General features: G+C 63.3%; 49 protein-coding genes (1 of these 49 running past the window's edge). 26 read left to right on the plus strand and 23 right to left on the minus strand.

The window, feature by feature from the left end:
• Positions 1 to 1,388, minus strand: the 5' portion of a protein-coding gene (gene quiC / locus B4L76_RS13475) for a 3-dehydroshikimate dehydratase QuiC (protein WP_296233207.1). The gene continues 520 nt to the left of window position 1, outside the view; 1,388 of the gene's 1,908 nt are visible here — the first part of the coding sequence; it begins with the start codon at positions 1,386 to 1,388; its stop codon lies off the left edge, out of view.
• 288 nt (positions 1,389 to 1,676) lie between these two features.
• Between quiC and B4L76_RS13480 the strand changes: the two genes are divergently transcribed.
• Positions 1,677 to 3,050, plus strand: a complete 1,374-nt coding sequence (locus tag B4L76_RS13480) for an MFS transporter (RefSeq protein WP_296233128.1) — start codon at positions 1,677 to 1,679, stop codon at positions 3,048 to 3,050.
• Positions 3,051 to 3,087: 37 nt separating this feature from the next.
• Here B4L76_RS13480 and B4L76_RS13485 read toward each other — a convergent pair whose 3' ends face one another.
• The 5 genes from B4L76_RS13485 to B4L76_RS13505 all read right to left on the minus strand — a co-directional run bounded on the left by B4L76_RS13485 (position 3,088) and on the right by B4L76_RS13505 (position 9,311).
• Positions 3,088 to 4,500 carry a DOPA decarboxylase gene (locus tag B4L76_RS13485; protein WP_296233129.1) on the minus strand — a complete coding sequence of 471 codons (1,413 nt, stop codon included), beginning with the start codon at positions 4,498 to 4,500 and terminating at the stop codon, positions 3,088 to 3,090.
• Positions 4,501 to 4,681: 181 nt separating this feature from the next.
• A complete protein-coding gene (locus B4L76_RS13490; RefSeq protein WP_296233208.1) occupies positions 4,682 to 5,626 on the minus strand; it encodes a LysR family transcriptional regulator in 945 nt (314 codons plus the stop codon).
• A 153-nt stretch (positions 5,627 to 5,779) separates the two neighbouring features.
• A complete protein-coding gene (locus tag B4L76_RS13495; RefSeq protein WP_170029433.1) occupies positions 5,780 to 6,490 on the minus strand; it encodes a YebC/PmpR family DNA-binding transcriptional regulator in 711 nt (236 codons plus the stop codon).
• A 97-nt stretch (positions 6,491 to 6,587) separates the two neighbouring features.
• Complete coding sequence (locus tag B4L76_RS13500) at positions 6,588 to 7,979, minus strand: FAD-dependent oxidoreductase (RefSeq protein WP_296233131.1); 1,392 nt, start codon at positions 7,977 to 7,979, stop codon at positions 6,588 to 6,590.
• 15 nt (positions 7,980 to 7,994) lie between these two features.
• Positions 7,995 to 9,311: an MFS transporter gene (locus B4L76_RS13505; protein WP_296233133.1), complete on the minus strand. Its 1,317-nt coding sequence runs from the start codon at positions 9,309 to 9,311 to the stop codon at positions 7,995 to 7,997.
• A gap of 243 nt (positions 9,312 to 9,554) precedes the next feature.
• Here B4L76_RS13505 and B4L76_RS13510 point away from each other — a divergent pair, with 243 nt between their 5' ends.
• Together B4L76_RS13510 and B4L76_RS13515 are read left to right on the plus strand one after the other, a co-directional pair.
• Complete coding sequence (locus B4L76_RS13510; protein ID WP_296233135.1) at positions 9,555 to 10,424, plus strand: LysR substrate-binding domain-containing protein; 870 nt, start codon at positions 9,555 to 9,557, stop codon at positions 10,422 to 10,424.
• Positions 10,425 to 10,481: 57 nt separating this feature from the next.
• Entirely contained in the window at positions 10,482 to 10,853 is a 372-nt protein-coding gene (locus B4L76_RS13515; RefSeq protein ID WP_296233137.1) for a DUF2784 domain-containing protein, read from the plus strand.
• Here the strand turns inward: B4L76_RS13515 and tam are convergent.
• Positions 10,843 to 11,619: a trans-aconitate 2-methyltransferase gene (gene tam, locus B4L76_RS13520; RefSeq protein ID WP_296233138.1), complete on the minus strand. Its 777-nt coding sequence runs from the start codon at positions 11,617 to 11,619 to the stop codon at positions 10,843 to 10,845. The genes B4L76_RS13515 and tam overlap by 11 nt on opposite strands.
• Positions 11,620 to 11,709: 90 nt before the next feature.
• Here tam and B4L76_RS13525 point away from each other — a divergent pair, with 90 nt between their 5' ends.
• Positions 11,710 to 11,883 carry a hypothetical protein gene (locus B4L76_RS13525; protein WP_296233140.1) on the plus strand — a complete coding sequence of 58 codons (174 nt, stop codon included), beginning with the start codon at positions 11,710 to 11,712 and terminating at the stop codon, positions 11,881 to 11,883.
• A 3-nt stretch (positions 11,884 to 11,886) separates the two neighbouring features.
• On the opposite strand, the gene B4L76_RS13530 is transcribed toward B4L76_RS13525, so the two are convergent.
• Complete coding sequence (locus B4L76_RS13530; protein WP_296233142.1) at positions 11,887 to 13,296, minus strand: amino acid permease; 1,410 nt, start codon at positions 13,294 to 13,296, stop codon at positions 11,887 to 11,889.
• 326 nt (positions 13,297 to 13,622) lie between these two features.
• Here B4L76_RS13530 and B4L76_RS13535 point away from each other — a divergent pair, with 326 nt between their 5' ends.
• Both B4L76_RS13535 and B4L76_RS13540 read left to right on the plus strand, forming a co-directional pair.
• On the plus strand, positions 13,623 to 15,047 hold the full coding sequence (locus tag B4L76_RS13535) for a PLP-dependent aminotransferase family protein (RefSeq protein ID WP_296233143.1): 1,425 nt from the start codon (positions 13,623 to 13,625) through the stop codon (positions 15,045 to 15,047).
• A 183-nt stretch (positions 15,048 to 15,230) separates the two neighbouring features.
• A complete protein-coding gene (locus B4L76_RS13540; protein WP_296233145.1) occupies positions 15,231 to 15,773 on the plus strand; it encodes a WYL domain-containing protein in 543 nt (180 codons plus the stop codon).
• Positions 15,774 to 15,806: 33 nt separating this feature from the next.
• Here the strand turns inward: B4L76_RS13540 and B4L76_RS13545 are convergent, their stop codons facing one another.
• Positions 15,807 to 16,544, minus strand: coding sequence for a hypothetical protein (locus tag B4L76_RS13545; RefSeq protein ID WP_296233147.1), 738 nt, complete (start codon positions 16,542 to 16,544; stop codon positions 15,807 to 15,809).
• Positions 16,545 to 16,702: 158 nt separating this feature from the next.
• Here B4L76_RS13545 and B4L76_RS13550 point away from each other — a divergent pair, with 158 nt between their 5' ends.
• A complete protein-coding gene (locus B4L76_RS13550) occupies positions 16,703 to 17,326 on the plus strand; it encodes a glutathione S-transferase family protein (protein ID WP_296233150.1) in 624 nt (207 codons plus the stop codon).
• 108 nt (positions 17,327 to 17,434) lie between these two features.
• Here B4L76_RS13550 and B4L76_RS13555 read toward each other — a convergent pair whose 3' ends face one another.
• A complete protein-coding gene (locus B4L76_RS13555) occupies positions 17,435 to 18,610 on the minus strand; it encodes an MFS transporter (protein WP_296233151.1) in 1,176 nt (391 codons plus the stop codon).
• A gap of 94 nt (positions 18,611 to 18,704) precedes the next feature.
• Between B4L76_RS13555 and B4L76_RS13560 the strand changes: the two genes are divergently transcribed.
• The 6 genes from B4L76_RS13560 to B4L76_RS13585 all read left to right on the plus strand — a co-directional run bounded on the left by B4L76_RS13560 (position 18,705) and on the right by B4L76_RS13585 (position 25,114).
• Positions 18,705 to 19,628 (plus strand): LysR family transcriptional regulator, encoded by a 924-nt coding sequence (locus B4L76_RS13560; RefSeq protein WP_296233152.1) that lies wholly within the window; start codon positions 18,705 to 18,707, stop codon positions 19,626 to 19,628.
• Positions 19,629 to 19,723: 95 nt separating this feature from the next.
• A complete protein-coding gene (locus B4L76_RS13565) occupies positions 19,724 to 20,686 on the plus strand; it encodes a 5'-nucleotidase (protein WP_296233153.1) in 963 nt (320 codons plus the stop codon).
• The gene (locus B4L76_RS13570; protein ID WP_296233154.1) at positions 20,683 to 21,453 is read left to right on the plus strand and encodes an SDR family NAD(P)-dependent oxidoreductase; all 771 of its coding nucleotides are present in this window, start codon (positions 20,683 to 20,685) and stop codon (positions 21,451 to 21,453) included. Before B4L76_RS13565 ends, B4L76_RS13570 begins: the two co-directional genes overlap by 4 nt.
• A gap of 102 nt (positions 21,454 to 21,555) precedes the next feature.
• The gene (locus tag B4L76_RS13575) at positions 21,556 to 23,313 is read left to right on the plus strand and encodes an OPT family oligopeptide transporter (RefSeq protein WP_296233155.1); all 1,758 of its coding nucleotides are present in this window, start codon (positions 21,556 to 21,558) and stop codon (positions 23,311 to 23,313) included.
• Positions 23,314 to 23,413: 100 nt separating this feature from the next.
• Positions 23,414 to 23,794, plus strand: coding sequence for an NUDIX domain-containing protein (locus tag B4L76_RS13580; protein ID WP_296233156.1), 381 nt, complete (start codon positions 23,414 to 23,416; stop codon positions 23,792 to 23,794).
• A gap of 105 nt (positions 23,795 to 23,899) precedes the next feature.
• Positions 23,900 to 25,114, plus strand: coding sequence for an aldose 1-epimerase family protein (locus B4L76_RS13585; RefSeq protein WP_296233157.1), 1,215 nt, complete (start codon positions 23,900 to 23,902; stop codon positions 25,112 to 25,114).
• Positions 25,115 to 25,160: 46 nt separating this feature from the next.
• On the opposite strand, the gene B4L76_RS13590 is transcribed toward B4L76_RS13585, so the two are convergent.
• On the minus strand, positions 25,161 to 25,565 hold the full coding sequence (locus tag B4L76_RS13590) for a helix-turn-helix domain-containing protein (protein WP_296233159.1): 405 nt from the start codon (positions 25,563 to 25,565) through the stop codon (positions 25,161 to 25,163).
• Positions 25,566 to 25,721: 156 nt separating this feature from the next.
• A complete protein-coding gene (locus B4L76_RS13595) occupies positions 25,722 to 26,408 on the minus strand; it encodes a hydrolase (protein ID WP_296233160.1) in 687 nt (228 codons plus the stop codon).
• A gap of 229 nt (positions 26,409 to 26,637) precedes the next feature.
• On the opposite strand from B4L76_RS13595, the gene B4L76_RS13600 reads away from it, so the two are divergent.
• Positions 26,638 to 27,105 carry a Rid family hydrolase gene (locus tag B4L76_RS13600; RefSeq protein WP_296233161.1) on the plus strand — a complete coding sequence of 156 codons (468 nt, stop codon included), beginning with the start codon at positions 26,638 to 26,640 and terminating at the stop codon, positions 27,103 to 27,105.
• Between the two features lie 16 nt (positions 27,106 to 27,121).
• On the opposite strand, the gene B4L76_RS13605 is transcribed toward B4L76_RS13600, so the two are convergent.
• Together B4L76_RS13605 and B4L76_RS13610 are read right to left on the minus strand one after the other, a co-directional pair.
• Positions 27,122 to 28,087, minus strand: a complete 966-nt coding sequence (locus tag B4L76_RS13605; RefSeq protein WP_296233162.1) for a LysR family transcriptional regulator — start codon at positions 28,085 to 28,087, stop codon at positions 27,122 to 27,124.
• 80 nt (positions 28,088 to 28,167) lie between these two features.
• Positions 28,168 to 29,169 (minus strand): zinc-dependent alcohol dehydrogenase family protein, encoded by a 1,002-nt coding sequence (locus B4L76_RS13610; protein WP_296233163.1) that lies wholly within the window; start codon positions 29,167 to 29,169, stop codon positions 28,168 to 28,170.
• A gap of 105 nt (positions 29,170 to 29,274) precedes the next feature.
• Here B4L76_RS13610 and B4L76_RS13615 point away from each other — a divergent pair, with 105 nt between their 5' ends.
• On the plus strand, positions 29,275 to 30,153 hold the full coding sequence (locus tag B4L76_RS13615; RefSeq protein WP_296233164.1) for a LysR family transcriptional regulator: 879 nt from the start codon (positions 29,275 to 29,277) through the stop codon (positions 30,151 to 30,153).
• 13 nt (positions 30,154 to 30,166) lie between these two features.
• Here B4L76_RS13615 and B4L76_RS13620 read toward each other — a convergent pair whose 3' ends face one another.
• Complete coding sequence (locus tag B4L76_RS13620) at positions 30,167 to 30,991, minus strand: AraC family transcriptional regulator (RefSeq protein WP_296233165.1); 825 nt, start codon at positions 30,989 to 30,991, stop codon at positions 30,167 to 30,169.
• 129 nt (positions 30,992 to 31,120) lie between these two features.
• Here B4L76_RS13620 and B4L76_RS13625 point away from each other — a divergent pair, with 129 nt between their 5' ends.
• The 3 genes from B4L76_RS13625 to B4L76_RS13635 all read left to right on the plus strand — a co-directional run bounded on the left by B4L76_RS13625 (position 31,121) and on the right by B4L76_RS13635 (position 33,102).
• Positions 31,121 to 31,639, plus strand: a complete 519-nt coding sequence (locus B4L76_RS13625; protein ID WP_296233166.1) for a carboxymuconolactone decarboxylase family protein — start codon at positions 31,121 to 31,123, stop codon at positions 31,637 to 31,639.
• 168 nt (positions 31,640 to 31,807) lie between these two features.
• Positions 31,808 to 32,053: a DUF2790 domain-containing protein gene (locus tag B4L76_RS13630; protein ID WP_296233167.1), complete on the plus strand. Its 246-nt coding sequence runs from the start codon at positions 31,808 to 31,810 to the stop codon at positions 32,051 to 32,053.
• A gap of 32 nt (positions 32,054 to 32,085) precedes the next feature.
• Positions 32,086 to 33,102: an alpha/beta hydrolase gene (locus tag B4L76_RS13635; RefSeq protein WP_296233168.1), complete on the plus strand. Its 1,017-nt coding sequence runs from the start codon at positions 32,086 to 32,088 to the stop codon at positions 33,100 to 33,102.
• Between the two features lie 250 nt (positions 33,103 to 33,352).
• Here B4L76_RS13635 and B4L76_RS13640 read toward each other — a convergent pair whose 3' ends face one another.
• Positions 33,353 to 34,075 (minus strand): SDR family oxidoreductase, encoded by a 723-nt coding sequence (locus B4L76_RS13640; protein ID WP_296233209.1) that lies wholly within the window; start codon positions 34,073 to 34,075, stop codon positions 33,353 to 33,355.
• Between the two features lie 139 nt (positions 34,076 to 34,214).
• Positions 34,215 to 35,003, minus strand: coding sequence for an SDR family NAD(P)-dependent oxidoreductase (locus tag B4L76_RS13645; RefSeq protein ID WP_296233169.1), 789 nt, complete (start codon positions 35,001 to 35,003; stop codon positions 34,215 to 34,217).
• A gap of 130 nt (positions 35,004 to 35,133) precedes the next feature.
• Between B4L76_RS13645 and B4L76_RS13650 the strand changes: the two genes are divergently transcribed.
• From B4L76_RS13650 to B4L76_RS13660, 3 genes are all read left to right on the plus strand, one after another.
• Entirely contained in the window at positions 35,134 to 36,042 is a 909-nt protein-coding gene (locus tag B4L76_RS13650; protein WP_296233170.1) for a LysR family transcriptional regulator, read from the plus strand.
• Between the two features lie 482 nt (positions 36,043 to 36,524).
• Positions 36,525 to 37,157 (plus strand): LysE family translocator, encoded by a 633-nt coding sequence (locus B4L76_RS13655; protein ID WP_296233171.1) that lies wholly within the window; start codon positions 36,525 to 36,527, stop codon positions 37,155 to 37,157.
• Positions 37,158 to 37,229: 72 nt separating this feature from the next.
• Positions 37,230 to 37,589: a hypothetical protein gene (locus B4L76_RS13660; RefSeq protein WP_296233172.1), complete on the plus strand. Its 360-nt coding sequence runs from the start codon at positions 37,230 to 37,232 to the stop codon at positions 37,587 to 37,589.
• A 134-nt stretch (positions 37,590 to 37,723) separates the two neighbouring features.
• Here B4L76_RS13660 and B4L76_RS13670 read toward each other — a convergent pair whose 3' ends face one another.
• Complete coding sequence (locus B4L76_RS13670) at positions 37,724 to 38,578, minus strand: LysR family transcriptional regulator (RefSeq protein WP_296233173.1); 855 nt, start codon at positions 38,576 to 38,578, stop codon at positions 37,724 to 37,726.
• Between the two features lie 74 nt (positions 38,579 to 38,652).
• Between B4L76_RS13670 and B4L76_RS13675 the strand changes: the two genes are divergently transcribed.
• Complete coding sequence (locus tag B4L76_RS13675) at positions 38,653 to 39,618, plus strand: DMT family transporter (protein WP_296233174.1); 966 nt, start codon at positions 38,653 to 38,655, stop codon at positions 39,616 to 39,618.
• Between the two features lie 22 nt (positions 39,619 to 39,640).
• Here B4L76_RS13675 and B4L76_RS13680 read toward each other — a convergent pair whose 3' ends face one another.
• From B4L76_RS13680 to B4L76_RS13690, 3 genes are all read right to left on the minus strand, one after another.
• Positions 39,641 to 40,555, minus strand: a complete 915-nt coding sequence (locus B4L76_RS13680) for an AraC family transcriptional regulator (RefSeq protein WP_296233175.1) — start codon at positions 40,553 to 40,555, stop codon at positions 39,641 to 39,643.
• A 128-nt stretch (positions 40,556 to 40,683) separates the two neighbouring features.
• On the minus strand, positions 40,684 to 41,043 hold the full coding sequence (locus B4L76_RS13685) for a hypothetical protein (protein ID WP_296233177.1): 360 nt from the start codon (positions 41,041 to 41,043) through the stop codon (positions 40,684 to 40,686).
• 245 nt (positions 41,044 to 41,288) lie between these two features.
• Positions 41,289 to 42,212 carry an NADP-dependent oxidoreductase gene (locus B4L76_RS13690; RefSeq protein ID WP_296233179.1) on the minus strand — a complete coding sequence of 308 codons (924 nt, stop codon included), beginning with the start codon at positions 42,210 to 42,212 and terminating at the stop codon, positions 41,289 to 41,291.
• Between the two features lie 310 nt (positions 42,213 to 42,522).
• On the opposite strand from B4L76_RS13690, the gene B4L76_RS13695 reads away from it, so the two are divergent.
• Together B4L76_RS13695 and B4L76_RS13700 are read left to right on the plus strand one after the other, a co-directional pair.
• A complete protein-coding gene (locus B4L76_RS13695; RefSeq protein WP_296233181.1) occupies positions 42,523 to 43,260 on the plus strand; it encodes an SDR family oxidoreductase in 738 nt (245 codons plus the stop codon).
• A gap of 124 nt (positions 43,261 to 43,384) precedes the next feature.
• Positions 43,385 to 44,284 carry a helix-turn-helix domain-containing protein gene (locus tag B4L76_RS13700; protein ID WP_296233182.1) on the plus strand — a complete coding sequence of 300 codons (900 nt, stop codon included), beginning with the start codon at positions 43,385 to 43,387 and terminating at the stop codon, positions 44,282 to 44,284.
• A 37-nt stretch (positions 44,285 to 44,321) separates the two neighbouring features.
• On the opposite strand, the gene B4L76_RS13705 is transcribed toward B4L76_RS13700, so the two are convergent.
• Entirely contained in the window at positions 44,322 to 45,083 is a 762-nt protein-coding gene (locus B4L76_RS13705; protein WP_296233183.1) for an SDR family NAD(P)-dependent oxidoreductase, read from the minus strand.
• 148 nt (positions 45,084 to 45,231) lie between these two features.
• Entirely contained in the window at positions 45,232 to 46,137 is a 906-nt protein-coding gene (locus B4L76_RS13710; RefSeq protein WP_296233211.1) for a LysR family transcriptional regulator, read from the minus strand.
• A 249-nt stretch (positions 46,138 to 46,386) separates the two neighbouring features.
• On the opposite strand from B4L76_RS13710, the gene B4L76_RS13715 reads away from it, so the two are divergent.
• Both B4L76_RS13715 and B4L76_RS13720 read left to right on the plus strand, forming a co-directional pair.
• The gene (locus B4L76_RS13715; protein ID WP_170030383.1) at positions 46,387 to 47,664 is read left to right on the plus strand and encodes a bifunctional O-acetylhomoserine aminocarboxypropyltransferase/cysteine synthase; all 1,278 of its coding nucleotides are present in this window, start codon (positions 46,387 to 46,389) and stop codon (positions 47,662 to 47,664) included.
• Positions 47,665 to 47,728: 64 nt separating this feature from the next.
• Positions 47,729 to 48,493, plus strand: coding sequence for a hypothetical protein (locus B4L76_RS13720; protein WP_296233184.1), 765 nt, complete (start codon positions 47,729 to 47,731; stop codon positions 48,491 to 48,493).
• The last annotated feature ends 210 nt before the right edge of the window (positions 48,494 to 48,703 follow it).

Below are 48,703 nucleotides of genomic sequence, written 5' to 3' on the forward strand. Positions count from 1 at the left end.
AGGGCCTTGTAGAACAGCACCCAGCTGTCCAGCGATTCAGCCGGCAGGGCCAGCGCCATGTGGTCGATGCGGCGCAGGCCACCGGTGGCGGTGGCGTTCTTGTCCAGGCTGAAGTCGGTGTCATACAGGGTCTGGCCGGCCGTACCCTGCTCCACCAGGTACAGCAGGCTGCCATCCGGCGCACGTACCGCCGGGACTTCGCATTCATTGGGGCCGACCAGGCCACGGAACGGCTGGCCACGCAAGGCAGTGGCCCGCTTCAGCGCCGCTTGCTGGTCCTTGACCCGCAGCGCAGTGGCGCACAGCGATGGGCCATGGGCCTCGAAGAAGTTGTGGCCGAAGGAATAGGGTTCGGCATTCAGGACGATATTGATATCGCCCTGGCGCAGCAGTTGCACCTCTTTGCTGCGGTGCTTGCCGGCTTCGGCAAAGCCCAGGCGCTTCAACCAGCTGCCCAGGCGCGCGCCAACGGCTTCGTCAACCGCGAATTCGAGAAACTCGACGCCGTCATAGCTGCTCGCCGCCGGTGGGGTGAACAGCACACCGGGTTCGATCGGCGTACCCTCCTGCTCCAGGTGCAGCCGGGTCTGTTCTTCAAGGTACAGCAGCGAGCGCAGGCCGTCGGCGGCATTCTGCCGCGGCGGTGCGGCGCGGAAACCGTCATTGAATATTTCCAGCGACAGCGGGCCACGGTAGCCGGTGGCAAGGATCGGTGCCAGGAAGCCGGCCATGTCCATCTCGCCCTGCCCCGGGAAACAGCGGAAGTGGCGGCTCCACTCCAGCACGTCCATGGCCAGGATCGGCGCATCGGCCATTTGCACGAAGAAGATCTTGTCGCCGGGAATGTCGCGGATCGCCTGCGGGTCGCCCTTCAGTGACAGCGTGTGGAAGCTGTCGAGGATCACCCCGAGCGATGGGTGGTCGGCCTGGCGCACCAGGTTCCAGACTTGCTGGTAGGTATTGACATGGCGGCCCCAGGCCAGGGCTTCGTAACCAATGCGCAGGCCGCGTTTGCCGGCGTGCTCGGCCAGCAGGCGCAGGTCATCGACCAGCAATTGTTCTTCACCCAGGGCATCGGCCTGGACGTTGCTGCACACCAGCACCAGGTCGGTGCCCAACTCCTGCATCAGATCGAACTTGCGCTCGGCACGGTCGAGGTTTTTCTGCAGGCGTTCGCGGCGGCAGCCTTCAAAGTCGCGGAATGGCTGGAACAGGGTGATGGCAAGACCCGCATCGGCACACATCTGCCGCACCTGGCGCGGGCTGCCGGCGTAATAGAGCAAGTCGTTCTCGAAGATCTCGACGCCGTCAAAACCGGCGGCGGCGATGGCTTCGAGCTTTTCCGGCAGGGTGCCGCTCAAGGACACGGTGGCGATCGAACGCTGCATGGCGGGAGTTCCTTGTTGTTGGAGGCTGACGGTGCCAGGCGGAGGAAAACCAGCGGTCACCGTTTCTGGCACGATCGATTATTCGCAGGTAGCGTCGGCGCTTCAATCTCTTTGTACGGAATGGTTAGTTTTGCGTTCGATTACCGCACAAAACCCGTTTTGACGAATTGCTACACCGCTGGCCCGTGGTCAACATGAACCACAACGCAGGCCCACCGACCGCTGCCCCCTGCCCTTGCGAAAGCGATGGCCGAACCTGCGCAAACAACAATAACAACGGAGACAACGATGGCTCACTCCAGCTCGCAAGCGAAAAAAGCGACCGCCAGTGGATGGATAGGCTCGGCACTCGAGTACTACGACTTTTTCATCTACGCCCAGGCCGCCGCGCTGATTTTCCCGCAGATATTCTTCCCCAACACTGACCCGAAAATGGCCATCATTGCCTCGCTGGCCACCTACGGTGTCGGCTACCTGGCGCGCCCGGTCGGTGCCTTCGTACTCGGCCACTGGGGTGACACACGCGGGCGCAAGAACGTACTGCTGCTGTGCATGTTCCTGATGGGCCTGTCGACCATGGCCGTGGGCCTGCTACCTACCTACCACGACATCGGTTACCTCGCCCCCGCCTTGCTGGTGGTATTGCGCCTGATCCAGGGCTTTGCCGTGGCCGGCGAAATCTCCGGCGCCAGTTCCATGATCATGGAGCATGCGCCGTTCGGGCGAAGAGGCTATTACGCCAGTTTCACCCTGCAGGGTGTCCAGGCCGGCCAGGTCCTGGCAGCAGCGGTGTTCCTGCCACTGGCCTACTTCATGCCGAGTGAAGCCTTCAGTGAATGGGGCTGGCGCATTCCGTTCCTGATGAGCGCCTTGGTGCTGGTGGCCGGCTTCATCATCCGCAAGGAAGTGCACGAGACCCCGGCGTTCGTGAAGGAAGAGAAACAGGACAAGGTCGCCAAGTCGCCAATCCGCGAAGCCTTCCGCCACAGCTGGAAACACATGGTGCTGGTGATGTTCATGGCCCTGATGAACGTCATCCCGGTGGTGGCCACCATCTTCGGTGCCGCCTACGCAGTGCAGCCGGCCTATGGCATCGGCTTCGACAAGAGCGTGTACCTGTGGATCCCGGTGGTCGGCAACATCGTCGCGGTGCTGGTGATTCCGTTCGTTGGCAACCTCTCCGACAAGATCGGCCGCCGCCCGACCATGATCGCAGGCTGCCTGGGCTCGGGCCTGCTGGCCTTCGTCTACCTGTATGCAATCAGCATCCACAACGTACCGCTGGCGTTCGCTACCTCGGTCGTCATGTGGGGCATGGTCTACCAGGGTTACAACGCGGTGTTCCCCAGCTTCTACCCGGAGCTGTTCCAGACCCGCTACCGCGTGTCGGCCATGGCCATCGCCCAGAATATCGGCACCATGCTGACCGCCATGCTGCCGGCGCTGTTCGCCCTGGTCGCCCCGCCCGGCTCGGACAACATCCCGCTGGTGATCGGTGGCCTGGCGTTCTTCATCACCTGCGTGTGCGCCCTGGCGGCCTACATTGCCCCGGAAACCCATCGCTTGGCGATGGAAGACCTGGGTAACCCGCAGGCCAAGCCGATGGAAAAAGAAGCGTATGAAGCCAGCCGCAAAGGCAGCCTGCAGGCAGTGAGCCACTGATGCATTGCCGGGGGGCGCTTTGCGCCCCCCGGCGATTTCAACCTTCGGCCACCGCCTGCAACCGCTGCCACAACCGCTCGACATCCGCCCGCTCGGTCGGCAGCGCCCCGATCGACACCCGCACCATCCAGCGCCCGTCCAGCGTCGCCGGCGTCACATAGGCATCCCCGGAAGCATTCAGCCGCTCGGCCCAACCCTTGGTATGCGCATCCAGCGCCTCGCCTTCCAGCCCCGCCGGCCGATGGCGAATGCACAAGGTCTGCAACGGCACGGGCGCCAGCACTTCCCAATTCGCCGCCGCATTGACCTGCGCAGCCAGCCACTGGGCATTGTCCAGGTCACGGCGCAACCGCGTCTGCAACGCTTCAACGCCCTCGCTACGCAACATGAACCACAGCTTAAGCGCGCGGAACCGCCGCCCCAGCGGGATGCCCCAGTCACGCAGGTTCTTCACCTCGCCATCCACCGCCGACTGCAGGTAGCTGGGGTTGGTGCTCATCACCCGTATCAGGTGCTGCGGGTCGCGCACGTAGTAGATCGAGCAATCGAAGGCGACGCCCAGCCACTTGTGCGCATTGACCACCACCGAGTCGGCCAGCTCGATGCCATCCCACATCCAGCGGCATTCCGGCAGGATCATCGCCGAGCCGGCCATTGCCGAATCCACATGCAGCCACAGGCCATGGGCCTGGGCGATTTCGCCGATCAGGCGCAGCGGGTCGAGGGCCGTGGTGGCGGTGGTGCCGGTAGTGGCTACCACGGCGCAGGGCTGGTTACCGGCGGCCAGGTCGTGTTCGATGGCCGCCTGCAGTGCTTGCGGGCGCAAGGCGTAGTGTTCGTCGGTCGGAATCAGGCGGATGTTGTCGCGGCCAAAACCGGCCAGCAGCGCCGCCTTGTCCACCGAGCTGTGGGCATGGGCACTGACGTAGACGACCAGCGGCCTGGTCTGGGCTTGCAGGCCACCACGCACCAGGGCGTAGTCGCTGGCGCGTTCACGGGCACAGATCAGCGCCACCAGGGTGCTGGTCGACGCGGTATCCTGAATTACCCCGCTCCACTGGTCGGACAGGCCGAGCAGCTGGCGCAGCCAGTCGAGGGTGGTTTCCTCCAGCTCGCTCAGGGCCGGGCTGGACTGCCAGGACAGGCCAAGCACGCCCAGGCCGGTGCTGAGAAAGTCGCCGAGCACCGATGACAGGGTACCGTTGGAAGGAAAGTAGCCGTAGAAATCCGGGTGCTGCCAGTGGGACAGGCCGGGCACCACCAACTGGTTGACGTCGTCGATGATCGCTTCGAAGGGTTCGCCTTGCTGCGGGGCGCTGCCGGGCAAGGCGGCCTTCAGGTAACCGGGCTCGACCTGGGCCATGACCGGGCGTTCGCCGACGGTCTGGCGGTAGTCGGCGATCAGGTCGATCAGTTGGTGGCCGTACTGGCGGAATTGTTCGGGGGTCACGTGGGGGCTCCTGTGGGTGGGTCGGTGCCTGTACTGGCCTCTTCGCGGGTAAACCCGCTCCTACAGGTACTGCATCGTTTGTAGGAGTGGGTCTACCCGCGAAGAGGCCGCTACAGGCAGCACAATGGCCCTAGTCTAGGCACCTGTCCCGAAGTGAATAACCCCGCCTTGCGCATACCTGCTATGGCAAACCCGCATGCCCGCCCTGCACACCGAACTGCGACTGGCGCCACAACTCGAACACCCGGTTGCGCAGCCAGCGATGCTCTGCCGAAGCCTGCAGGCGCTGGTGCCACACCACCCAGTAGCGCTGGCTGTGGTCGATGAAGCCCAGCGGCCGCCAGGCCAGCGGATGCAGGCGGCACAGCTGCCGGGCGATGTGTTCCGGCACGGTGGCCAGCGCCTGGCTGTTGGCGATCACCTGCACGGTGGCGGAAAAGAACGGCACTTCCAGGCTGACCCGCCGCTGCAGCCCTTGGGCGCGCAGGTGGCGGTCGATGAAACTGTCCTTGTCGCCACCGCCGGAAATTCGCACATGCTTGTGCGCCAGGTAGTCGGCCTGGCTGAGCGCGCCGCAGGCGGCCAGCGGGTGGTCGTGGCGCATCAGGCACACCGCGCGGTCCTCGCCAAGCAGGCGACCGTGCAGGTTGGGCGGCGACTCGTCGAACAAGGTGGTGGCCAGGTCGATCTCGCCACTGGCCAGCAAGGCGTACTGGCCGGCTTGCCATGTCCGGTATTCCAGCGATACGCCCGGGGCTTCGCGCTCCAGCGCCGCCACCAGCAGCGGCAGCATGTGATCGGCCACGTAGTCCGAAGCGGCCAGGCAGAAGCGCCGCTCGCAACGCGCCGGGTCGAACACTGCGGGCTGGCGCAGGGCGTGCAGCTCTTCGAGTATCTGGCGCAAAGGTTCGACCAGCGCTTCGGCGTGCTCGCTGAGCACGTAGCCACGGCCCTGGCGAACCAGCAAAGGGTCGTCGAAGGCTTCGCGCAGGTGGGCCAGCTGGCGGCTCAGGGCGGACTGGCTGACGCCCAGGCGCTTGGCGGCGTGGCTGAGGTTCTTCAGCTGCAACAGGTGGTCGAGGGTACGCAGGTGGGCGAGGCTGAGGGAGGCGAAGGTGGGGTTCATCGGGTTCGGCTCCAGACTGCGGGCAAGGGCCTTGCCCTCGTTTCGCGACACAAGGCCGCTCCTGCAGGGGCCAGCCGAGCCTATGTCGGAAACCGCCCCTGCAGGAGCGGCCTTGCGTCGCGATGGGCCGCGAAGCGGCCCCGATTACACGGATCAGTCAGTCAGGCCGACGTACACGTTCTGTACATCATCGTTCTCGTCGATGGCCTCGAGGAACGCTTCCACCTCGGCCAGCGCCTCGGCACTCAGGCTGGCTGCGCTGACCGGGTTCTTCGGGGTGTAGCCGATCTTCGCCGAGGTCACGGTGAAGCCATGTTCCGGCAGGGCCTTCTGCACCGCATCCAGGTCGGTGGTGTCGGTGATGAACAGGGTCGAACCTTCTTCGTCGCCTTCCTCGAAGTCCTGGGCACCGGCCTCGATGGCCGCCATTTCCGGGTCGGCGTCACCGTTGGCGGTGGCTTCGATCAGGCCGACGTGGTTGAAGTCCCAGGCCACCGAGCCGCTGGCACCCAGCTGGCCCTTGCGGAACAGCACGCGGATCTGTGCGACGGTGCGGTTGACGTTGTCGGTCAGGCACTCGACGATCAGCGGCACCTGGTGCGGGGCGAAGCCTTCGTAGCTGACCGCCGAGTACTGCACGGCATCGCCGTCCAGGCCCGCGCCCTTGCGGATGGCGCGTTCCAGGGTTTCGCGGGTCATCGAGGCCTTCTTGGCCTGCTCGATGGCCAGGCGCAGGCGCGGGTTCATGTCAGGGTCGGCGCCGGACTTGGCGGCGATCTGGATCTCTTTGGACAGCTTGCCCATGATCTTGCCTTTGGCGTTGGCCGCGGCTTCTTTATGTTTGGCTTTCCACTGTGCGCCCATGTCGATTCTCTTGTTTCAGCGGCCGGTTCAGGAAGCGACCGGCCAAAAGTGGGTGCAGTTTATACGCCCTCCGGCCTGTGTTCGACAAGAAATCTCATCAGCCTTTATCGGCTTTACCCGCCGCTGCCGCAAACCGCGCCAGCCGCACATCCAGCCTCCGCGGCCGCAGCCCACGGTCCTCGGCGCGTTCCTTGCGGCGGATGGCATTGCGCACCAGCAGCGAGCCGAGGTAGCGGATCGGCTCGGGCGGGAACCAGCCCAGCGGCCCGTTGACCAGCGGCGAGCGGGTCCATGGGTTGTCCAGCCCCAGTGCCAGCGAGGACAGGATCTGACCGCCCATGTGGCACGGGCCGACACCGCTGCCGGAGTAACCAAAGCCGTAGAACACGTTGCCCTGCCCGTCCAGCCGGCCAAAGAATGGCAAACCGGTTACCGAACGGTCCGATGGCCCGTTCCAGCTGGCCGCCAGCGGCACTTCGGCCAACGCCGGGAAAAACCCGCCCAGGCTTTCGCGCAACAGGGGCTGGTACGGCGAGGGCTGGTCGAATACCGGCAACATGCGCCCGCCATAGGCAAAGGTATTGCCGCCCTTGCCGAGCATCAGCCGCCCATCACAGGTGTTGTGGTAGTAATGCACGAAGATGCGCGAGTCGAGCACGCTGATACCGCTGTCCAGGCCGATCTGGCGCAGCAGGTCGGGGCACGGTTCGGTGATGACCATGTCGCTGGAAACGATCGCCACGCTGCGTTCGAACTGCGGGAAGGCCCGCGCCATCCAGGCATTCAGGCCGAGCACCACGCGCTCGGCGCGCAGCGTGCCATGGGTGGTGCGCACCTGCACCGGGGCACCATGCTCCAGGCCGGTCATGGCCGTGCCTTCATGAATGCGCACACCCCGCTGCAAGGCCACCCGGCGCAGGCCGCGCACCAGCTTGCCCGGCTGCACCGTGGCGGCGGCCGGCGAGAACCAGCCCTCCAGGTGCCGTGCCGAGCCCGCCAGGCGCTGCACCTGGTCGAGCGGCAGGCGGCGGAACGAATTGATACCCTGGCGCTGCAGCGCAGCGATCACCGCATCGGTGGCACCGACCTGGGCCGAATTGGTGGCAGTGTACAGCGTGCCATCCAGGCGGTAGTCGCAGTCGATGCCATTGGCTGCGCAGAATGCACCAATCTCGCCAATGCTGCGCTCCGACTCGCGCACCAGGCGCACCGCCTCGGCCACGCCGAACAGACGCTCGAGGGTGAAGTACTTGGCCGACCAGGACAACGCGCAACCACCGTTGCGCCCACTGGCACCGGCACCGCAGATATCGGCCTCGATCAGCACGATGTCCAGGGCCGGCTGCGCCTCCTTGAGCATCAGCGCCGTCCAAAGGCCGGTGTAGCCGCCACCGACGATGCACACATCGCAACGGGCATCGCCCGACAATGGCGGGCACACCGCTTCCTGTGCCGAATCCAGGGCCTGTTGCAGCCAGAAGGGTCTCATTCGCTCGCTTTCCTTTCAGGTACGCATTGGCTTGATTGCCAGGCTGGTGTTCGGTGCCAGCTCGGCGCTCTGCGCGGCGCTGGCCGGCCGGCTGTTCCAGTGCGGCAGCAGCACCAGGGCCGAGAACAGCGCACAGCCGGCGAACACGATGAACACCGTGACACCGTCGAAGTAGCCCGGTAGCAGCCCGCCCAGCACGGCCCCCACCGAACCGCAGCCGTTGACGAAGCCCGCCGCGGTGGCGCCGGCCTTGGCGGTGCCGAAGTCGATGGCTGCCGCGCCGCTGATCATCGAGTCCGGCCCGTACAGGGTCAGGCCCATGACGAACAGCAGGGCCACCACCAGCACCACGCTGCCGGTGTCCATGGCCGCCATGAACGCCGCCAGGGTCACGGTCAGCAGGACCAGGCTGATCACGCAGGCCGGCATGCGCCGGGCACTGAACAGTTTGTCCGATGCCAGGCCGATCAGGATCGGCCCAAGCAGCCCGGCCAGTTCGAACGCCGTTGGGATGATCGCTGCGCCTACCTTGCCGACCGACGGCATCTGCTCGAAGACGATCACCGGCCCCCACAGCAGGATGGCGTAGCGCGCCGGTTTCAACAGGAAGTAGGCGAGCCCCAGGGTCAGCACCGTGCGGTTGCGCAAGATTTCCTTCAATGGCGCCCACAGGCTGCACAGGTTGCCGCCCGGGGCCATGCTCTGTGGTTCGGGCTCGACCGCCGGCAGGCCGACGTCCTCAGGCTTGTTGCGCTGCAGGAAGAAGAACAGCACAGCCACCAGCGCCACCACGGCAGCGCTGGAGAAAAACGCCGCGTGCCAGGTGCCGACCAGGGTGTAGGCCCACCAACCGGCGAATGGCGAGGCCACCAGGCCGCCGAAGGCATAGCAGGAACTCCACAACCCGAGCACCCGGCCGCGCTGCACGGCGGGGAAGAAACTGCCGATGTTCTTGCACAACCCCGCCCACCCGGTGGATTGCGCCAGGCCCTGCACCAGCATGCAGGTGGCGAAGATCGGGAAGGTAGCGTAGCTGCCCATCACCACGGCGGCGCCGGCGGAAATCAGCAGGCCACCGAGCACCACCACGCGCGGGCCGAAGCGGTCGGCGAGCATGCCCCAGGTGAACTGGCCCACGGCATAGGCGGCCAGGTAAATCGCGTCGAGGTTGGCCATGGCGGCCTTGTCGAGCATGAAATCCGGGTCTTCGGCGATGCCCAGCTTGGCCACCGAGAAGGCCTTGCGGGTGAAGTAGAAGGCGGCGTAGGCCAGCCAGGTGATGGCGAAGATCTGAATGCGCCAGCGTTTCAACGTGGCTAGTGATTGGTTCATTTAAGTCTGACCTCTTGCTCAAGTGTGCCGGCAGAATGTGAAGAAACGCCTGTCTTGTTCTTGTGTTACGCACAGCGATGACGAGGCTGTCATCGGGTCAGATGGCGCCGTGTGGGCGTCATGGCCCTGGCGGCACTTGTGGTACCTGCGTCGGGCTGAAAGGTATGGAAACAGCTGCTGACTGATAAATAAAATCGATTTATCGTATTACACACATAAGCCTGGCTTGTTACTGAGGTGGTCATGTCGGTTTCCCACGCACAACTCAAGGCCTTTCACGCCGTAGCCGTGCACGGCAGCTTTACCCGCGCGGCCGAAAAGCTGTTTCTTACCCAGCCGGCAGTATCCGACCAGGTGCGCAAGCTGGAGGAGCGTTTTGGCGTATTGCTGTTTCACCGCAACAAACGTTCGGTACAGCTCACCGACCTGGGTGAGCGCCTGCTGGGCATCAGCCAGCGCCTGTTCGCCTGCGAGGCCGAGGCGCATGAACTGTTGCAGGACTCGCGCGCCCTGCACACCGGCAGCCTGGTGCTGGCAGTGGATGCGCCGGTGCACGTGCTGCCGCAGATCGCCCGCTTCTGCCAACGCTACCCCGGCATTCAGGTGAAGGTCGAAACCGGCAACACCGATGAATCGCTGGCCCGGCTGTTCAGTTACCAGGCCGACCTGGCCCTGCTGGGGCGGGATGTCGACGACGAACGCCTGCATTGCCTGCCGCTGCGCCGCGACCCGATGGTGGCGTTCGTCTCGCACCAGCACCCGTGGGCCAGCCGTGGCTCGATCAGCCTGGCGGACCTGGACGATATGCCGCTGGTGCTGCGCGAACCCGGCTCGGTGACGCGGCAGACGCTGGAGCAGGAAATGCAACGGGCCGGGTTGCGGATTCGCCCGGCGATCCAGGTTGAAGGCCGGGAAGCAGCACGCGAAGCCGTGGTGGTGGGGATTGGCGTGGGGGTGGTGTCGGCGGCGGAGTTTGGTGCCGATGCGCGCGTGTGTGCGTTGCCCATCGTCGATTGCCAGCGGTACCTGACCGAGACCTTGGTGTGCCTGAGCGAACAGCGCACGCGGCGGGTGGTGGCGACCTTCCTGCAGACGGTTGAGGAAGCGCTGTGAGGCCAGTACAGGCAACCCGGCTATGCTGGGATAACCACCGCCTCCGGCACTCACACCATGCACTTGCGCCTCGCCGCCGACACCTTGCTGCTGCTGCACCTGGCGTTCATCCTGCTGGTGCTGTTCGGCGGCCTGCTGGTGCTGCGCTGGCGCGCCGCCCTGCTGCTGCATCTGCCAGCCCTGGCCTGGGGCCTGGCGGTGGAATACCTGCACCTGGGTTGCCCGCTGACTGCCTGGGAAAACCACATGCGCAACGCGGCCGGTGACGCGGGCTACCAGGGCGGCTTCATCGACCATTACATCTGGCCGCTGATCTACCCCGCCGGGCTGACACCCTCTGTCCAGCTGGTGCTGGGCAGTGTCGTGCTGCTGCTCAACCTCGGCATCTACAGCTACGTGGCCTGGCGCTGGCGCCGCCCTAGCGGGTAGCAACCACGAACAAGCGCGGGAACGGCAACAGCACCTTGCCATCGGTGGCTGGCGGGTAGTCGCGCTGCATGGCCTGCAGGTACATCTGCAGGAAGTCAGCCTGCTCCTGCGCGTCGAGCCTGGCCAGATAAGGCCGCAGTGCCGAACCCTTGAACCATTCCACCACCGCTTCGGCGCCACCCAGCAACGGGTGGTGATAGGTGGTGCGCCACACATCCACCCGCGCGCACAAAGGGCTGAGCAGGTCGTAGTAGAACGCCGCGTTGTGCCGCGGCGGCAGCTGGAAATCGGCGAACTTGGCTGCCCAGGGGCCTTGGCTGGCAATCTCGCGCAATTGCCGGTGGGCCGGCTCGTCAAGGTTGTCCGGGGTCTGTACCGCCAGGCTGGCGCCTTCGCTCAATTGGCGCACCAGGTGCGGGTACAGTGATGCATGGTCCGGGAGCCATTGCAGCGAGGCATTGGCCAGGATCAGGTCCTGGGGCTCGGCGGCGGACCAGTCGGCGATGTCGGCAACCAGCGTGCGCACCCGGGGGATGCACAGCCGCTTGCGTTCGCGGGCCTTGTCGATCATGTCCGGGTCGCTGTCCAGTGCGCTGACCTGGGCGTCCGGGTAACGTTGCAACAGCACCTCGGTGGAGTTGCCGGGGCCGCACCCCAGGTCGGTGGCGTGGCGTACCGGGCGTGGCGGCACGGCGCCGAGCAGGTCGCGCACGGCGCGGGTGCGCTCGTCTTCGAACAGGGAATACTGGTTGGCAGACCAGGCCATGGGCAACTCCTTCAGGCGGGTAATGGGGGCAGCATATTGCGATCTGCGGGCGAGCGGAACTGGCTGACGCGCTTGCAGGTCATTCCTTGCATGCGCATGAAGACTTATCTGGCCCTTGCCATCCTCGCCCTGATCGCCACCGCCGCCCTGCTTGGCTCGCCGTGGATGAACCAGCGCTTTCACCTGCCAGCGGAAAAAAACCATGCCCAACAACGCGAAACGGCCGGGTCCCCGCGGGAGCCGGCCGTTTCGCGAAGCGAATGACGCTTAGTGCTGCTTGCCAGAACGAATCTGGTGCACCACACCCATCGCCACCACGATCGCCGCAGCGATACCGGTGGAGACGACCAGGATCTGGTAGTCAGGCATGAAGGCCATGGTCACCAGGGCGGCGACGATGAAAGCGATCACCAGGTAGGTCAGCCATGGGAACAGCCACATCTTCAGGCGTACTTCCTTGCCTTCGGCGATCAGCTTGCGGCGCATGCGCAGCTGCGAGAAGGCGATCACCAGGTACACCAGCAGGGCGATCATGCCGGTGGTGTTCATCAGGGTTTCGAGCACGTCCTTCGGGCGCAGGGTCTCGCTGAAGTTGATCAGGGCGCAGACGATGGCCACCGCGCACGACCCCATGATCGCGTACACGGGTACACCGGTACCCGCGCGGGTGATCTTGAAGAACGATGGCGCGTCGCCACGCTGGGCCAGGGAGAACAGCATGCGCGAAGCGGTATAGTGGCCGGAGATCAGGCAGCTGCTTACCGAGGTCAGCACGACGAAGTTCATCAGCAGCTCGGCGTACGGCACGCCCAGCAGTTCCAGGGTACGGCGATAGGCGCCATAACCGGAAACGCCCAGCTGCGGGTCGTTCCACGGTACCAGGCAGACGATCAGGAAGATCGAGCCGACATAGAACAGGCACACCCGCCAGACCACCGAGTTGGTCGCCTTGACGATCTGCGTGGCCGGGTCCTTGGCTTCGGCAGCGGCGATGGTAACGATTTCCGCGCCGAGGAAGGCGAACATCACCCCGAGCAAGGCACCAATCACGGTGGTGATGCCATTGGGCATGAAGCCTTCGGCCGTGAGGTGGCTGATGCCCCGCACTTCACCGAACTGCCAGATATTCAGCACTGCCGCGGTACACACGATCAGGAAGCAGACGATCGCGATCACCTTGATCAGGGCGAACCAGAACTCGAACTCACCGTAGTGCTTGACGTTGAAGAAGTTGACGGTGATCAGCAACAGGGTCGTGGCCAGCACGAACACGTTGACGCTGACATCGGGGAAGAACCCATGCAGGATCTTGCCTGCCACATAGGCTTCCCAGGCCATGAGGATGACCCAGTACCACCAGTACAGCCAGCCGATGGTGAAACCGGCCCAACGGCCGATGGCGCGGTCGGCGTAGGTGGAGAACGAACCGGTGTCCGGCGAGGACGTCGCCATTTCACCCAGCATGCGCATGATCAGTACCACCAGGATGCCACCTGCCAGGTAGGCCAGGACAGCGGCTGGGCCGGCGCTATGGATCACGCTGCCGGAACCGACGAACAAGGCGCCGCCGATAACCCCGGCGATCGACATCATCGTCAGGTGGCGCGACTTGAGCGAGGCACTGAGTTTGCTCTCGTGCCCGCTTTTCGCGGTGGTGGTTGTAGATGTTGCGTCCATCAGTTGTGTACCCCGTGCTTCTTTTTATCCAAGGAAAACTGTGAAACCCCGATGGCTGGCGGTTTCACCTGTACATCAGTGCTAATGCGGGCAGGATGGTGTGTGACGAACACACGCAGGCCTTCCATGGCGGCCTGCTGACGCGCCCCAGGACTGACGCCTGGGGCGAACTGAACATGCTTTAGGTGGCGATATCTGACACCTAATGTAAAAATGTCCGGCGCAGAGAACCATGCACAGTGGCATGAAACTCGCACTGCACTGTATAGGTCGCCGATGCAATACACCGCCTCAGCGCCTGGCGTTACACACCCTGAAGGCCCCGAATGCTGCAATTACATCCAGACTCCTCCACGCCGCTGGTCAACCAGATCATCGATGGCCTGCGCGAGTTGATCGATAACCAGACCCTCAAGCCAGGCGCCAAGGTCCCGTCCATTCGCGCCTTTGCCGCGACCTATTCGGTCAGCACCTTCACCGTGGTCGAGGCCTACGACCGCCTGGTCGCCCAAGGCCTGCTGGTGAGCCGTGGCAATGCCGGGTTTTTCGTCAACCGCGCAGCAGGCGAGCTGCTGGACGCGCACAATGCCGAGGTCGACACAAGTCGACCAACGTTCAACTCCGAGTGGTACCTGCAGCAGATCTTCGAAATCCGCCAGTTGCCGTTCAAGCCGGGGTGCGGCTGGCTGCCCAACGACTGGATGTACGAAGACGGCCTGCGCCGCGGCCTGCGCCAGGTGGCCGGGAGCCCGCTGGAGCTGTCGGGCTATGGCGACCCCATGGGCCTGCCGGAATTGCGTGCGCTGACGGCGCAGAACCTGCAGCAGGAACTGTCGATCGTCGCCAACCCGGCGCAACTGATGCTCACCCACGGCGCCAGCCAGGCCCTGGACCTGGCAGCGCGCACGCTGGTGCGCCCGGGCGATGTGGTGCTGGTGGACGACCCAGGCTACCCCAACCTGATGAGCATCCTGCGCACCCAGGGCGCGACCCTGGTCGGCGTGCCGCGCACGCCGGCAGGCTATGACCTGAACCAGCTGGAGCTGCTGCTCACCCACCACCGCCCGACGGCGTTCTTCACCCAGCCGCACCTGCACAGCCCGACCTGCTCACGCACCCCGCTGCCGCAACTGCACCGCCTGCTGCAACTGGCCAGCCAGCATGGCTTCCGCCTGGTGGAAAACAACCTGTACGCCGACATGGTCGCCGAACCGCAGCCTTGCCTGGCCAGCCTCGATCACCTGCAGCAGGTGGTGTACGTGGGCAGCTACTCGAAGAGCATTTCGCCGAATGTGCGGGTCGGCTACCTGCTGGCCAACCCCGAGCTGATGCAGAAACTGCTGCACCTGAAGATGCGCTCGGGCCTGACCACCTCGCAGGTGATGGAGCGCGTGGTGTATGCCGCGATCATCGACGGGCGCTGGCGCAAGCACCTCAAACGCCTGCGCCAGCGCCTGGCCGAGGCGCACCAGGAAGTAGGCCGGCACCTGCACCGGCTGGGCTTCGAGTTGTTCACCGAGTCGGACGAGGGCATGTACATCTGGACCCGCCACCCGGCGATTCCGGACAGTGCGGCGTTGCTGGATGACGCGTTGGAGAAAGGCATCATGCTCGGGCCCGGGCAGCTGTTCATGGTCGACGCCAAGGCGACCGGATGGATGCGCTTCAACGTGGCGTTCAGTACCGAGCCGGCGATGTGGGAGTTGCTGGAGAAGGTGTTGGTGAAGCATGTGCGGCGGGGTGGGATGTAGGGCGCGTTTTTCTGGCAGGCTATTGGCGGCGCATGTTCAGCGCTCGATTTCACTGTTTGCAACAGGGCTGGCCGGCACTGAGGCGCGCGAAAACTTGGATCCCATCCTGTGAAAAGGTATGCTGCGATAGCTAAACGCTACCACTCAGGCCAAGTTGCCAGCCTGCTTTCAAGGACGAACCTTTTGCCCAGCCACCCTACCCGCCACACCATTGCCCGCCAATGGCAACTGCTCAAGCTGCTACCCGGCCGTCACCCCGGGATGAGTTCTACCCAGTTGCAATCTGCCTTGAAAACCGTGGGCTACACCACCAGCAAACGTACCGTTGAACGCGACCTGGTCGAACTCGCGGCGCTGTTCCCGCTGCAGTGCAACAGCAAAGGCATGCCTTACGGCTGGTACTGGCAGCCCGGCCTGAGCCTGGCGGAAGCACAGCAACTGCAACCTGACGTGCTGACACCCCCGCAGCGGGTCGAACTGCATGCCTGGGTCGACGACGGGCTGGCCCGACGCCTGCAAGCGCAGCCACTGGCCGTGGACATGCAACTGACAGCGCACGCGGACGGCGGTGCCACGCTGGTGGCCACGGTCGACGACAACCGGGCGCTGATGGGCTGGCTGTTGTCTCAAGCTGGCTCGATCCGCGTGCGGGCACCGCAAGGCCTGCGCCTGGCCGTGATCGAGCAGTTGCGGCAAAGCCTGGCGCTGCACGCTGGCGACTATTGAGCGCCGGGCACACCTCGTCAGCACCGCCGCCGTCTACAGAGGCCGCACCTGGCGCGGGCTCCGGCGCGCCAGGCAGGCATACCCCAGGCCCAGCACAGTGAAAGCCATTACCCCCAGCAGCACCATCAACTCGCGGCTGTAGCGCGCTACCCAGGCCGGGAAACCGATGACTTCGCGGTAGACCTGCACGTCAGCCTCGCCGTCGGCGTGGCTGATGCTGATCCCGCCCTGGCGGATCTGGGTGTAGTCCGCATCGAAATACACCCATACCTTGCACGCGCCACCAGGCTCTATGGCCGGGATATCCACCTGGGCAGTCGCGGCCTCGACGATGGTGTCGTTGCCAGCCGCGTCGCGCACCTGCACCAGGCCCTTGGCTGGCAGGCGGATTTTCACCTGGCGCACCGGCGCGTCCCCGCGATTGCGCAGTTCGACGAGCAAGCCGGTACGGTGGTCGACCAACCCGGCCTCGAACGGTTTGGCGAACAACTGGGTATAGGGTGCCTGGGCCATCTCGACCAACCGCTCCACCTGGTCGGGGCTCAGCCCGCCTTGGCTGATGGCGTTGATACGCGCCTGCAACTGCTCGTACTTGAGCTGCTCGCTGGCCTTGCTGATACGTTCGCTGAACTGGCTGGGATAGGTGAGGTAGGCGTAGGTCAGCGCTGCCTCCAGGCGCGGGCTGCCTCTGAGCAGCCCGTAAGCGGCCAACAGGACCACCAGGCCGACCAGTACGGCTACGAGGAGTTTCCCCACCTTGTCCCAGCTCAATGCGTACTTCCTTCTGTGTGATAGCGACGCTGCAAACCGGCCAAGGGTGCCAAGTTCGCGCGCCCCAGGCAAGCCTGATCCGGTCGCTTGCGCCTGCCGCTTGACCAGGCCACGGCAGTGACGGACGATCAACCTCCCCCGACACAAGGACGAATAGCATGTTGCGGATACTGGGCAGAGCCTCTTCGATCAATGTACGAAAAGTGCTGTGGGCGTGCGCCGAGTTCGAGGTCGCCTACGAGCGCGAAGACTGGGGCGCCGGCTTCCAGCCCACGGACAGCGCCGAGTTCCTCGCGCTGAATCCCAACGCCATGGTCCCGGTGATCCAGGATGGCGACTTCACCCTATGGGAATCCAACAGCATCATCCGCTACCTGGCCGCACGCTACGGTGCGACTGCGTTCTACCCCAGCGAGGCGCAGGCCCGCGCCAGGATCGACCAGTGGATCGACTGGCAGGCTTCGGACCTCAACCGCGCCTGGAGCTACGCGTTCATGTCGCTGGTCAGGCACTCGCCGGCCCACCAGGACCCGCAGGCCCTCGCCGCCGGTTGCGCGGACTGGGCGCGCTACATGCGCATCCTCGACGGCCAACTGGCCACTACCGGCGCCTATGTGGCCGGCAGTCAGTTCACCCTGGCCGACATCCCCATCGGCCTGTCGGTGAACCGCTGGTTCGAAACGCCATTGGAGCACCCGCACTTGCCGGCCGTGCGCGATTACTACGAACGGCTGAGCGAGCGCCCGGCCTATCACCTGCATGGCCGCAACGGTACGCCGTGACAGCCAGCCGTTGACGCCCCTCCCGGCAGCCCTGCGCACCTGCTCACCCCCGCGCCATACCTGTGGGAGCGGGCGCGCCCACGCAGGGCCGCAAAGCAGCCCCACGTCCTACGCGGCTGCCCGCCCCGCCAGCGCCTGCCCCCGTCCACGCCAGGCAAACATCAGCACCATCAACAACCCAAGCGCTGCCGTCGCCGCCCCCGCCAGGGCAATCGCCGGATAGCCCAGCCCGGCATTGATGACCGCCCCGCCCAGCGCTGCGCCAATCGCATTGCCCAGGTTGAATGCCCCAATGTTCACCGCCGAGGCCAGGTTGGGCGCATCCTTGGCCGCTTCCATCACGCGCATCTGCAGCGGTGGCACCAGGGCGAAGCTGGCAGCCCCCCACACCAGGATCGCCAATGCCGTCGGCAGCGACCAGCCCAGCACCAGCGGAAACACCAGCAGTACGGCGATCAGGGTGGCCAGTGACACGATCAAGGTGCGATCGACCGAACGGTCCGCCGCCTTGCCGCCCCACACGTTGCCCAAGGTCAGGCCGACGCCGAACAGCACCAGCATGGCTGTCACGAACGTGGTGGACGCGGCCGCCTCGCGCTGCAGGATCGGCGCGATGTAGGTGAACACCGTGAACATCGCACTGGAACCCACCACGGTCAGCAGCAATGCCGCCAGCACCGGCCCGCGACCGAGCACACGAAGCTCGGCCATGGCCCCGTCACCCTTGGGCGACTGCACATTGGGCAGCGCGTACCAGAGGCAGGCCATGGCAACCAGGCCGAGCCCGGCCATGCCCCAGAATGCTGTACGCCAACCGAGCAGTTCACCGAACCAGGTCGCCAGCGGCACGCCGCCGATGGTGGCCAGGGTCAGGCCCATGAACATCGCTGCCACCGCCCCAGCGCGCTTGTCGGGCGGCACCACGCTGGCTGCGACGATCGAACCGATGCCAAAGAAGGCACCGTGGTTGAGCGAGGTAACCACGCGCGCAACCAGCAGGCTGGCGTAGTCGTCGGCCAGGGCTGACAGCAGGTTGCCGAGGGTGAAGATGGCCATCAGCCCGATCAGCAGGTAACGCCGCGGGACTTTCACCGTGGCCAGAGTCATCAGCGGGGCGCCGATCAGCACACCGATGGCATAGGCACTGACCAGCAACCCCGCGGCCGGGATCGAGACGCCAAGGTCGGTGGCGATACTGGGCAACATGCCCATGGGGGCGAACTCGGTGACGCCAATGCCGAAGGCACCGATGGCGAGTGCGACAAGTGGTGGATTGATACGCATGGCAAACTCCTTATCTGTGCTGCAAATGCTACGATCCACCGTCAGGCTGCACTAGACTGCATTTTTGCGAACCACCTTTGCTGATGAGGCACAAATGGATTTCAGCGGACGATCCGGAGAGATGGAAATATTCGCCAAGGTGGCGCAAGCGGGCAGCCTGTCCGCCGCAGCACGGTCGCTGGGCCTGACGCCTTCGGCGGTCAGCCGCATCCTGGCCCGTACCGAACAGCGCCTGGGCACTCGCCTGCTGCTGCGCACCACCCGGGCGCTCACCCTGACCCCTGAAGGCGAGGCGTACCTGCGCGGCGCACGGCGGGTGCTGGCCGACCTGGACGAAGTGGAACAAGCCATTACCGACCAGGGCGTGCCACGCGGGCGTTTGCGGGTCAGCGCTGCGCTAGGGCATGGCCGGCTGACCGTGGTCCCGCTGTTGGCAGCGTTCAGCGCACGCTACCCACAGGTGCTGGTCGACCTGACCCTCAGCGACGAGATAGCCGACATCCCCGGCGGTCAGGCCGACGTGGCGCTACGCTTCGGCCCGCTGCCGGACAGCTCGTTGAGCGCCCGCGCCATTGGCGAGACCGGCCAGGTCATCGTCGCCTCCCCCGACTACCTGCAGCGCTGTGGCACGCCCCGGGTGCCGGAAGACCTGGCCCGGCACAACTGCCTGCGCTTCAACTTCCGTCGCGCCGCGCCGGACTGGCCGTTCCAGCGCGACGGGCAGGTCTTTGCACTGAAAGTCAGCGGCAATATCGAATGCAGCAGTGGCGAAGCCCTGGCGCAACTGGCCACGCTCGGCGCCGGGGTTGCCCGCATCGGTACCTTCACCGTCGCCGATGACCTCGCCAGCGGGCGCCTGGTACCGTTGCTGGAAGCCTACAACCCGGGTGATCGCGAGCCGATCCATGCCGTGTTCGTCGGTGGCCCGGCGATGCCGGCGCGGGTGCGGGTGTTCGTCGACTTTCTGGTCCAGCAGCTTCACAACGCTGGGCCTGCCGACCTGGCCCGGCTTGGCTAGCACGGCCCCGCACGCACCCTGCAAAAGGATCCTTGGCGGGTGAACCCGCGCCCACAGGGTACACTTGCCTTCAGCACAGGCCCAGGAGTTGCTACATGCCCTACCCCATCGAACAGAAGCTGGTCATCGGCGTAGCTTCGAGTGCGCTGTTCGACCTCACCGTCTCGGACGCCATCTACCAGGCCGAGGGCGTCGAGGCCTACCGCCAGCACCAGCAGCAGAACCTGGACGAACCCTTCCCCAAGGGCGTGGCATTCCCGTTCATTCGTCGCTTCCTGAGCATCAACCAGGCGTTCCCCGAGCAATTGCCGGTGGAAGTGGTGCTACTGTCGCGCAACTCGCCGGAAACCGGCCTGCGGGTGTTTCGCTCGATCGACCATTACCAGCTGGACATCACCCGCGCGGCGTTCATGTCCGGTCGCTCGCCTTACGAGTACATCCCGGCGTTCAATGCCTCGCTGTTTCTCAGCGCCAACGAGGAAGACGTGCAGAAGGCCATCGACGCCAACTACCCGGCCGGGCGGGTGCTGCCGACGCGCATCTACGATGACGAGATCGACACCGAGTTACGGGTGGCTTTCGACTTCGATGGAGTGATCGCCGACGACGAAGCGGAGAGCGTGTACAAGCGCGACAACAGCCTGGACGAGTTCCAGAAGCATGAGCGCATGCACATGGCCACCCCGCACACGCCGGGGCCACTGGCAGACCTGTACCGCAAGCTGTCGCTGATCCGCATGCTGGAAGACCAGAAGCTTGTCGAAGACCCGACGTACAAACGGATCCTGCGGATCGCCATCGTCACTGCACGCAACGCACCTGCGCATGAGCGGGTAGTGACCACACTGAAGAACTGGGGCGTCTCGCCGGACGAATGCTTCTTCCTCGGCGGGATGGAAAAACCCAGGGTATTGTCGATTCTCAAGCCGCATGTGTTCTTCGATGACCAGCGTAGCCATCTGCAGTCGCCGGCAGGCAACCTGCCGATGGTGCACGTGCCGTTCGGTGTGGCGAACAAGGTACTGGCGCCGCTCTCACCGCTGGAAGGTGTGGCATGAACCTCATTCCCGGGCTGCCGGGCCAGGCCAATGTACTGGTTTGCGGTGCCAGCGAGGGCATTGGCCTGGCGTTGTGCACGACCTTGCTGGCGCGCGACGATGTGCGCCAGGTCTGGGCCGTGTCGCGCCAGGCCAGCAGCAATGCTGCGTTGCTGGCCCTGGCCAGGCAGCACGCTGGGCGCGTGTCGCTGGTGGATTGCGATGCCCGCGACGAGCAGGCGCTTGCGGCCCTGGCACAGCAGGTGGGCCACGGCTGCGAGCACCTGCACCTGGTGGTCAGTACGCTGGGCATTCTGCATCAGGAAGGCAGCAAGGCGGAAAAGTCACTGGCACAACTGGACCTGGCCGGCCTGCAGGCCAGCTTCGCCACCAATGCGTTCGCGCCGGTGCTGTTGCTCAAGCACCTGCTGCCGCTGCTGCGCCGGCAACCGGCCACCTTCGCGGCGCTTTCGGCCCGGGTCGGCTCGATCAGCGACAACCGCCTGGGCGGCTGGTACAGCTACCGTGCCAGCAAGGCGGCACTGAACCAGCTGCTGCATACGGCCAGCATCGAACTGAAACGGCTAAACCCCACCGCTACCGTACTGGCCGTGCACCCGGGCACCACCGATACCCGGCTGTCACGGCCGTTTCAAGGCAACGTGCCGGAGGGCAAACTGTTTGCCCCGGCGTTTGCCGCCCAGTGTGTGATCGAGCTGGTGGGGCAACTTGGGCCGACCGAGACTGGCAGTTTCTGGGGCTGGGATGGCCAGCGCATCGAGTGGTGAGCGAGGGGCAGCCGCTGGCGCAACCGCAAGCGCCAGTGAACCTTTGCGGCAAGCGGGGCTCAGTTGTGCAAAGCGCGCTCGCCGCACCGACAAAGGATTGCCATGGGACATGCCCCTTCCACCAACCTGCCGCGGGTTCGCGTCGAGCGTGAGCTGAGCCTGCGGGCGGTGCTCACCGGCATCGCGCTGGGCATCCTGCTCACGCCCTCGAACGTGTACGCGGGCCTCAGGATTGGCTGGTCGTTCAACATGTCGATCATCGCCTTGCTGGTCGGCTTCGCCGTGTGGCAGAGCCTGCCGGGGCGCAGCAGGGGCCGGCCGGCGTGGACGCTGCACGAAAGCAACATCAACCAGACCGTGGCCTCGGCCGCCGCGTCCATCGTTTCCGGCGGGCTGGTTGCGCCGATCCCCGCCTACACCCTGCTCACCGGTCACCAGCTGGCCCCCCTGGCGCTGATGGCCTGGGTGTTCGCCGTGAGTTTCCTGGGCATCTGGATCGCCTGGTACCTGCGCCCCGCCTTGCTCAATGACCATGGCCTGAAATTCCCCGAAGGCATGGCGACCCTGGAGACATTGCAACAGATCTACCAGCAAGGCCACGAAGCCATGACGCGCATCCAGGTGCTCTGCAGCGCCGCGTTGTTGTCGGGGCTGGTGAAGTGGATCGACGGCTTCGTCTGGAGCATTCCGCGCTGGGCCCCCACGCCCGTACTCGAGCGCCTGACCTTCACGCTTGACCCGTCGCTGATGCTGGTCGGTTTCGGCGGCATCATCGGCATTCGCGTGGGCCTGACGCTACTGCTCGGTGCCGCCCTGGCCTGGGGCGGGCTGGCGCCGTGGCTGATCGAACAGGCGCTGGTGGTGCTGGCGCCGGATGCCAGCGGGCCTCAGTTCGCAGCCCTGGTGGAATGGCTGCTGTGGCCGGGGGTCAGCCTGATGGTCTGTGCGACCCTGACTTCACTGTCGGTTCGCCTGTTGCAAATGCCTAGGCAAAGGCCCACCGAAGCGCTGCAAAACAATGGTTCGCAGGCGCGGACGGGGGTTTCCCCGAAGCCTGCTGCCGGGTTGCTGTTGTCCATTGTCCTGGTGGTAGCGCTACAGGTGTTGCTGTTCGGCATCGACTGGTGGATGGCGCTGTTGAGCATTCCCCTGGCGGTGTGCCTTGCCGTGGTCGCCGCGCGCGTGGTGGGGGCCACCGGCATTGCGCCGATCGGCGCCATCGGCAAGCTGTCGCAGCTCGGCTTCGGCCTGGTCGCCCCGGGCCAGGTGGCGATCAACCTGATGAGCGCCAACACGGCCGGCGGCGCGGCCGGGCAATCCACCGACCTGATGAACGACTTCAAGGTTGGCCAGGCGATTGGCGCAACACCGCATCGGCAACTCATTGCACAGTGCCTCGGCATCTTCATCGGCAGCGTGGTAGCGGTGCTGGTGTATCGAATGCTGATTCCCGATCCACAGGCACAACTGCTAACCGAGCAATGGCCGGCACCCGCCGTGGCGACCTGGAAGGCCGTGGCCCAGACATTGACGCAAGGGCTTGGGACGCTGTCGCCGACGCTGCGTTGGGCAATCGTGGCCGGTAGCGCGGCAGGCGTGCTGCTGGGCGCCCTCGACAGCCGGCTGCCGCAGCGGGTGGCGCGCTGGCTGCCGAGCACCGCCGCACTGGGGCTGGCGTTCATTCTGCCGGCGTCGATCAGCATGATGATGGGGCTTGGCGCGGTGCTGACGTGGCTGGTCAGTTGCCGTTGGCCGAGCGTGACAGAGCGGTTTGCGATCACCGCCGCAGCGGGGCTGATTGCCGGGGAAAGCATTACCGGGGTGGGCGCATCGTTCTGGGAGATGGTGCGCGCGCTGTAACGGATGACAGCTGCGGCCACCCCGCGTCCCTGTGCCCTCCTGGCGTTGCGTTTGAACTTTGCCCACCGGTTTGCGGCCTCCTCTGCAGGAGGTACTGAACATGACCAGCAAGGAACGACACTCGACCCTCATTTGCCTGCAAGCCGGCAAAGTCCTGCTGGTGCGCAAAGCGACCGGCGCATGGTCATTGCCCGGTGGCAAGATCGATCCCGGGGAAACCCAGCTCGATGCGGCCCGGCGGGAATTGCACGAGGAGACAAGCCTGGAAATGCGCGACGCCCAGTTCCTCGGCCACCATGTATTCGATGGCGAGGAACACTGGCTCTATCGCATGACCGTGCCCCCCGGGATGACGCCCGCTCCCGCACACGAGATCGTGGAATGCCGCTGGTTCAGCGGCGCTGAGCTCAACCAGGCGACAGTGCAGCCGAAGGACCTCGAATTACTCAGGCGCGAGGGCTGCATCGGCAGCAGAGCGTGAAGGCATCGAGGCCAGGGCTTCGCTGAAAATGCCGTTTAGTGCGCTTGCTGAAACGTTTCTGTCGGTCTATAAAATGGGCACAATTCCAAGAAAGGCATGCTGCCCATGTTTCTTCTCAAACGTTGCGTTGCGCTCAGCGCCCTGTGCGCGACCTCCCACGCCATGGCCTGGGATTACGTCCTGCTCGACACCGACAAGGCTGCCCAGAACTGGCAGATCACCAGCCAGCAACTGGGCGTGAAGGCCGACAAGCCCTTCAGCGTGACCGTGCGCACCTTGCACGGGGGGCGGCAGGAGGGTGTCAGCATCGTCGACATCGATAACGGCACGCTGAAACTGTCGGTCGTGCCGACGCGCGGCATGAACATCCTGCAGGCCTCGGTCGGTACGGTGCGCCTGGGCTGGGACTCGCCGGTCAAGGAAGTGGTCAACCCGTCCTTCATCGAACTCAACGGGCGCAATGGCCTGGGCTGGCTGGAAGGCTTCAACGAGCTGGTCACCCGCTGCGGTTACGAATGGGTCGGCCACCCCGGCATCGACAATGGCGAGCTGCTGACCCTGCACGGCCGCGCCGCCAACATTCCTGCGAGCAAAGTCACCCTGCACATCGATGAGAAACCACCGTACGCCATCAGCTTGCGTGGCGAACTGAAAGAACAGGCGTTCAAGAAGGTCGACTTCGCTGTCGCCACCGAAGTGGTTACCGAACCCGGTAGCGTGGCATTCACCGTCAACGACACGCTGACCAACAACGGCGACTATGCGAAGGAATACCAGGCGCTGTATCACAGCAATTTCAGCACGCCGTTCCTCGAGCAAGGTGCGCGTTTCGCCGCGCCGGTGAAACAGGTATCGCCGTTCAACGACAAGGCCAAGGGCGACCTGCCCGACTGGCAGACCTACCGCGCGCCGACCCGGGACTATGACGAAACGGTGTACAACGTGGTGCCGTATGCCGATGCCCAGGGCGATACCTTGACGGTGTTGCATAACAAGGCGGGCAACCTGGGCGTCTCGGTCGGTTTCAATACCGCGACACTGCCGGTGTTCTCGCTGTGGAAGAACACCGACACCCAAGGTCAGGGTTATGTCACGGGGCTGGAGCCCGGGACGAGTTTTTCCTACAACCGCCGTTACCAGCGGCCACTGAACCTGGTGCCTACCATCGGCCCCAAGGAACACCGGCAGTTCCATATCCGCTACAGCTTGTTGGCGGACAAGGCAGCGGTGGACGAGGCCTTGAAGCAGGTCAACGAGATCCAGGGTGGGCGCGAAACCGAGGTGCGGCAGACGCCATTGGTTGATCTGAGCAAGGGCTGATGCCGTCGAGGCCGGCCAGCGGGCTCGCCCCGCCCACTTGGCACTGTCACTGGAGGCAGCTTGCCTGCCGGCGATGACTGCCGGATGCCTGCGCTTGCCAGGTCTGCGGGGTCATGCCTTCGGAACTGAAGAAGGCCCGGCAGAAATGGGATTGATCGTAAAAGCCGCAGGTCAGTGCGATGTCCACAAGCAGCATGCGGGATGTTCTCAACAATACCTTGCTCTTCATCACCCGCTGCTCACGCAGCCATTGCTGCGGGGGCATGCGGGTACTCTGCTTGAACCGGCGCGAGAAGTGGCTGCGTGACAGTGCGCACGCTGCGGCAACTTCGGCTACCGAGATGCCGGTGTCCAGGCGTTCCAGCATGAGTCGTTTGGCAGCTTCCATCTGCCCGGAGCCGAGCAGCGCCGTTGCGGCCGGCGCAGTGGCCGGTACGGTGAATTGTTCCATGTTCTCACCCGTTCACACGTCCAGGTAACCGGGTGCGCGCGCTTCGTGCTGTCGCAATCCGGGCACTGCTCTTCCCGCAGGAAAACCATGCCCAGGCAGCCGCTGCGCACCCTTGCATACATTACCAGCCCCGGTGCAGGGGCTGGCGACGACAGCTCAGACAGGTGCCGCCACAGGGGCCAGGGTCGGGCCATGCTGAACGCGCTCAGGCGCCTTGTGCACCATGGTGTAGGCGTAGTCGACGCCCATGCCGTAGGCGCCGGAATGCTCTTTCACCAGCGCCATCACCGCATCGTAGGTGGCCCGGTTCTTCCAGTCGCGCTGCCATTCCAGCAGCACCTGTTGCCAGGTTACCGGTACCACGCCCGCCTGGATCATGCGCTGCATGGCGTAGTCGTGGGCTTCCTTGCTGGTGCCGCCGGAGGCATCCGCCACCATGTAGATTTCATAGCCGGCATCGTGCATTGCCGACAGGGCGAAGGTGGTGTTGCACACTTCAGTCCACAGGCCGGAAACGATCACCTTGTTGCGGCCGTTGTGCTTGAGCGCGTCACGCACCTTCTGGTCATCCCAGGAGTTCATCGAGGTGCGCTCCAGCAGCGGAGCCTCCGGGAACACCGCGAGCAGCTCCGGGTAGGTGTGCCCCGAGAAACTTTCGGTCTCGACCGTGGTGATAGTGGTGGGCACCTCGAAAATCTTCGCCGCCTTGGCCAGGGCAACGGTGTTGTTCTTCAACGTCTGGCGGTCGATGCTCTGCACGCCGAAAGCCATCTGCGGCTGCTGGTCGATGAAGATCAGCTGGCTGTTGAAGGGAGTCAGAACTTCGGTTTTAGGGTTGCGCATGGTTGTTTCCTCTACTCTGGATGATGGTCGGTCGCACCATTCGCGGTGCACGCCTCGGCGTCGTCGCCGCTTGAGGTCGAGCACAAGATAGCGAAACCCTGCAGGCAATGGTGGCGCACTTTTGCGCCACTGCAAGCGCATTAATGCGCCACCAGGCCGGGCGCTGCACTGCTAGCATCTGCCTCTCGATACGGGTCAACCCGGCCCGCTCATTTGCAGGGGAATACACATGCCAGCTTCACAACCACTCAATAAAGACACCGCTTACTGGGGCGTTTCCTGGGAGGATGCCTATGGCTATCCGCAGGCACGCCGGGTCGGTAACGAGATTTATGTGTCGGGCCAGTTCAACCATGACGAGGACGGCAACCTCATTGCCCCGGCTCCACTCGATGGCGACGGCAAGCCGAGTGATTTTTCGGCGATGGGCGAGCAGATGCGGGTCGCCTACGCCAACATCGCCAAGCTGCTCGCCCTGTATGGCGCCACCTTGCAGGATGTGGTCGAGGAGACGCTCTACGTGCTCGACATGGACGCGGCCTTCGCCGTCGTTGGCAAGGTGCGCAAGGCGGCGTATGGCACTGAGCGGCCTCAGTGCGCAAGCAACATCATTGGTGTTTCCAGGCTTGCCCAGCGCCCGCAGTTGATCGAAATTGCCTGCAAGGCCGTGATAGGTGCCGGCGCATCCGGGCGCTAGCTCGCCCGGCCTGGCCTCAACTGGCCGGAAGGCGCCCTTCGACCAAGGGCTTCTGCTCGGCCACGGCGGCGGCACAGAAGGTCATGAAGGCTTTGACTCGCCACGACTTGCGGATGTCCTGGTGGGTCAGCAGCCACAGTTCATCCTGCAGCTCGGGCACCACCGGGCCGGCACGGACCAACCCCGGGGTGATATCGCCCAGCATGCACGGGAGAAAACCGTACCCGAGCCCTGCCGCAATGGCCGCGCTCGCAGCGGCGACGGAATCGGTGCGGTACACGATGCGCTCGGGGGCGACCCGGTTCTCGACATAACTTGTCGCCCGCAAACCGCACAACGCGGCAGCATACGAGACCCATGACTGTTCGCCTTCGAAAAGGGCGGCGGTGTCTGCCTGGCCGGCACGGCAATACGGCGCCCAGGCGATGGTCGCCAGTTTGCGACCGACCAGGCTGTCGGCAGGTTTACGCGTCGCCCGGATGGCGATATCCGACTCGTCCCGGGCCAGGCTCAAGGTCTGGTTACCGACCAGGACTTCCAGGGTGATGCCCTCGTTCAGCGCCTTGAACTCGGCGATGATCGGGGTGAGGAAATGCAACAGCAGCGAGTCGCTGGTGGTGATCCGCAGCTTGCCGAGGGGGCCCTGGCCAGCACGGGAAACACGCCGTGCAACGCTGACGATGTCCAGCTCCACGCGCTCGGCCAGCGCCCGCAGCTCGGCACCTTCGGCCGTAAGCAGGTAGCCCGACTTGCGGTGATCGAACAGGGCGATACCCAGCGTGCGCTCGACCTGGGCAATGCGCCGCGAAACGGTGGACACGTTCACCCCGAGCTTCTTGGCCGTGGCGGCACGATTGCCACACTCACTGAGGGTCTTGATGATCCGCAGGTCATCCCATGCCAGTTGGCTGACGGCCTCGCCTGCGTCCCACTTCGCAGGGGTGGCCGAAGCGGGCTGAGGTTTTCCAGTGAGTGATTGCACAGATTCTGATCCACAGGCGAATGCGCCGATGATACGAGAAGCGACCGGGGTGAACCAAGTTGTCTGCATTGCAGCAGTGCCTAGTCGCTCGACACGCGGATCACTGTCTTGCCTGTACCACGACCTTCCGCGACCTGGCAAAACGCCTCGTTGACGTCTGCCAGCGCGAACTGCCGCGGGTCCACCCGAATCTGCAACTGCCCGGCATCCGCCAGCGCAGCGGCCTCGCGCAGGATAGCCCCGTGGTGTTCGCGCCCCTGGCCTGTGAGCAACGGTGTCAAGGTGAACACGCCCGAGTAGGTGGCGCTTCTGAACGATAACGGCGCGAGGCTGTGCTGGCCCCAACCGAGGCAACTGAGCACGTGGCCGGTATAAGGCTTGACCGCCAGGAACGAAGCATCCAGGGTGCTGCCGCCTACGGTGTCATAGACGATGTCGAACCCCTCCCCGGCCGTGTACTGCTGCACGTAGGCCTCCACGCTCTGCGCCCGGTAATCGATTGCCGTGGCGCCGAGGGCGCGAATGAAGTCGAGGCTGGCCGCCGAACCGGTGGCGTAGACGTCGGCACCGCGTGCCTTGGCCAACTGAACCGCCACCCGGCCTACCCCACCTGCCCCACCGTGAATCAGCACGCGCTGGCCAGGACGGACATTGGCGCGGTCGACCAGGCCTTCCCATGCAGTGATGAATACCAGCGGCAACGCCGCCGCCTCATCCATGGCGAGGGCCTGCGGCTTTGCTGCGATCAGCCGGGCATCCACTGCGATGTATTCAGCCATGGTGCCCTGGGCACCGCCTATGCCACCGGCCATGCCGAACACTTCCTGACCGACGACAAACCCTTCGACCGCCTCGCCCAGTTCGACGACCGTGCCGGCCAGGTCCAGGCCGAGTACCGCCGGCAGCGGCTGGCGGGCATGTGCACCTGCGCCAGTGGCGATCTTGGTATCGAGCGGGTTGACGCCCGCGACGTGGACCCGCACCAGCACCTGCCCCTTGGCGGGCTTCGGGCGGTCAACGTGGCGCACAGCCAGCGGGGCCTGGGCGGATTCTGCGATAGCGGCGAGCATGGTCTGTTTCATGACGGGAACCTCATTGAGTGGACGCTTACAGGTTGCGCCGCCCAGCTCATTCCGATAAGACACTAGATCGGCATATGACTTATTCCTCCAAGAGGCCAGATAGCGATGGATCTGTTCGACAACATGCGCGTCTTCGTACGCGTGGTGGAGCGTGGGTCGTTTTCAGCGGTCGCTCGCGAACTTGGCATCGGGCAGCCTGCGGTCAGCAAACAGGTCCGCGCCCTGGAGCGCTACCTGGGCGGGCCGGTATTTGCACGCAGTACCCGTCGGCTGGTCCTCACCGACCAGGGGCAGCGGTTCTACCGCCACTGCCAGGAGATTCTCGGCCAGCTGGAATCCGCCACGCGCAGCTTTGCCAGTGGCCAGGAGCAGATTGCCGGCCTGCTACGGATCGCCGCGCCGGTGAGCTACGGGCGGTTGTGCATAGCGCCGCTGCTGGGCAGCTTTCTGCAACGCCACCCTGAAGTGCGGGTCGACCTGCGGCTGAACGATCACAACGAAGACTTGCTGACGGAAAACATCGACGTCGCCATCCGCATCGGGGTGCTGAAGCACGAGGGCCTGGTGGCCGTGCCGCTGGGCACCAGCGTGCGCCGGGTCTACGCTGCGCCGGCTTACCTGGAGCGCCACGGGCAGCCACGCCAGCCCGCCGAACTGGCACACCACAACTGCATCGGCTTCACCTTGCTGACGCACTACGACAACTGGCAGTTCAGCCAAGGCGAGCAAGCGCTCGAGGTTGCCATCAAAGGCAATGTCACCAGCAACAGCAGCGAGGCCATCCGCGAAATGGTGCTCGGTGGCCTGGGCATTTCCCTGTCGCCCGAATGGCTGTTCGCAGCCGATGTCGCGCACGGTAGCGTGCGTAGCGTGCTTGACGATTACCAGGCCATCGCACTGCCTGTCAGTGCAGTGTTCAGCCCCGAACGACGGCGCTCAGCCCGCACAAAAGCATTCATCGATTTTCTCCGAATGCACCTGTAGGCGCCCCCAGGCCCTATGCCGAACTCTGCTTCAGCCAGGCCATCGGACTGGCGCCAACCTTGCGCCGGAAAGTCCGAGCCAAGGCCGACGGGCTTTCGTAGCCCACCTCATCGGCGATCAGGGCGATCGGGCGCCCCTCGCGCAAGCGCTTCTGGGCCAGGCTTATGCGCCAGTTGGCCAGGTAGTCCGCCGGGGTCATGCCCACGGTGTGGCGAAAGTGCGCGGCAAAGCTGGCCCGCGACATGCCTGAACGATCAGCCATTTGCGCCACCGACCAGTTGTGCTGTGGTTCGCTGTGGATGGCCACCAGTGCGCGCGAGAGCTGGGCGTCGGCCAGCCCGGCCATCATTCCCGAAGCAATGCTGCGGTTGGCGACGAGGTGGCGAAGCAGCTGGATCACCATCAGCTCGAACAGCCGATTGAGAATGACATCGCGGCCACAATCGTCGCCGAAGGCCTCGGTAAACAGCCAGTCGAGGGTACCCGTCAACCCAGGCAATTCGCTTAGCGGCTTGATGATGAAATCCGGCAAGGCCAAGGTCAGCGGGTTGTTGGCACCACCCTCGAACTGCAAGGTGGCACAAACCAGCTCCGCCTCATCGGCTTCGGTCGCCACCAACCGGTGTGCCTGCGGGCGCACCGCCAGGATCAGGCTCGGTTCGTTCAGTTCTAAGACCTGCCCGCGCTTGTCCCTGAAGGCGAGGCGGCCGGAACGCAGCAGGTGGGCGTACCCCACCCTCTGTTGCCCATCAAGGTCGGTGGTGCCACAGAACCCGCCCTGGTGAAACGTGGCGGCATGCAGGTTGAAATGTTTGAGTAAAGTCGACAATCGATCCATGGCGCGCTCGGGTTTAGACGATCTGTTGCATAATTTCGATGATCTGCAGCCGAAAGGAAAGCCTTGCTCCCTAACATTGACTCCAAGCTTGATCGACAAGCCCCGTAAATCAACCTTTGGAGAATGACCATGACTCGTATCGCTGCCCTCTCGCTGGACCAGGCACCTGCCGGCTCGCGCACCGCCCTGGAAGGTATTCAGAAAGGCCTCGGCTTCATCCCCAATGCCTTCAGGACCTTGGCCCACTCCCCTGCTGCATTGAACGGTTACCTGGGCCTTGCCCAAGCCCTGGGCAAAACCTCGCTGAGCGCCGCTGAACGCGAAGTGGTCGCCCTCGCCGCTTCGGACGTGAACGGTTGCGACTACTGCCTGGCCGCACACGCTTTCTTCGCAGGCAAAGCCGGCTTGAACGATGACGCAATCAGCCAGGCCCGCAGCGGCACGCTCAGCGCCGTTGCCGCGCTGGCGCGCCAGGTCACCGAAAGCCGCGGTCAGCTGACCGACCAGCAGGTTGCAGCAGCCCGCGAATCTGGTATCGACGACGGCAAGATCGTCGAGGTAGTAGCGCAGGTGACGCTATTAACCCTGACCAACTACCTGAACAACATTGCCGTAACCGATATCGACTTTCCGCCGACGGCTAGCTAGCCAAACCGCCCGGCCATCGCCACTCAGCGGCGATGGCCGGGGCTGATGCAGCAATTCAATCAGCACCATTACGGAAATATATTTTGCGCGCTAACTATTAACGCGCAATATAACACTCAACCAGCAAGCACATGCTGATTCCACTGTCCCAGCTAACGGAGCATGACCATGAACTTCAGCAAAGCAATCGCCATCGCCACCTTGACCTTCGGCGCCAGCTTCGGTGCCTTCGCCCAGGCTGCCACGCCGTACCAGTACGGCGATCACCTGGACATCGCCCAGGTCATCGCCGTGGACGCCCCGGTCAACGCCAGCGGGCACGCCAGCACTGCCACCCTGACCTACCGCGACAGCGATGGCAAGGTGCAGAAGGTCAGCTACCTGCTGCCGACCACCTCCGCCAACCAGAACTGATTGCCCCATTCAGTACCCCCAGGAGCTTGGCCATGAAACTCTCCCGCCCCCTCGCCGCCGGCCTGCTTGCGCTCGCCGTCAACAGTGCCTTCGCCGCCGGTAGCCCCGGTGTGGAAACCACCACCCAGGCCTTCCTCCAAGCCCTTGAAGCCGGTGGCGGCAAACCGCTGGAAACCCTGGCGCCGAAAGACGCACGTGCCGTGCTCAGCGGCGCCCAGGCCAGCGTGAAGGTGGACGTTTCCGGCATCCAGGTCGAGCGCCGCAGTATTTCGGTCGACGGCCAGGCCCTGGAGATCCGCGTGGTACGGCCACAGGGGGCGAAAGGCGAGCTGCCGGTGTTCATGTTCTTCCATGGCGGTGGCTGGGTGCTGGGTGACTACCCCACCCATGAACGCCTGATCCACGACCTGGTGCTCGGCTCCGGTGCAGCGGCGGTCTACGTCGACTACACGCCATCGCCGGAAGCGAAGTTCCCCACCGCCATCAACCAGGCCTACGCCGCCACCCGCTGGGTTGCCGAAAACGGCAAACAGATTGGCGTCGATGGCAGCCGTCTGGCGGTGGCAGGCAACAGCGTCGGTGGCAACATGGCGGCGGTGGTCGCGCTCAAGGCCAAGGAGGCCGGCACGCCTAAGCTGCGCTTCCAGGCCTTGCTGTGGCCGGTGACCGACGCCAACTTCAACAACGGCTCGTACAACCAGTTCGCCGAGGGCCATTTCCTGACCCGCAACATGATGCAGTGGTTCTGGGACAGCTATACCACCGACCCCAGGCAGCGTGACGACATCCATGCCTCGCCGCTGCGCGCCAGCCTGGAGCAGTTGAAAGGCCTGCCACCCGCGCTGGTACAGACCGCCGAGATGGACGTGCTGCGCGACGAAGGCGAAGCCTACGCGCGCAAGCTGGGCGCTGCCGGTGTACCAGTGACCGCCGTGCGCTACAACGGCATGATCCACGACTTCGGCCTGCTCAACGTGCTCGGCCAGGTACCCGCTACCCGCAGTGCGATGGACCAGGCTGCCCAGGCGATCAGACTGCACCTGCAGTGATCGTGGTTGCAGCTTACTGGTATCTTCCCGGGCCAATAGCGCGGCTGCCACAAGTACAACCCAGGTCTGCAGGCGGGTGGTATTCATGTGGGAGCCGCGCTTGGCGGCGATGGGCTGCGAAGCTGCGCTGGTTTGAAAGTGTCTGCCAGGGGTGGAAAGCGGTCATCCAAGAGCGGCAGCTATCGACCCAAAGCGGACCTTCGCGAATGGCTACATACGGCCAGAAGCGGCCCTTCGAGGAGCACTTTAACTAGAACGCGCTCCTACCGATTGATGCACCGCCATCAACGTAGAGTGTCTGCCCAGTGATGAATGAACTCTGCTCACTAAGCAGGAATGTTGCTGCGGCAGCTACTTCATGAGGCTGCCCTAATCTCCCCATAGGTACTGCTGCAATGTAAGCGGCCTCGCCGGAGCTTCCTTCAGGATTTCCACCTCGGAACAGATCTGTCTCGATAGGGCCGGGGGCGATCGCATTGACTGTGGTCCCGGTTTGCGCCAGCTCCAGCGCCCAGCCTCGCGTGAAGCTAATCAAGGCGGCTTTTGCGGCGGCGTAGGATGTGCGTTGCCGGATTCCTAGAACCGTCAGGCTGGAGATATTCACTATTCTGCCCCAGCCCCTTTCGGACATACCCGGCAGAAGAGCCTGGGCTGCCAACAGTGCAGGATGCAAATTGACCTTCATGACCTCGTCGAAGCTCGTTAGGTCGACGTCAAGGACGCCTTGAGGCTTCACCAGCCCTACGTTGTTAACGAGCCCGTCGAAGGTATAGCGAGCCTTAAGTCCTTCAAGCGCCTGGATGGTGCTATCTGTATCGCTCAGGTCGGCAGCAATCAATTCTCCTGGGAAATGACTGTCTTCCACCCGTCGAGCGATGCCAACAACTCGGTGCCCACTGGCCGCAAGCTGCTCGGCGATAGCCCGACCGATGCCCTTACTGGCGCCCGTTATTAGGAAAGTACGTTCCAGCATGCCGCTCATACCGCTCTCCTTTCACCTAGGTGCTTCTACGCCGCTATGCCCTACGTCGGGCATAGCGTTCGAGCCCGCCAGCAAGAAGGTCATTTATTCCTTCGTTTGCGGGCAGACTTTTTTTCATCACGCAATGGATTTAGACGATGGTCTGCACAGTGCCGCCTTCTGCACGAATTGCCGCACCATTGATCACCGCAGCACGTTCACTGGACAGGAACGCCACTACGTTTGCGACTTCGGCTGGTTTGGCCAGACGGTAGATCAGCGAAGAGGGGCGATTCTCTGCCATGAATTTCTTCTCGGCCTCGGCATAAGGCAGTCCCGGATTCACAGACTCGATGAAACCCTTGAGGCTTTCTGTCTCGGTAGGTCCTGGCAGCACGGCGTTGACGGTCACGGAGGTGCCCTTGGTCAGCTCGGCAAGGCTGCGGGAGATGGACAGTTGCGTAGCCTTACTCGCGCTGTAATGGGCCATCGCGGCCATCGGAGTCAGTGCAACTTCGCTTGAGATGAAAATCACCCGGCCATGGCCGCGCTCCAGCATGCCCTTCATGTAGGTACGGGCCAACCGCACTCCACTCCAGACGTTGGTCTCAAACATGCGCTGCCAGTCTTCATCAGTGGTGCTGAAGAAGTCGCTCAGCTCATAGGTGCCCATGTTGTTGATCAGGATGTCGATCTGCGGATATGCGGCGGCTGCGACCGCCTCGCCACCAGCCAGACTGACATCTGCAACTAGCGGCAGAGCACGCCCTTCGCCAAAACGCTTGTTTAGCTCGTTGACGCGCTGCGCCACGCCGCCTTCACTACGCCCGTTGATGATGACGCGAGCACCATCTTCTAGGAGTTGAGTGGCAATCGCCAAGCCGATGCCTGCAGTGGAGGCGCTTACCAATGCAGTTTTGCCTTCTAAACCAAGATTCATACCATTCTCCAACGTTGAATTGAGGGGCGGATCAGTCCGCTGGGGAGAAGTATGGAGGTGTCCGAATGCGTTGATTAGCGCATGCAATGGAATATGATTGCAGAAGAAAATTCACATATAGGATGAGTTCATGGACAGCCGTAGCGGAGAGATGCTGGTTTTCAGCAAGGTCGTCGAAACCGGCAGTTTTTCTGCGGCAGGAAAGCTACTGAACCTGACGCCTTCAGCGGTAAGCAAGCTCATCTCCCGGCTGGAAGAGCGATTAGGTGTGCTCCTTTTTGAACGCTCTACACGTCAGCTGGCAATCACCGGTGAAGGTGCTCGTTTCTACGATAGTTGTGTCCGGATACTTAACGACATCGAGGAGGCGGAGCACGACGCCTTCGGCTCGTCTGCGGCCCCGAGCGGCCTCCTGCGAATCAATACGTCGGTGCCTTTTGGGACGCACCAGCTACTTCCGATTATCAGTAACTTTAACCTTAGGTATCCCGACATCACCCTCGACCTATCGCTTACAGACGCCTTGGTTGATTTGAAGCGCGAACGCATTGATGTAGCGATACGCATGGGTCCGCTGGACGACGCCAGCTTTCGTGCACGCATGTTGGGTACCAGCCGCCGCGCGGTCGTGGCTTCACCGGGCTATTTGGCTCGTCATGGTGTACCGAGAACACCGGATGAGCTGGAGAATCATCGTTGTTTCAATTTCAACTTCCGCCGATCCCGTGACGAGTGGCCGTTCAAGCTGAACCAGCAAACCCAGTACCTGGCGGTGCGCGGCGATATGCTGACCAACAATGGCGAAACCATGCGCCAAATGACAATCAATGGGCTGGGGATTAGTCGGCTAGGAATGTTCCATGTCGCAGAGGATCTGAAAGCGGGTCGGCTCGTCGAGCTGCTCGCTGATTTCAATCCAGGGGACACCGAGGAGATCCATGCGATCTTCAATAACCAACGCTACATGCCGCAACGGGTAAGGGTTTTCATCGACTTTCTGGTTGAGAGAGTCGGACCGTTGCTGAGGTCGCTTGGCTAAAAGAAAAGGCCGCAGTCTGGGCTGCGGCCAATATATCCTGCTTGCGGTTTGAGCCTTGCCTCAGCCCGTCCGGCTTTACGAATTTGACTCAGGCCACCTGGTGCATTTCATCAAGCTCGAACTCACCTATGCAGTGTCCAGCCGTTTGGCGAAATGCGCGTATAGCATCGCCCTGCATATGTGCTCTCCAAGCTTTTGCGCCGAGCTAGGCAGCCAGGTGGCAATTGAAATGACGGCATTTTGGGCGATTGCTGCCCTTTGCGGAAGGCCGCTTTGGGTCGATAGCGGTCAGTCGTGAACGGCTGCAATCGACCCATTGCGGCCGATCGGGACGTCCACGAAACCAGGGGCGATTCAGTTCGCCGTGCTGATTCACAGCATCGTTGTCGTCAATCTGAGCCCACTTTTCCTAGAGATGCGACTTTCAACAGGCAGCTTTTGAGGTTAACTTCCCCTCTGAATCACGCCGAGGCCATCTCTCTATGTCGATTGCTGACAACCTTCTTGCGTTCACCTTCGCAGCAACACTGTTAACACTGACGCCCGGCCTCGACACTGCGTTGATATTGAGAACGGCCACCGTGGAAGGAAAGCAGCAGGCTTTTCGCGCCGCACTGGGCATCAACACAGGTTGCTTGCTGTGGGGCGCCGCTGTGGCATTTGGACTAGGCGCACTGATTGCCGTATCAACGTTGGCATTCAACGCCTTGAAATACTGCGGTGCCGCCTACCTAGCCTGGCTCGGGCTGAATATGCTCTTACGTCCGCGTACATCATTGTCGCCTGTCCAAGCGACAGCAAAGCCAAGCCATGACTGGTTCCTGAAGGGAGTGATGGGAAATATCCTGAATCCCAAGATTGGTATTTTCTACGTCTCTTTCTTGCCCCAATTCATTCCCCAAGGCCAGCCATTGGTTGCCTGGACGTTCGGCTTGGTCAGCATTCACGTGGCAATCGGGTTGCTATGGTCGATTATTCTGATCGCCGCAACCCAACCGCTGGCCGGTATATTGCGGCAGGAGAAGGTAGTTGCCTGGATGGACCGTGCAACAGGAATGATCTTCGTTCTTTTTGCTGCTCGTCTCGCCTTCAGTAAACGTCAAGCCCTTCTGTAAGGCGCCGGTGTATTGCTCGGAGACGCCGCCCGAATGGAGATGGTGAACAACCCACCCCATGAGCCAAGACAAATGGAAGAAATGGAATCGATCGTCGCCCCAGGCGGCAGGTTCTCGGTCAGGGTCGCCGCCTGGGAAGCGCGCAACAGCCAGTGGGTGTATGTGCCCTCGCTCCTTGATACGCACACCCAAGCGGTCATTTTTGCATTTGCCAGCCCGCATTGGTCCATGGATCAGGCCACCTGGCGCAGTGATGCGACGGTTCATTTCGTGCTCCGAAAATTTCCGGGCGATCACCACCCGGCGACACTGGAGCTCTTGGTGAATTGCGCCAATAAGACTGCGGCCGTGGGGGCAGGCACCGAATTCAGGCTTGCCGAGATCGAGCAGGCACTGGAGGCCGCATTCGAGAAGAAACCCAGTGTGTCCTGACGATCGATCGGTCAATCCACAAGTAAGGCTCCCGCCCCAGCCTGGACAGGCGATGGTCTTCACTGGCTGCGAAACCAGGCGTGTGGCCTTCAAGTGACGTCCAATGCACGATCAGGGGAACACGCGGCCCTTGCCTATAACCGAAACGATTGCCGCATCGCCCGCGCCAGCAAAGTCACGGCGGCGTCCCCGCCCGATGCCGGGCTGCGCACGAACAGGATGTCGTGGTCGGGAATGGCCGGCAGGCCCTCTAGGATCTGCATGCGCTCGGTAACCTTGGCCCGGTCGATCACACTGATGGCCAAACCGGCCTCCACGCAGGCTTTGACAGCCTGGTTGGAATGGCTTTCGAGGATGATCCGCGAGCGGCGTCCCGAAGCCTTGAGTGATTCGACCATGGCCTCACGATAGGGGCATTGCAAGGCATGGGCAGCCAACGGCAACGGGTCGTCAAGTACCGCTGTTGCGTTGATTGGCCCGACCCAGACCGGCGTGGTCGATAGCAGTCGCTCGGCATCAGGCCCGAGCATGCCTTCGACCTGGGCAATGACCGCTGCCTGCAATTTGCCGCGCCGGACCAACGCCCTCAGGGCATGGCTCGGCCCGGTCCTGAGTTCGAGCACCACATTCGGCCAGGCAGCGCTGAACATCGGCAAGATGTCGCGGATCACATGGGACGCGTATTCATCAGGGACACCGAGCGTGATACGCCCGGCCAGATCCGGCCCGTGCAGCTCTGCCAGCACCTGATCGTGGGTGCGTAACAGTTCGGCGGTCGAGTTCAACAGCCGCCTGCCCAGGGCCGTCAACGATATGGACTGGTTGTCGCGATTGAGCAACCTGCCACCGGCGACGGCCTCCAGTCGTTGAATATGAACGCTGACCGCCGCCGGGCTCTTATGCAACTGCTCGGCCGCAGCGCTGAATTTGCCGATGCGCACCACGGCGTGAAAGGTACGCAGAAGGTCGATATCGAGCGTGGTAGCCATGATTCAATATCCGTAAAGAACTGCTGCAGCTATTTTTGATTTATCAGATTACGCCAATTTCGTAGTGTCGGGGTATGAACCAGCACCTGCTGCGCCCGCCCCCCACGCCCACCCGTCGCCACTGGCTGCGGGCCTTGCCGCTGCCCTTGCTTGAAGCCGGGCTGCTGCTGACCTGGAGTTCCGGGTTCATCGGTGCACGCTTTTCCATTGATCATGCCCCCGCCCTGCTGGTGGTGTTCTGGCGCTGCCTCGTGGTGACTCTGCTGTTGTTCCCGTTCGTCTGGCGGGCCCTGCCCCATACGCCATTCACCGTGTTGCTCAGCCACGCGGGCATCGGCTTGCTGGCCATGGCCGGCTACCTGACCGGTGTGACGCAGGGCATTGCCCTGGGTGTGCCCGCCGGCCTGGCCGCGTTATGCGCCGACCTGTTGCCGCTGGGCATGGCGCTGCTCGCAGCGCTGGTACTGGGCGAGCGCCTGCCGCTGCAGGTGTGGGCCGGCCTGATTGTCGGGCTGCTGGGGGTGCTGTGGGTGACCCACGATGCGCTGATGCTGGGCATGGCACCGATGTGGGCCTATGGCCTGCCCGTGGCCGGCATGTGCTCGCTGGCAGTCGCCACGTTGTGGCAAAAACGCAGCAAGGTGCCGGCCATGGGCCTGTTGCCCAACCTCTGGCTGCAGTGTTTCGTCTCCAGTTTCGCCTTCGCGGCCATCGAAGGTAGCCAACGCAGCCTGGCACCGCTTGCCAGCGCAGGCTTTGCACTGAGCGTGTCGTGGACCGCGGCCCTGTCGACGCTTGGCGGCTATGGGTTGTACTGGGCCTGCCTGCGCAGGTCCTCGGCCACCCGCGTTGCCAGCGTGCTGTACCTCAGCCCACCGATCACCCTGCTCTGGGCCTGGGCGATGTTCGATGAGCCGTTGTCCTGGCAGATGGCAGCGGGGATGGCGCTGTCGGCGGTCGGCATCTGCCTGGTAGTACGCGCCGAGGCCCGGCAAGCCAGCCGCGATGAGTGCAAGCCCAACCACCCTACCCCTCGCTGATGTAACGGCGTCAAGCGGCGCCTCACCCCAGGGACCGGAACTTCGCGATATCCCGGCTGGGTGGTGCCCCGAACATCCGGCTGTATTCCCTGCTGAATTGTGACGGGCTTTCATAGCCGACCTTGAAACCGGCCGTAGACACATCAAGCCCCTCCGAGATCATCAACCTGCGCGCATGCTGCAGGCGCAGTTGTTTCTGGTACTGCAAGGGGCTCATGGCGGTGACCGCCTTGAACCGATGATGAAGCGTGGAGTTGCTCAGATTGACGTAACTGGCGAGCTCATCGATGCGCAACGGCTGCGCATAGTTACTGTTCAGCCATTCGATCGCCCGGGTGACGCGGTGGGTCTGGCTGTCGGCAATGGCTATCTCATGCAAACGCTGGCCTTGCTGGCCTTTGAGCAGCCGGTAGAAGATTTCCCTCAGGGCCAGCGGTGCCAATGCCTGGATGTCCGATGACGCATCCAGCAGCCGCACCAGTCGCAACATGGCCTCCAGCAACGAGGCATCGATCCTGTCCAGGAACAGCCCGCGGTGGGGTGGTTGGTTCGGCACGCCGATCGGGCTGACGTCGGCGATCAGCTGAGCGATTTCCGCCGGGTCGATATCCAGGCGGATACAGAAATACGGCAAGTCTGCCGATGCCTCGATCACTTGCCCTGCCAAAGGCAGCGTCACAGAGACGACCAGGTAGTTCAATGGGTCGTAGGTATAGCTCTCATCCCGCAGTTGGACCTGTTTGCGGCCCTGCACGATTACGCATAACCCCGGTTTATGAACAGTGTGGATGACATCGGTTGGCGAGTCGCTGCGGATGAAGTGCAGCGGTTCGATCGCTGTCGGGTACACGCCATAGTTCGGCGCAAAACGTTGCATGGTCGATGCAAGCTCGGCCCTGAGGCGGGTCAGCTCTTCGTCCCGTTCATTCACCACCATTACCTCCCGTCAGGCTGTGCCGATTGCAGAGGATAGGTCGGTTTGCAGTACCTTGGGTAGATGCCTGGTGAGCACATTCAATGCAAAAGCCCGGCGTCGCCGGGCTTCCGGGGAATAGCTCATGGGCGTCAGACATAGCGGGCATGAACCGTATCGTTTTCGGCCACACGACGATCAATGAGGCGATCGGCACCGCCCTCAGCCATGCGGCGATAATTGAGACGATCCGCACCGCCCTCAGCCATGCGGCGATCATTGAGACGATCCGCACCGCCTTCAGCCATGCGGCGATCATTGAGACGATCCGCACCGCCCTCAGCCATGCGGCGATAATTGAGCCGATCCGCACCATCCTCAGCCACCAATGGTACAAGCATGCGTTTACAAGGCTGATTCCAGATGCCGATCTCCTTGGCCGGCAGCGCCATCGAACTTGCGCTCAGTACAGACAAGGCGATTCCAATCATCACGTGGTTAACTTGTTTCATGACAGCGTCTCCGTAATTGGCGATGGATTCGTTGCCGGTTGTCAGTGCAAAGCGTGACGTTGATTCCTGAAACCTGCAGGCTCGGTCGCTCTGATGGCCGGCGGCAGAAGCGGGTTCGCTTGCTGCCTGGGCTCAGATTAAGGCGGCGGTAATACGGCCGTTATTTGTTTCCTGCGGGGAATTTGCCCATTCCTGCGCCGAGCCTTCGCGCTAGCACGTTGGCTCAAAGCACAGGGCATGGTGGTTCAATGATTCGCATCCAGAACCAGTTTGCCGCGGGTATGTCCCGTACGGCTCAGCGCCAGAGCTTGCGCCGCGCTGGAGAGCGGAACGATCTCGACCTCGACCTGGAGCTTGCCGTCATCGAACAATTGCGCAATCTGCGCTAACTGGCGCCCGTCCGAGCGGGTAGCGAAATGCTTGCCAGCGACGCCGTGTTCGGCAGCTATCCGGGGGTCGGGTGCGCTGACCGGTGATACAAGTACCCCGCCTCGTTTGATAACTGTCCAGGACCGGGCCTGGGTTTCTCCGCCAACCAGGTCGAGAACCACGTCGACATCTGTGGCCAGGTCTTCGAACTGCTGCGTGGTGTAGTCAATGAATTGCCGGGCACCGAGTGACGCTAGATACTCCCGGTTTCTGGCCGAGCCCGTTGCCAGTACGTATGCGCCAGCCAGGCGTGCCAGCTGGACAGCAAAGCTGCCGACGCCTCCGGCAGCACCATGGATCAGTACTTTCTGGCCGGGTTGAAGGTTGGCCTGTTCATGCAGTGCTTGCCACGCCGTGAGCGCTGCGGCAGGCACACCACCGGCATGGAGGCGCGGTAGCCGGGCGGGCGTATGTGCAAGCCTGTCGGCGGTTGTCAGCACCTGAGTCGCGTAGCCGCCAACTATCCCTATGAAGCCGAATACCTCATCTCCCACCCTGAATTCGTGCACGTTCTTTCCAACTGCTGCAACGGTGCCGGCAACCTCGACCCCGGGTGTATAAGGCAACGGCAACGGGATGAACTGCTGCATGGCCCCCGAGAGGATCTTCCAGTCGATCGGATTGATTCCGCTGCCGGCTACGTTGACCAGCACCTGATCATCGCTGGGCAGCAGATCTGGTAATTCCCGCAGCGCCAGCCCTTCAACCTGGCCGTACTGTGCAACCTGGATAGCTTTCATGAGTAGTCCCGCCTGTAAGTAATGAGATGTCTGGGCGTGTAGCGCGGCGCTTCGGTTACTGGCGAGGCGCGGCGAAACTGATGGACGCAAGTGTGGGTCAGCACGCCTTGGCTGAATAGCCGTTTAATTTCTGCGTTTATGTTCGAAAAAATAGAAAAGCTGTGCCCAACGAACGCCATCAATCCCTCATGCAGGATCGTGCATGCCCTCCGCAGGATCTGCATAACCCGTCCCGGCCCAGGCTTCTTACTCTTGCTTCACCACCTGCTTATCGGCGGGGGCTTCTTCAGCCAGCAACAGGAGTGAGAAAATGCAAGGCATTGAACAAAAAGTCATCGTGATTACCGGCGCCAGCAGTGGTATCGGCGAAGCCACCGCACGCTTGCTCGCCAGCAAAGGCGCGCGTGTGGTCCTGGGGGCCCGCCGCACCGATCGCCTCGAAGCACTGGCCAGTGAGATTCGTGCAGCAGGCGGTATTGCTGATGTCCTGGCGCTGGATGTCACCCGCCTGGATGACATGCAGTCGTTTATCGACTTCGCTGTCGAACTGCATGGCCGCGTCGATGTGCTGATCAACAACGCCGGCGTCATGCCGCTTTCCAAGCTGGAAGCGCTCAAGGTCGATGAGTGGAACCGGATGATCGACGTCAACATCCGCGGCGTATTGCACGGCATTGCCGCAACGCTGCCACTCATGCAACAACAACGTGCCGGGCAGATCATCAATATCGCCTCCATCGGTGCCTACGCCGTGAGCCCTACCGCTGCGGTGTACTGCGCCACCAAATATGCCGTTCGGGCTATCTCCGAGGGCTTGCGCCAGGAGGTGGGCGGTGACATCCGGGTCACCGTGATTGCCCCAGGCGTCACCGAGTCCGAACTGGCCGACAGCATTTCCGATGAGGGCGGGCGCGCCGAGATGCGCGAGTTCCGCAAGATCGCGATTCCAGCCTCGGCGATTGCCAGGGCGATCGCCTACGCCGTGGAACAGCCTGCGGATGTCGATGTCAGCGAACTGATCGTGCGCCCCACCGCAAGCCCATTCTGAATGTACTGACGGCAGCCAGGCACGCACTGGGAGCAGTGCCGGAATGGAAACATTCCGGCATTTTTTTTGACCGGTGTCTCTAAACTGTTTTCCAGGCGGCGACCAACACGAGGCAAGGCTACCCATGAATGTCATCGAGCGGACTTCTGCCCATGGGCTGGAGGCTTATATCCGTGGGCAGCGGCTGGCCGCCTCGGATGTTCTGGCCGATCGCGACATGCTGGTGCAGATCTTCAACCGTGAGCGCGAGCAAGGTAACTTCATCGTCCCCGCAGTTGCCGAGCCCCTGCTGGTATGGGTCATCTCCGGGGACGCTACGGTGCAGGAACGTGAGCTTGGCGGCGAGTGGCAAAGCAGCCGGGTGAGCAAGGGTGATTTCTTCCTGACGAACTCGGCCCAACCTTACGAGATGCGCTGGAAAGTGGACGGCGCAGCAGCCTTCGAAGTGATGCACATCTACCTCGGCATCCCGCTGCTGGAGAAAGCCATTCACGAGGTGTCGGGCGGCGTTGTGGAAGCACTTCGCCTGCGTGAAGTCTCGGGCGGGCGTGACGAAGGCTTGTCCGTTCTGCTGCAACAAGTGCAGCGGGAATTGACAGGGCAACGGCCCAGCCCGCTTTATCTGCAAGGGCTGGCCCAGTGCATTGCCATTCACCTTGCGCGCAACTACCTGGACAGCTCAGCGGACGATATCGTGCGCCGCAACGCCCTGCCCGCTTACAAGCTACGCCGCGTGTTGTCGGCGATGGAAGCCAACCTGGCCGGGGAATTCCAGCTCGCGCAGCTGGCCGGGATAGCCGGGATGAGCGAGTACCACTTCAGCCGGCTGTTCAAGAAGGCCGCGGGCTACTCGCCCTCACAGTTCTTTATCCGGCTGAGGATGGCAAGGGCGCGGCGACTCCTTGTGGAGACGGACCAGAGCGTCATTGATATAGGGCTTGAGGTTGGCTACAGCAGCGCCAGCCATTTTTCCCAGGTGTTCAAACGTGAAGTTGGCGTTACGCCCACTCAATACCGCAGGTAGCGAGTGGGCAACGCCATTCACCGGTACCAGGCGCGCATCACCCCACCGGGACGCTCATGCCGCCGTCAGCCATGACCACCGAACCGACAATGAAGCTGGCGCGCTCCGATGCCAGGAAGGCCACGATTTCGGCGATTTCCTGCGGTGCTGCCGCTCGGCCGATAGGCGCAGACTTGCCGTGCTCCTGCAGGAAGCCGCGACCGTCCTCCATGAAATGGTTCAAGAGGTTGGTCACCACGTCACCGACGCCAATGGCGTTGACCCGGATGCCATGTTCGATCGCCTCCAGCGCCTGGGTACGGGTCAATTGCGCCAGCGCACCCTTTGACGCGGTGTAGGCCGCGATACCGGGGAAGGCGAAATAGGATGCATAGGAGGCAATGTTCACGATCGCCCCGCTCTTGTGCTTCATCATTTCCTTCATGGCTTCCCGGGAATGCAGGAACGCCCCCGTCACGTTGGTTTGCATCTGCCATTCCCAGTCTTCGCGGGTCATCTCCACCAGCGGTTTGTACAGGATGCGCCCGGCGTTGTTGACCAGCACGTCCAGCTTGCCAAAGTGCTCGACCGCCAGCGCCACTGCCTGCTCGGCAGCACCGTCGACAGTGATGTCAGCGACAAACGGAACAAGACCAGGGCGCTCAAGTGCGTTGACCGCTGGGTCGATGTCCTCGGCGATCACCTTCGCACCGCGAGCGTGAAGGAGTTCGGCAATGGCCTTGCCGATGCCGCTGGCCGCACCGGTGACCAGCACTACTTTGCCTGCCACTTCGTTTGGGGTTGGGATGAAGTCGGTCATTTCGTGTCTCCAAGTCAGAAATTGGTTGTCGCTTTCGACGGTGCCAATTTCTCTCTTTTCGACATGGGCCGCCTTGGCGACCTTGCTCTGGCTATCGGAGTTTTGCTTCTTTCGACCTGGCAGGACTGGTTCCACTCAGGTGCAAACTTCAGCGTTCGCCAGCTTGCTGGCTGAAGCGCTCGATGAGCCACCGCCCCGCCGGCCCTGGCGGTGAGTCAGTGCGGTAAATAGCATCAAATGCGTAAGCGCCGCCTTTGCAATCCGGCAGATCGAGTGCGACCAGGTGCCCTGCATCGAGGTCCGCTTGCACCATAGGGACAGGCATATTGCCCCAGCCGATGCCTTCCTTGAGCAACATGTGTTTTGCGCCCAGGTCCGCGAGCCGCCACGTTTGCGGGCTCACCACTGCGAAATCGCGGTCCCCGGTCAGCGTTGATCGGTCTGATAGCACCAGCTGAACGAAATGTCTCGCCGCACCAGGTTCATTGCAGCCGCCGCTGGCGAGTGGGTGCGCAGGGGCAGCCACAGGTATCAACTGCACGCTACCCACGCCGACACGCTCAAGGCCATCTCGCCCGATGTCCAGCGGGCCGCTGATGCCGATGACAGCTTGCTTTTCGATCACCCGCTGAGTGACCGCACCCAGTGCTTCCATGTGAAGGCGCAAGGTCACCGTTGGAAATACCTGGCTGAAGGTCTTGAGCGCATCTACCACCCGCTCTGCAGGTAACATCACGTCGAGGGCAAGATGAACTTCTGCTTCAAGCCCATGCAATAGCCCGGACACCTTCGAGCGCAGTCCGTTGACGCCGTTGATGATCGTCCGTGCTTCGGCAAGCACGGTTCGTCCAGCCTCAGTCAGTTGTGGCTTGCGCGTCGTGTTGCGGTCAAAAAGCGATACGCCAAGCTGCATCTCCAGATTTGAAATGGCATAGCTCACTACCGAGGTAGCGCGGTGCAGTGTTCTTGCCGCGCCGGCGAAGCTTCCCACCTCTACCACCGTCAGGAACACTTTCAGCTGGTCCAGGGTCGGGGTGCCAGGGTTCGAAATCATTTTCACCCGCTCGAGCATGTTGGATTGCAGCATCCTATTTGGGGCACACCGCTATGTCGATAACGTGGTGATCGCCCGTTATCAGCAAATCAGTGGTCAAGGGGTGTAAAAGGCTGAGTGGTCAGGCGCCCACGGGCTTTGTCGGGCACTATCGGGCCCAGCGTCGTGACATCTCCCCACCCACCCTTGACCCACACCCTCCCCGCGCCACATGCTCGGTCGCTCCACCCACGCTCAAGGAACGATTGCATGAAGCTGGAAACCCTCGCCATCCACGCAGGCTTCAGCCACGACCCGGCCACCCGGGCCGTGGCCGTGCCGATCTACCAGACCACCTCGTTCGCCTTCGACGACACCCAGCACGGCGCCGACCTGTTCGACCTGAAGGTGGCCGGCAACATCTACTCGCGCATCATGAACCCCACCAACGACGTGCTCGAGCAGCGCATGGCGGCGCTCGAGGGCGGGGTCGGTGCGCTGGCAGTGGCCTCGGGCATGGCGGCCATCACCTATGCCATCCAGACCGTCGCCGAGGCGGGCGACAATATCGTCTCGGTGGCCAAGCTGTACGGCGGCACCTACAACCTGCTGGCGCACACCCTGCCACGCATGGGCATCCACACCCGCTTTGCCGCGCACGACGACATCGCCGCCCTGGAAGCGCTGATCGATGAGCGCACCAAGGCAGTGTTCTGCGAGTCCATCGGCAACCCCGCCGGCAATATCGTCGACATCGCCGCGCTGGCCGAAGCTGCCCACCGCCACGGCGTGCCGCTGATCGTCGACAACACCGTGGCCACCCCGGTGCTGTGCCGGCCGTTCGAGCATGGGGCGGACATTGTCGTGCACTCGCTGACCAAATACATCGGCGGCCACGGCACCAGCATCGGCGGTATCGTCATCGACTCTGGCAAGTTCCCCTGGGCCGAGCACAAGGCGCGCTTCGCCCTGCTCAACACCCCCGACCCGTCCTACCACGGCGTCACCTACACCGAAGCCTTCGGCCCGGCCGCGTTCATTGGCCGCTGCCGCGTGGTGCCGCTGCGCAACACCGGCGCCGCGCTGTCGCCATTCAACGCCTTCCTGATCCTGCAAGGCCTGGAAACCCTGGCCCTGCGCATGGAACGCCACACCGAGAACGCGCTCAAGGTCGCCCGCTACCTGCAAGCCCACGAGCAGGTCGCCTGGGTGAAGTACGCCGGCCTGCCCGACCACCCAGAGCATGCCCTGGCCCAGCGCTACACCGGCGGCAAGCCGGCGTCGATCCTGTCGTTCGGCATCAAGGGCGGCCAGGCGGCCGGCGCGCGCTTCATCGATGCGCTGCAACTGGTGGTGCGCCTGGTGAATATCGGTGACGCCAAGTCACTGGCCTGCCACCCCGCCTCCACCACCCACCGCCAGCTCAACGACGAAGAGCTGGAAAAGGCCGGCGTGCCGCGCGACATGGTGCGCCTGTCGATCGGCATCGAGCACAGCGACGACATCATCGCCGACCTGGCCCAGGCCCTCGAGGCCAGCCGCGGTTGACCCTTCCGCGCCCCACCCAATGGCGACGGCGGGCGCACCTTGTACAACAGCGGACTCTCCTGCAATGACCCTGTTCTACCTGAAACTCATCGTGACCCCACTGCTGATGTGGGCCATTTCCCTCGCCTCGCGGCGCTGGGGTGGCCTGCTCGGCGGATTGCTATCCGGCCTGCCGGTTACCTCGGCGCTGGTGATGACCTTCCTGTGCCTGGAACAAGGCACCGACTTCGCCCTGGGCGCAGTGCCCGGCGCGCTGGGCGGCCTGGCCGCGGTGCAGGCCACCTACACGTTCTACCTGTTCGCCACGCACCGGCTCGGCCTTGCCCCGGCCGTGTTGCTGGCGATCCTGTTCTACGGCCTGGCTGCCTACGCGTTCACCCACTGGGGCAGCCTGTACGTGTCGATTGGCGTGGCGCTGCTGCTGATCGGCGTACTGATACGCGCCAGCGGCCGCGAGCCCAAACCGGACACCCTGGCCCGCCCCCGGCATCGCTACTGGGAGATCCCCCTGCGCATGCTGTCGGCAACCGCGCTGCTGATGCTCACCACCCACCTGGCCAGCTGGCTGGGGCCGGCGACCAGCGGGATGCTGGCGCCGATCCCGGTCATTGCCTGGCCATTGGTGGTGTTCGCCCATGTGCAGCATGGCCGCGCCGGGATGGCGGCGATGGTGCGCGGCAATGCGATTGGTGCGGTGGGGGTGATTGCGTTTTATCTGGTGATTGCGGGGCTGCTAGAGGCCTGGGGTGTTGCCATTGCCATCAGCCTGGCCATGGTTTGTGCCGTAGGGCTGACCATCGGGTTGGCGGCTGCGTTGCGACGGCGCTGAGCCATCCGCCGCGCCTGCCCGAGCGGCATCCATCACTCAGAGAAGTTTCCTACAAGCTTTTAGGAAGACCAAAGCCGCTCTGGAAAGCGATTCCCCGTTAGTGTTCAGAGGCCGACAAGCCCCGGCCAACACGAGGATCGCCCATGAGCATCAGTCAACGCATTGCCATCGCGGCGGCCGAAGCCGGCTTGCCGCACGACCAGTGCATGT

Source organism: Pseudomonas sp. UBA4617 (assembly GCF_002386445.1).
GTDB lineage: Bacteria > Pseudomonadota > Gammaproteobacteria > Pseudomonadales > Pseudomonadaceae > Aquipseudomonas.

Excerpts from the sequence above, each read along its gene's own strand:
- B4L76_RS13635 (WP_296233168.1), top strand. The coding sequence starts at position 32,086 with ATGAAACTCTCCCGCCCCCTCGCCGCCGGCCTGCTTGCGCTCGCCGTC.
- B4L76_RS13555 (WP_296233151.1), bottom strand. The coding sequence starts at position 18,610 with ATGCGTATCAATCCACCACTTGTCGCACTCGCCATCGGTGCCTTCGGC.
- B4L76_RS13630 (WP_296233167.1), top strand. The coding sequence starts at position 31,808 with ATGAACTTCAGCAAAGCAATCGCCATCGCCACCTTGACCTTCGGCGCC.
- B4L76_RS13560 (WP_296233152.1), top strand. The coding sequence starts at position 18,705 with ATGGATTTCAGCGGACGATCCGGAGAGATGGAAATATTCGCCAAGGTG.
- B4L76_RS13490 (WP_296233208.1), bottom strand. The coding sequence starts at position 5,626 with ATGAACCCCACCTTCGCCTCCCTCAGCCTCGCCCACCTGCGTACCCTC.
- B4L76_RS13505 (WP_296233133.1), bottom strand. The coding sequence starts at position 9,311 with ATGAACCAATCACTAGCCACGTTGAAACGCTGGCGCATTCAGATCTTC.
- B4L76_RS13585 (WP_296233157.1), top strand. The coding sequence starts at position 23,900 with ATGTTTCTTCTCAAACGTTGCGTTGCGCTCAGCGCCCTGTGCGCGACC.
- B4L76_RS13710 (WP_296233211.1), bottom strand. The coding sequence starts at position 46,137 with ATGATTTCGAACCCTGGCACCCCGACCCTGGACCAGCTGAAAGTGTTC.
- B4L76_RS13695 (WP_296233181.1), top strand. The coding sequence starts at position 42,523 with ATGCAAGGCATTGAACAAAAAGTCATCGTGATTACCGGCGCCAGCAGT.
- B4L76_RS13690 (WP_296233179.1), bottom strand. The coding sequence starts at position 42,212 with ATGAAAGCTATCCAGGTTGCACAGTACGGCCAGGTTGAAGGGCTGGCG.
- B4L76_RS13510 (WP_296233135.1), top strand. The coding sequence starts at position 9,555 with ATGTCGGTTTCCCACGCACAACTCAAGGCCTTTCACGCCGTAGCCGTG.
- B4L76_RS13515 (WP_296233137.1), top strand. The coding sequence starts at position 10,482 with ATGCACTTGCGCCTCGCCGCCGACACCTTGCTGCTGCTGCACCTGGCG.
- B4L76_RS13580 (WP_296233156.1), top strand. The coding sequence starts at position 23,414 with ATGACCAGCAAGGAACGACACTCGACCCTCATTTGCCTGCAAGCCGGC.
- B4L76_RS13500 (WP_296233131.1), bottom strand. The coding sequence starts at position 7,979 with ATGAGACCCTTCTGGCTGCAACAGGCCCTGGATTCGGCACAGGAAGCG.
- B4L76_RS13565 (WP_296233153.1), top strand. The coding sequence starts at position 19,724 with ATGCCCTACCCCATCGAACAGAAGCTGGTCATCGGCGTAGCTTCGAGT.
- B4L76_RS13685 (WP_296233177.1), bottom strand. The coding sequence starts at position 41,043 with ATGAAACAAGTTAACCACGTGATGATTGGAATCGCCTTGTCTGTACTG.
- B4L76_RS13715 (WP_170030383.1), top strand. The coding sequence starts at position 46,387 with ATGAAGCTGGAAACCCTCGCCATCCACGCAGGCTTCAGCCACGACCCG.
- B4L76_RS13530 (WP_296233142.1), bottom strand. The coding sequence starts at position 13,296 with ATGGACGCAACATCTACAACCACCACCGCGAAAAGCGGGCACGAGAGC.
- B4L76_RS13600 (WP_296233161.1), top strand. The coding sequence starts at position 26,638 with ATGCCAGCTTCACAACCACTCAATAAAGACACCGCTTACTGGGGCGTT.
- B4L76_RS13535 (WP_296233143.1), top strand. The coding sequence starts at position 13,623 with ATGCTGCAATTACATCCAGACTCCTCCACGCCGCTGGTCAACCAGATC.
- B4L76_RS13640 (WP_296233209.1), bottom strand. The coding sequence starts at position 34,075 with ATGCTGGAACGTACTTTCCTAATAACGGGCGCCAGTAAGGGCATCGGT.
- B4L76_RS13615 (WP_296233164.1), top strand. The coding sequence starts at position 29,275 with ATGGATCTGTTCGACAACATGCGCGTCTTCGTACGCGTGGTGGAGCGT.
- B4L76_RS13575 (WP_296233155.1), top strand. The coding sequence starts at position 21,556 with ATGGGACATGCCCCTTCCACCAACCTGCCGCGGGTTCGCGTCGAGCGT.
- B4L76_RS13610 (WP_296233163.1), bottom strand. The coding sequence starts at position 29,169 with ATGAAACAGACCATGCTCGCCGCTATCGCAGAATCCGCCCAGGCCCCG.
- B4L76_RS13700 (WP_296233182.1), top strand. The coding sequence starts at position 43,385 with ATGAATGTCATCGAGCGGACTTCTGCCCATGGGCTGGAGGCTTATATC.
- B4L76_RS13590 (WP_296233159.1), bottom strand. The coding sequence starts at position 25,565 with ATGGAACAATTCACCGTACCGGCCACTGCGCCGGCCGCAACGGCGCTG.
- B4L76_RS13670 (WP_296233173.1), bottom strand. The coding sequence starts at position 38,578 with ATGGCTACCACGCTCGATATCGACCTTCTGCGTACCTTTCACGCCGTG.
- B4L76_RS13625 (WP_296233166.1), top strand. The coding sequence starts at position 31,121 with ATGACTCGTATCGCTGCCCTCTCGCTGGACCAGGCACCTGCCGGCTCG.
- B4L76_RS13495 (WP_170029433.1), bottom strand. The coding sequence starts at position 6,490 with ATGGGCGCACAGTGGAAAGCCAAACATAAAGAAGCCGCGGCCAACGCC.
- B4L76_RS13705 (WP_296233183.1), bottom strand. The coding sequence starts at position 45,083 with ATGACCGACTTCATCCCAACCCCAAACGAAGTGGCAGGCAAAGTAGTG.
- B4L76_RS13570 (WP_296233154.1), top strand. The coding sequence starts at position 20,683 with ATGAACCTCATTCCCGGGCTGCCGGGCCAGGCCAATGTACTGGTTTGC.
- B4L76_RS13550 (WP_296233150.1), top strand. The coding sequence starts at position 16,703 with ATGTTGCGGATACTGGGCAGAGCCTCTTCGATCAATGTACGAAAAGTG.
- B4L76_RS13720 (WP_296233184.1), top strand. The coding sequence starts at position 47,729 with ATGACCCTGTTCTACCTGAAACTCATCGTGACCCCACTGCTGATGTGG.
- B4L76_RS13620 (WP_296233165.1), bottom strand. The coding sequence starts at position 30,991 with ATGGATCGATTGTCGACTTTACTCAAACATTTCAACCTGCATGCCGCC.
- B4L76_RS13675 (WP_296233174.1), top strand. The coding sequence starts at position 38,653 with ATGAACCAGCACCTGCTGCGCCCGCCCCCCACGCCCACCCGTCGCCAC.
- B4L76_RS13645 (WP_296233169.1), bottom strand. The coding sequence starts at position 35,003 with ATGAATCTTGGTTTAGAAGGCAAAACTGCATTGGTAAGCGCCTCCACT.
- B4L76_RS13595 (WP_296233160.1), bottom strand. The coding sequence starts at position 26,408 with ATGCGCAACCCTAAAACCGAAGTTCTGACTCCCTTCAACAGCCAGCTG.
- B4L76_RS13650 (WP_296233170.1), top strand. The coding sequence starts at position 35,134 with ATGGACAGCCGTAGCGGAGAGATGCTGGTTTTCAGCAAGGTCGTCGAA.
- tam (WP_296233138.1), bottom strand. The coding sequence starts at position 11,619 with ATGGCCTGGTCTGCCAACCAGTATTCCCTGTTCGAAGACGAGCGCACC.
- B4L76_RS13680 (WP_296233175.1), bottom strand. The coding sequence starts at position 40,555 with ATGGTGGTGAATGAACGGGACGAAGAGCTGACCCGCCTCAGGGCCGAG.
- B4L76_RS13660 (WP_296233172.1), top strand. The coding sequence starts at position 37,230 with ATGGAAGAAATGGAATCGATCGTCGCCCCAGGCGGCAGGTTCTCGGTC.
- B4L76_RS13655 (WP_296233171.1), top strand. The coding sequence starts at position 36,525 with ATGTCGATTGCTGACAACCTTCTTGCGTTCACCTTCGCAGCAACACTG.
- B4L76_RS13525 (WP_296233140.1), top strand. The coding sequence starts at position 11,710 with ATGCGCATGAAGACTTATCTGGCCCTTGCCATCCTCGCCCTGATCGCC.
- B4L76_RS13480 (WP_296233128.1), top strand. The coding sequence starts at position 1,677 with ATGGCTCACTCCAGCTCGCAAGCGAAAAAAGCGACCGCCAGTGGATGG.